Origin of the sequence: Vibrio kanaloae, from assembly GCF_024347535.1 — a bacterium.
GTDB classification, from domain to species: domain Bacteria; phylum Pseudomonadota; class Gammaproteobacteria; order Enterobacterales; family Vibrionaceae; genus Vibrio; species Vibrio kanaloae.
Genome location: NZ_AP025497.1, coordinates 230,687 through 288,357, shown reverse-complemented (window position 1 = coordinate 288,357; position 57,671 = coordinate 230,687). Strand labels below are relative to the sequence as shown.

Annotated in this window: 51 protein-coding genes (2 of these 51 running past the window's edge); 28 read left to right on the top strand and 23 right to left on the bottom strand. The window is 44.6% G+C overall.

Annotated features, from left to right (window positions below; genetic code table 11):
• The 5 genes in view from OCV24_RS01285 to pilM are tightly spaced (at most 59 nt apart) and all read right to left on the bottom strand, a layout consistent with a single transcriptional unit that may run on beyond the window.
• Positions 1 to 1,575, bottom strand: partial view of a type IV pilus secretin PilQ gene (locus OCV24_RS01285; protein ID WP_208806551.1) — the 5' portion only. It extends 117 nt beyond the left edge of the window; 1,575 of the gene's 1,692 nt are visible here — the first part of the coding sequence; the start codon lies at positions 1,573 to 1,575; the stop codon falls past the left edge of the window.
• Positions 1,576 to 1,634: 59 nt separating this feature from the next.
• Positions 1,635 to 2,153 (bottom strand): pilus assembly protein PilP, encoded by a 519-nt coding sequence (locus OCV24_RS01280; protein WP_146450308.1) that lies wholly within the window; start codon positions 2,151 to 2,153, stop codon positions 1,635 to 1,637.
• A complete protein-coding gene (gene pilO, locus OCV24_RS01275) occupies positions 2,140 to 2,751 on the bottom strand; it encodes a type IV pilus inner membrane component PilO (RefSeq protein ID WP_060468742.1) in 612 nt (203 codons plus the stop codon). The genes OCV24_RS01280 and pilO overlap by 14 nt, the downstream gene beginning before the upstream one ends.
• A complete protein-coding gene (locus OCV24_RS01270; RefSeq protein WP_136997910.1) occupies positions 2,744 to 3,343 on the bottom strand; it encodes a PilN domain-containing protein in 600 nt (199 codons plus the stop codon). Before OCV24_RS01270 ends, pilO begins: the two co-directional genes overlap by 8 nt.
• Positions 3,327 to 4,352: a type IV pilus assembly protein PilM gene (gene pilM, locus OCV24_RS01265; protein ID WP_150878778.1), complete on the bottom strand. Its 1,026-nt coding sequence runs from the start codon at positions 4,350 to 4,352 to the stop codon at positions 3,327 to 3,329. The genes OCV24_RS01270 and pilM overlap by 17 nt, the downstream gene beginning before the upstream one ends.
• Positions 4,353 to 4,503: 151 nt before the next feature.
• Between pilM and OCV24_RS01260 the strand changes: the two genes are divergently transcribed.
• Positions 4,504 to 7,065 (top strand): penicillin-binding protein 1A, encoded by a 2,562-nt coding sequence (locus tag OCV24_RS01260; protein WP_167514273.1) that lies wholly within the window; start codon positions 4,504 to 4,506, stop codon positions 7,063 to 7,065.
• 101 nt (positions 7,066 to 7,166) lie between these two features.
• Here OCV24_RS01260 and oxyR read toward each other — a convergent pair whose 3' ends face one another.
• Positions 7,167 to 8,054 (bottom strand): DNA-binding transcriptional regulator OxyR, encoded by an 888-nt coding sequence (gene oxyR, locus OCV24_RS01255; RefSeq protein ID WP_137008133.1) that lies wholly within the window; start codon positions 8,052 to 8,054, stop codon positions 7,167 to 7,169.
• A 219-nt stretch (positions 8,055 to 8,273) separates the two neighbouring features.
• Between oxyR and OCV24_RS01250 the strand changes: the two genes are divergently transcribed.
• Positions 8,274 to 9,002 carry a glutathione peroxidase gene (locus OCV24_RS01250; RefSeq protein ID WP_017055839.1) on the top strand — a complete coding sequence of 243 codons (729 nt, stop codon included), beginning with the start codon at positions 8,274 to 8,276 and terminating at the stop codon, positions 9,000 to 9,002.
• A 271-nt stretch (positions 9,003 to 9,273) separates the two neighbouring features.
• On the top strand, positions 9,274 to 10,740 hold the full coding sequence (locus OCV24_RS01245) for a dihydrolipoyl dehydrogenase (RefSeq protein WP_136997914.1): 1,467 nt from the start codon (positions 9,274 to 9,276) through the stop codon (positions 10,738 to 10,740).
• A 240-nt stretch (positions 10,741 to 10,980) separates the two neighbouring features.
• On the opposite strand, the gene OCV24_RS01240 is transcribed toward OCV24_RS01245, so the two are convergent.
• Positions 10,981 to 11,328, bottom strand: coding sequence for a RidA family protein (locus tag OCV24_RS01240; RefSeq protein WP_004729674.1), 348 nt, complete (start codon positions 11,326 to 11,328; stop codon positions 10,981 to 10,983).
• A gap of 87 nt (positions 11,329 to 11,415) precedes the next feature.
• Here OCV24_RS01240 and OCV24_RS01235 point away from each other — a divergent pair, with 87 nt between their 5' ends.
• Positions 11,416 to 11,667: a DUF3624 domain-containing protein gene (locus OCV24_RS01235; RefSeq protein WP_077680951.1), complete on the top strand. Its 252-nt coding sequence runs from the start codon at positions 11,416 to 11,418 to the stop codon at positions 11,665 to 11,667.
• 249 nt (positions 11,668 to 11,916) lie between these two features.
• Here OCV24_RS01235 and argH read toward each other — a convergent pair whose 3' ends face one another.
• The 4 genes from argH to argC all read right to left on the bottom strand — a co-directional run bounded on the left by argH (position 11,917) and on the right by argC (position 17,267).
• Complete coding sequence (argH, locus tag OCV24_RS01230) at positions 11,917 to 13,791, bottom strand: argininosuccinate lyase (protein WP_102506806.1); 1,875 nt, start codon at positions 13,789 to 13,791, stop codon at positions 11,917 to 11,919.
• A 345-nt stretch (positions 13,792 to 14,136) separates the two neighbouring features.
• Complete coding sequence (locus tag OCV24_RS01225; protein WP_017055844.1) at positions 14,137 to 15,348, bottom strand: argininosuccinate synthase; 1,212 nt, start codon at positions 15,346 to 15,348, stop codon at positions 14,137 to 14,139.
• Positions 15,349 to 15,461: 113 nt separating this feature from the next.
• Positions 15,462 to 16,250, bottom strand: a complete 789-nt coding sequence (gene argB, locus OCV24_RS01220; protein ID WP_017055845.1) for an acetylglutamate kinase — start codon at positions 16,248 to 16,250, stop codon at positions 15,462 to 15,464.
• A gap of 12 nt (positions 16,251 to 16,262) precedes the next feature.
• Complete coding sequence (gene argC, locus OCV24_RS01215) at positions 16,263 to 17,267, bottom strand: N-acetyl-gamma-glutamyl-phosphate reductase (protein WP_017055846.1); 1,005 nt, start codon at positions 17,265 to 17,267, stop codon at positions 16,263 to 16,265.
• A 153-nt stretch (positions 17,268 to 17,420) separates the two neighbouring features.
• Between argC and argE the strand changes: the two genes are divergently transcribed.
• From argE to OCV24_RS01200, 3 genes are all read left to right on the top strand, one after another.
• A complete protein-coding gene (gene argE, locus OCV24_RS01210; RefSeq protein WP_017055847.1) occupies positions 17,421 to 18,557 on the top strand; it encodes an acetylornithine deacetylase in 1,137 nt (378 codons plus the stop codon).
• A 252-nt stretch (positions 18,558 to 18,809) separates the two neighbouring features.
• Positions 18,810 to 21,446, top strand: coding sequence for a phosphoenolpyruvate carboxylase (gene ppc, locus OCV24_RS01205; RefSeq protein ID WP_170960278.1), 2,637 nt, complete (start codon positions 18,810 to 18,812; stop codon positions 21,444 to 21,446).
• A 350-nt stretch (positions 21,447 to 21,796) separates the two neighbouring features.
• Positions 21,797 to 22,336, top strand: a complete 540-nt coding sequence (locus OCV24_RS01200; RefSeq protein WP_017055849.1) for a PadR family transcriptional regulator — start codon at positions 21,797 to 21,799, stop codon at positions 22,334 to 22,336.
• Positions 22,337 to 22,464: 128 nt separating this feature from the next.
• Here the strand turns inward: OCV24_RS01200 and metF are convergent, their stop codons facing one another.
• From metF to OCV24_RS01185, 3 genes are all read right to left on the bottom strand, one after another.
• Positions 22,465 to 23,364, bottom strand: a complete 900-nt coding sequence (metF, locus tag OCV24_RS01195; RefSeq protein ID WP_102506810.1) for a methylenetetrahydrofolate reductase — start codon at positions 23,362 to 23,364, stop codon at positions 22,465 to 22,467.
• A 276-nt stretch (positions 23,365 to 23,640) separates the two neighbouring features.
• Positions 23,641 to 26,052, bottom strand: coding sequence for a bifunctional aspartate kinase/homoserine dehydrogenase II (locus OCV24_RS01190; RefSeq protein WP_136980843.1), 2,412 nt, complete (start codon positions 26,050 to 26,052; stop codon positions 23,641 to 23,643).
• 2 nt (positions 26,053 to 26,054) lie between these two features.
• Positions 26,055 to 27,236 (bottom strand): O-succinylhomoserine (thiol)-lyase, encoded by a 1,182-nt coding sequence (locus OCV24_RS01185; RefSeq protein WP_046224665.1) that lies wholly within the window; start codon positions 27,234 to 27,236, stop codon positions 26,055 to 26,057.
• A gap of 208 nt (positions 27,237 to 27,444) precedes the next feature.
• Here OCV24_RS01185 and metJ point away from each other — a divergent pair, with 208 nt between their 5' ends.
• On the top strand, positions 27,445 to 27,762 hold the full coding sequence (gene metJ, locus OCV24_RS01180; protein WP_017055853.1) for a met regulon transcriptional regulator MetJ: 318 nt from the start codon (positions 27,445 to 27,447) through the stop codon (positions 27,760 to 27,762).
• 187 nt (positions 27,763 to 27,949) lie between these two features.
• On the opposite strand, the gene OCV24_RS01175 is transcribed toward metJ, so the two are convergent.
• Together OCV24_RS01175 and rpmE are read right to left on the bottom strand one after the other, a co-directional pair.
• Entirely contained in the window at positions 27,950 to 29,239 is a 1,290-nt protein-coding gene (locus OCV24_RS01175; protein WP_017055854.1) for a malic enzyme-like NAD(P)-binding protein, read from the bottom strand.
• Positions 29,240 to 29,589: 350 nt separating this feature from the next.
• A complete protein-coding gene (rpmE, locus tag OCV24_RS01170; RefSeq protein ID WP_017055855.1) occupies positions 29,590 to 29,808 on the bottom strand; it encodes a 50S ribosomal protein L31 in 219 nt (72 codons plus the stop codon).
• 342 nt (positions 29,809 to 30,150) lie between these two features.
• On the opposite strand from rpmE, the gene priA reads away from it, so the two are divergent.
• The 7 genes from priA to rraA all read left to right on the top strand — a co-directional run bounded on the left by priA (position 30,151) and on the right by rraA (position 38,120).
• Positions 30,151 to 32,352: a primosomal protein N' gene (priA, locus tag OCV24_RS01165; protein ID WP_077680958.1), complete on the top strand. Its 2,202-nt coding sequence runs from the start codon at positions 30,151 to 30,153 to the stop codon at positions 32,350 to 32,352.
• 239 nt (positions 32,353 to 32,591) lie between these two features.
• Positions 32,592 to 33,596: a DNA-binding transcriptional regulator CytR gene (gene cytR / locus OCV24_RS01160; RefSeq protein ID WP_017055857.1), complete on the top strand. Its 1,005-nt coding sequence runs from the start codon at positions 32,592 to 32,594 to the stop codon at positions 33,594 to 33,596.
• A 122-nt stretch (positions 33,597 to 33,718) separates the two neighbouring features.
• On the top strand, positions 33,719 to 34,252 hold the full coding sequence (gene ftsN / locus OCV24_RS01155) for a cell division protein FtsN (RefSeq protein ID WP_017055858.1): 534 nt from the start codon (positions 33,719 to 33,721) through the stop codon (positions 34,250 to 34,252).
• 224 nt (positions 34,253 to 34,476) lie between these two features.
• On the top strand, positions 34,477 to 35,025 hold the full coding sequence (gene hslV / locus OCV24_RS01150) for an ATP-dependent protease subunit HslV (protein ID WP_017055859.1): 549 nt from the start codon (positions 34,477 to 34,479) through the stop codon (positions 35,023 to 35,025).
• A 58-nt stretch (positions 35,026 to 35,083) separates the two neighbouring features.
• The gene (gene hslU, locus OCV24_RS01145) at positions 35,084 to 36,424 is read left to right on the top strand and encodes an HslU--HslV peptidase ATPase subunit (RefSeq protein WP_017055860.1); all 1,341 of its coding nucleotides are present in this window, start codon (positions 35,084 to 35,086) and stop codon (positions 36,422 to 36,424) included.
• 189 nt (positions 36,425 to 36,613) lie between these two features.
• The gene (locus OCV24_RS01140; RefSeq protein WP_029626911.1) at positions 36,614 to 37,531 is read left to right on the top strand and encodes a 1,4-dihydroxy-2-naphthoate polyprenyltransferase; all 918 of its coding nucleotides are present in this window, start codon (positions 36,614 to 36,616) and stop codon (positions 37,529 to 37,531) included.
• 73 nt (positions 37,532 to 37,604) lie between these two features.
• Positions 37,605 to 38,120, top strand: a complete 516-nt coding sequence (gene rraA, locus OCV24_RS01135) for a ribonuclease E activity regulator RraA (RefSeq protein WP_017055862.1) — start codon at positions 37,605 to 37,607, stop codon at positions 38,118 to 38,120.
• Positions 38,121 to 38,208: 88 nt separating this feature from the next.
• Here rraA and zapB read toward each other — a convergent pair whose 3' ends face one another.
• Positions 38,209 to 38,451, bottom strand: coding sequence for a cell division protein ZapB (gene zapB / locus OCV24_RS01130; RefSeq protein ID WP_009848877.1), 243 nt, complete (start codon positions 38,449 to 38,451; stop codon positions 38,209 to 38,211).
• A gap of 326 nt (positions 38,452 to 38,777) precedes the next feature.
• Here zapB and glpX point away from each other — a divergent pair, with 326 nt between their 5' ends.
• The 3 genes from glpX to OCV24_RS01115 all read left to right on the top strand — a co-directional run bounded on the left by glpX (position 38,778) and on the right by OCV24_RS01115 (position 41,070).
• Positions 38,778 to 39,785, top strand: coding sequence for a class II fructose-bisphosphatase (gene glpX / locus OCV24_RS01125; protein WP_017055863.1), 1,008 nt, complete (start codon positions 38,778 to 38,780; stop codon positions 39,783 to 39,785).
• 174 nt (positions 39,786 to 39,959) lie between these two features.
• Positions 39,960 to 40,586, top strand: coding sequence for a helix-turn-helix transcriptional regulator (locus OCV24_RS01120; protein WP_046224669.1), 627 nt, complete (start codon positions 39,960 to 39,962; stop codon positions 40,584 to 40,586).
• A 136-nt stretch (positions 40,587 to 40,722) separates the two neighbouring features.
• Positions 40,723 to 41,070 carry a DUF3135 domain-containing protein gene (locus OCV24_RS01115; protein WP_017055865.1) on the top strand — a complete coding sequence of 116 codons (348 nt, stop codon included), beginning with the start codon at positions 40,723 to 40,725 and terminating at the stop codon, positions 41,068 to 41,070.
• 99 nt (positions 41,071 to 41,169) lie between these two features.
• Here the strand turns inward: OCV24_RS01115 and OCV24_RS01110 are convergent, their stop codons facing one another.
• Positions 41,170 to 41,592 carry a DUF805 domain-containing protein gene (locus OCV24_RS01110; protein WP_046224671.1) on the bottom strand — a complete coding sequence of 141 codons (423 nt, stop codon included), beginning with the start codon at positions 41,590 to 41,592 and terminating at the stop codon, positions 41,170 to 41,172.
• A gap of 86 nt (positions 41,593 to 41,678) precedes the next feature.
• Positions 41,679 to 42,026 carry a 5-carboxymethyl-2-hydroxymuconate Delta-isomerase gene (locus OCV24_RS01105; RefSeq protein WP_017055867.1) on the bottom strand — a complete coding sequence of 116 codons (348 nt, stop codon included), beginning with the start codon at positions 42,024 to 42,026 and terminating at the stop codon, positions 41,679 to 41,681.
• Positions 42,027 to 42,275: 249 nt separating this feature from the next.
• Between OCV24_RS01105 and tpiA the strand changes: the two genes are divergently transcribed.
• A complete protein-coding gene (gene tpiA, locus OCV24_RS01100; RefSeq protein WP_077680960.1) occupies positions 42,276 to 43,046 on the top strand; it encodes a triose-phosphate isomerase in 771 nt (256 codons plus the stop codon).
• Positions 43,047 to 43,205: 159 nt separating this feature from the next.
• Here the strand turns inward: tpiA and pfkA are convergent, their stop codons facing one another.
• The 3 genes from pfkA to OCV24_RS01085 all read right to left on the bottom strand — a co-directional run bounded on the left by pfkA (position 43,206) and on the right by OCV24_RS01085 (position 46,066).
• Entirely contained in the window at positions 43,206 to 44,168 is a 963-nt protein-coding gene (gene pfkA / locus OCV24_RS01095; RefSeq protein WP_017055869.1) for a 6-phosphofructokinase, read from the bottom strand.
• Positions 44,169 to 44,483: 315 nt separating this feature from the next.
• On the bottom strand, positions 44,484 to 45,392 hold the full coding sequence (gene fieF, locus OCV24_RS01090) for a CDF family cation-efflux transporter FieF (protein ID WP_017055870.1): 909 nt from the start codon (positions 45,390 to 45,392) through the stop codon (positions 44,484 to 44,486).
• A 164-nt stretch (positions 45,393 to 45,556) separates the two neighbouring features.
• Positions 45,557 to 46,066: a CpxP family protein gene (locus OCV24_RS01085; protein WP_150878774.1), complete on the bottom strand. Its 510-nt coding sequence runs from the start codon at positions 46,064 to 46,066 to the stop codon at positions 45,557 to 45,559.
• A 178-nt stretch (positions 46,067 to 46,244) separates the two neighbouring features.
• Here OCV24_RS01085 and OCV24_RS01080 point away from each other — a divergent pair, with 178 nt between their 5' ends.
• From OCV24_RS01080 to OCV24_RS01050, 7 genes are all read left to right on the top strand, one after another.
• On the top strand, positions 46,245 to 46,934 hold the full coding sequence (locus tag OCV24_RS01080) for a response regulator (protein WP_136997921.1): 690 nt from the start codon (positions 46,245 to 46,247) through the stop codon (positions 46,932 to 46,934).
• Complete coding sequence (gene cpxA / locus OCV24_RS01075; RefSeq protein WP_017055873.1) at positions 46,934 to 48,316, top strand: envelope stress sensor histidine kinase CpxA; 1,383 nt, start codon at positions 46,934 to 46,936, stop codon at positions 48,314 to 48,316. The genes OCV24_RS01080 and cpxA overlap by 1 nt, the downstream gene beginning before the upstream one ends.
• 76 nt (positions 48,317 to 48,392) lie before the next feature.
• Complete coding sequence (locus OCV24_RS01070; protein WP_046224673.1) at positions 48,393 to 49,010, top strand: superoxide dismutase; 618 nt, start codon at positions 48,393 to 48,395, stop codon at positions 49,008 to 49,010.
• A gap of 229 nt (positions 49,011 to 49,239) precedes the next feature.
• Positions 49,240 to 50,445 (top strand): tyrosine-type recombinase/integrase, encoded by a 1,206-nt coding sequence (locus OCV24_RS01065; protein WP_167514272.1) that lies wholly within the window; start codon positions 49,240 to 49,242, stop codon positions 50,443 to 50,445.
• A 2-nt stretch (positions 50,446 to 50,447) separates the two neighbouring features.
• A complete protein-coding gene (locus OCV24_RS01060; protein WP_150878770.1) occupies positions 50,448 to 52,541 on the top strand; it encodes a hypothetical protein in 2,094 nt (697 codons plus the stop codon).
• Positions 52,538 to 55,330 (top strand): hypothetical protein, encoded by a 2,793-nt coding sequence (locus OCV24_RS01055; RefSeq protein WP_150878768.1) that lies wholly within the window; start codon positions 52,538 to 52,540, stop codon positions 55,328 to 55,330. Before OCV24_RS01060 ends, OCV24_RS01055 begins: the two co-directional genes overlap by 4 nt.
• Entirely contained in the window at positions 55,327 to 55,851 is a 525-nt protein-coding gene (locus tag OCV24_RS01050) for a hypothetical protein (protein ID WP_150878766.1), read from the top strand. Before OCV24_RS01055 ends, OCV24_RS01050 begins: the two co-directional genes overlap by 4 nt.
• A 215-nt stretch (positions 55,852 to 56,066) precedes the next feature.
• Here the strand turns inward: OCV24_RS01050 and OCV24_RS01045 are convergent, their stop codons facing one another.
• On the bottom strand, positions 56,067 to 56,378 hold the full coding sequence (locus OCV24_RS01045) for a helix-turn-helix domain-containing protein (RefSeq protein ID WP_137032986.1): 312 nt from the start codon (positions 56,376 to 56,378) through the stop codon (positions 56,067 to 56,069).
• A gap of 103 nt (positions 56,379 to 56,481) precedes the next feature.
• Here OCV24_RS01045 and OCV24_RS01040 point away from each other — a divergent pair, with 103 nt between their 5' ends.
• Together OCV24_RS01040 and OCV24_RS01035 are read left to right on the top strand one after the other, a co-directional pair.
• A complete protein-coding gene (locus OCV24_RS01040) occupies positions 56,482 to 57,012 on the top strand; it encodes a hypothetical protein (RefSeq protein ID WP_150878839.1) in 531 nt (176 codons plus the stop codon).
• Positions 57,006 to 57,671: the beginning of a DEAD/DEAH box helicase gene (locus OCV24_RS01035; protein ID WP_150878764.1), read on the top strand. It continues 714 nt past the right edge of the window; the window shows 666 of its 1,380 coding nt (coding positions 1–666); it begins with the start codon at positions 57,006 to 57,008; its stop codon lies beyond the right edge, outside the window. Before OCV24_RS01040 ends, OCV24_RS01035 begins: the two co-directional genes overlap by 7 nt.

Below are 57,671 nucleotides of genomic sequence, written 5' to 3'. Positions count from 1 at the left end.
ATCGACGGTGCTACTCACACTGTGCTGAAATATCCCACCAAGAACAACTGTTTCACCATTATTAACAAGCACTTGCGTGCCAATACGCTGGGTATCAATTGCAACAGCCTCTCCAGTTCCGGTTTTCACCACCTGTCCGGGCCTATCTTGAGTTACGCTCAAATCCAACACCAAACGATTGTCTGGCGTGATCTGCGGCGTCACCTTAAGGCTCAATACCGCTTTCTTAAATGCGACTGACGTTGCACCACTTGAAGATGACTCTAAATAAGGAATTTCAGTACCTTGCTCAATATAAGCGGGCTTTTTATTGGTAGTAATCAAACGTGGACTCGAAATAATTTCAGCTTTTGACTCTTGTTGTAACGCTGATAACTCAAGGTCGAGCAGAGTATCAGAGCCCAGTTTAGCAACCTGAAATGCGATACTCGAAGCATTTGAAGATGTCGCACCTAAATTAACGTTGAGGTACTCATCAATGACGCTATTCCCTCCATTACTATCGTAAGGTGCAATAGACGGGTAGTTACCTTCGATAGAACCACCAACCGTGAAGCTTCCGTTTGTTGAAGATGCTCCCCAACGCACTCCTAGTTCATCAAGGTTCCCCTCAGTAACAGTCACAATACGCGCCTCTATCTGAACTTGCTTCACAGGGATATCTAAAGATTCAATAATGCTTCGTATCACGGCAATGTTTTCCTCCAGTTCACGAATAAGCAATGAATTGGTGCGCTCATCAATAGTAATCGAACCACGATCGGACAACATGCTCACCGTCCCATCACCACCAATCATGTCGGCAATGTCGGTCGCTTTAGCAAAGTGAATCTTAATGATTTCCGACTTAAGCTCACCCAATTCCTCTTCTAAACGCGACTTCTCTAACGCTTGCTGCTCTCGAAGGTCTAGTTCATCTTTTGGCGCCACCAAGATGACATTGCCATCTACCCGCTTATCTAACCCTTTGACCTGTAAGATGATATCTAGAACTTGCTGCCAAGGCACACCATCTAAACGTAAAGTTAGGTTTCCGGTTACTGAATCAGACACGACTAAGTTAAAGTCGTTATAGTCAGCGATAAGCTGCAGGACATTTCGCACTGGAATATCTTGGAAGTTAATCGATATCAGCTTACCCTCTTTCTCGAGTATACTTTTCTCTGTTATCGCTTCTTCTAGAGCAGGCTTACTGATCACCACCTCAATAAAACGGCCTTTGAGATTGTATTCGTATTGGTAATCCTTGCTGATTGTCGCTAACAACCGAGTGCTTGGGGCCTCTTTATACACTTCCACGCCTTCAACCAAGGTAGCGAAATCTTTCACATCAAGAAGCTGGAGTTTGTTGTCATCAACATGAGTATTGATCAGCTCTATGCTTAGCCCCTCTTGCGCACGTTGAACATCCACCACAACCGTGCTGGTTGCGAGTTCGATAATTAGGACAGCGTCTTTATTTTTGTTCACCCTAAAATCAATATTCTCTAACTTATTAGGTAAGTCCTCAGCGTGACTGAGCACACTAAAGATCAACATCACAGACACAATCAAGCCTTGTAACCCTTTGTTCATTGACTCATTTATTCCTTTAATCATATTTACATCTCATATTCACATCACGTGACATTGTTTTACTTCAGAGCCAGCTTAACGTTGCGCTTGTGCCAACAACCTAAGCCATCTGGAAGAGTTTCATTAATCAGAACGTGCTGGCTCGTTACTTTAGTAACACGACCGTTATTTAAACCGATAAACTGGCCTTTTTTCACGTTAACCACACTCCCTTTGGGTGTTTGCACTAATCCAAACACGCTTGAGCCACTTCCCATCACGCCTCTTAAACGAAGCTTACTCAGCGGGTATTTCTCTAGCTTGCCATTCCGAGAGCGAGCACTAGGTTGCCAACAATTTTTCTTAATTAGAGGCTGATTCTGCACAATGGCTTCCTTAGGAAGTTCAAACGGAGGACGAAAAGCTCGACGTTGATAAGTAGCAGCCGTAAACTCAGCGGCAGGAACAAGCTGTTCCACCTCTTTCTTGGCCTTGGCTTCGACTTGCACCACAAAACCTTCTAACGAATCTTCATTCGCTTTACAGCCCACAAGCAAAAGCAGTAGTAAGGTTGAACAGAACACTCTATTGGGTTTCATCACTCAACTCCGGCTTAAATTGGTAGGTATACGCTCGCACCCTGAAATGGAGCGTGCTACTTTCTTGGCTGACGCGCTGCCAACTCACATCATTAAAACTAATGATTCGTGGGAGTTTGGCGATGGCTGCTGAGAAGTCTCCAATCGCGTGATAGTCCCCGGTTAGCTCTATATTGAGAGGTAAACGATAGAGAAACTCCTTGTTTTGCTTCTGTCCCCAATCAATACGCGTAAACGTCAGCTTATTATCCAACCCAAGCTCATTCACTGAGGCCAACATACTTGCCAACTCTTTTTGTACTGGTAGCTGCTCTAATAGATAATCATAACGACTGGTTAAATCATCCAACTGACTCTGGAGCTTAGGCAAAACCGCCGCCTTATTGGCTTTAATCCGCAAAGTTGTTTTAAGCGTCTGTTCTTGCTGTTTCATCTGCTGAAGTTCATCGTCCAAAGGAGCAATATACAACCAAGTACCCACACCTTGGATAAGTATCATCAAGGCAAAAATGACCAATAGCTGAGGCAATAAAGGCCATTCGGTGATCTCATCGACATCGAGGTCTTGCAAGCTCACCCGATTTTGAAAACTAACCATGATTCGCCCCCTTATCTTTTACATTCTCGGCTGGACTATCTAATGACACAGGGATAAACACAAAAGAGACGTTGAAGGTCTGAAAGTCCTTATTGAAGCGTTTGCGATTATGAATGATAGAGTGCATCTCAACCCCTTTAAGGGAACGGGAGCGTTCTAAGTTATCCAACATCGTTGCCAAACGAGAAGTACTGTCGCTGATCCCCTCCATTTCAATTTCCTGACCATTCATTTTTATCTTATCGACATACACGCCTTCAGGGATGAGCTCCGGCATCAGGTTCATAAAATCAGTGGTCTTATTACGACCGAGCTGTAAGGATTCGACCACGCCAAGTCTAGTAAGAATGGCTTTGTGCTCCTGTTCTGCCACTTTTAACGACTGAATTCTCTGGTCGAGTTGAGCGATATATTGATTGAGATAGTTGAGGCGCGCTTGTTGCTTGTCTTGTTGGTCGTGAAAGTAGTTACCGACCGCCCATTGCCCACCAAGCGCAATGATGACGCCAAGAATGACTAGATGAACAAAACGCTTCTTATACTGATCTCGAATTTCATCGCGCCAAGGCAGCAAGTTAATTTGATGCAACATGCTTTTCTCCCTGCCACTTGAGACCACGCATTGCCATCCCCGCCGCAATACCAAAGTGCTGACAATTCAGTGACGATCGGCGTTTCTGGGCCACCTTATTTTCAAACAAAGACATAGGGTTCAGTGACTCACAACTCATCTGAAAATGACGTTCTAACTCCTCAACGACCATTGGCATGCTCGCTCCTTCACCCATTAACCAAATCCCTGAGATAGGTTGAAGCGCATTGACCGACGAATAGAGCTGCAGTTGACGCTTGAGCTTTTCAATAAGATTAACAATAAACCGATGTGTATCCTGAGTGGTGCCGAACACGCCTTCCATATCACTTGGATTGCCTGCGCCTAACAGCTCTTGAATACCAAAGGCGATGTCTTTATAAAAAGGCGCAGAATTCTGCGGGATAATCCCTAACGAGGTTTGGTCGATTCCAACGTCCACCAGCAGCCAGTTCTTCTTTTCTGGGTACAAATGCGAAGCCAATTGCCAAATATTGAGAAGCCCATGTGCTTGGGTATCAACGACGATAGGTTTAAACCCGGCTTTGCTTAATGCATTGGCTCGACTATCCACAACTTCCTTGCGAGTCGCGTACACCTGATAACTACTTGTCGATCCTTTACCAAACCGTTTGTCTTCGAGCTTTACAAAATCTAAACTCAGCTCTTCGATAGGAAAGGGAGATTGATGAGCAAAGGTTTGATAGATAGAAAACTCTTTCTCTCTATCTTCTAACTCACTCTCTATTTGCAGTACTTTGCTGATCACCGTGTTATCTGGTACTGAAATAGCGACGTTACGACTTCCAAAAGGCAGTCCTTTCTTAAGTTCTTTGAGTTTCTTAACAGTTTTCTGATACTCCAAAGTATGGTTAGCTGTAAAAATGTCGTCCGAAATAGGCAGCTCTTTGTATCCCACGATGGCATACAACTCCCCAACGGGTTTTAGTACCACAGCTTTGATACTGTGATGATTTATATCTATACCTGTAATTAATGATGAACCCATTTGACCTAGCTCCTGAAGTGCTGAGCATTTCGTTGATTATCTAGGGGTTGTGATTATTAGTTAAATAAGCGTTAATAAACGAAAGCTAAGTTTTTAACCTAGAGTACAAGGGTTTGCTGCTTGTCAGCCTTAACTAATCAGGGATTATCCGGTGAAGTTCATAAAGAGATTATTCATATTTACATTGACTTGCATGATTCTTGGAGTCAGTACAATTTTTGGGTTTTATTATTACGTAAAACCTGAGCTACCTGATGTTGCCACTCTGCGCGACGTAGAACTCCAAACACCAATGCAAGTCTTCAGTCAAGATGGTAAGTTGATATCTCAATTTGGTGAAAAACGTCGGAATCCAGTCACTTACGACGAGATCCCTCGCCACTTAGTTGAGGCTCTGATTGCCACCGAAGATAGTCGTTTCTACGATCACCCAGGTATTGACCCTATCGGTATTACCCGTGCCGCCATCGTGGTCGCCATGTCGGGCTCTGCAAAGCAAGGGGCGAGTACCATTACTCAACAGCTTGCGCGTAACTTTTTCTTATCTAATGAGAAGAAGATCATGCGTAAGATCAAAGAGATATTCATTGCGATCCACATTGAGCAACTGCTTAGCAAAGAAGAAATCATGGAGCTTTACGTGAACAAGATATTCCTTGGTCACCGTTCCTATGGTTTTGGTGCAGCCGCTCGTGTTTACTTTGGTAAAGACCTTCCAGATCTCACCTTGAGTGAACTGGCTACACTTGCTGGTATGCCAAAGGCACCATCAACCATGAACCCTATCTACTCCGTTGAACGTGCGACCAACCGTCGTAATGTTGTATTACGCCGCATGTTGGATGAGCAATACATCACTCAAGAAGAGTACGATGAAGCTAGCAACGAAGAGCTTCTCTCTAAATATCATGGTGCAGAAATAGAAGTCAGCGCTCCGTATGTCGCGGAAGTAGCGCGCGCTTGGATGGTCGAACGCTACGGCGAAGAGGCTTATACATCAGGTATGAAAGTTTACACGACGGTTGATTCAAAACTGCAAAGGGCAGCCAACCAAGCCGCGATTAAAAACCTACTCAACTACGATGAGCGTCACGGTTACCGTGGTGCTGAAAAGGTGCTGTGGCAAACCGAGCAATCGGCTTGGGATCATGAACAAATAGTTCAACACCTTAAGTCTCAACCAACCTATGGTGACTTAGTCCCAGCGGTAGTGACGAGCGTTGATGCGAAAAGTGCACAGGTTTGGGTTAAGAACCAAGGGGAAGGATCGATCGAGTGGCAAGGTATGAACTGGGCACGTAAGTTCCTAACAGACAATCGCCAAGGTCCAGCGCCTTCTCAAGCGAAAGAGATACTTGCTGTTGGTGAACAAATTTGGGTTCGACATGAAGCCATAACAGGTGATGAAGTATCTGAAGAACCTAGAGAAGAGTCAGCAGAGGCGAAATCAGAAACGCCTGTAGTATGGCGACTAAGCCAAGTACCGAATGCGAACACTGCTTTTGTTGCAATGAACCCTAACAACGGCGCGGTTTTGTCGATGGTGGGTGGCTTTAACTTCGTGCACAACAAATTTAACCGAGCGACGCAATCTATTCGTCAGGTTGGGTCTGGTATCAAACCATTTATCTATTCAGCAGCGATTAATAAAGGCTTAACGTTGGCATCACTGATCAACGATGCACCTATCAACCAATGGGATAAGAGCCAAGGTACCGCATGGCGACCAAAAAACTCACCGCCTACCTATGTCGGCCCAACCCGTTTACGCATTGGCCTAGCTCAATCTAAAAACGTGATGGCCGTACGTGTGCTGCGTGAAGTAGGCTTGGATGATACGCGTAACTATCTAACACGCTTCGGTTTTGATATTGATAAAGTGCCTCGCTCTGAAACCATCGCTTTGGGTGCAGGCAGCTTAACGCCAATGAAGGTTGCACAAGGTTACTCAGTATTCGCCAATGGCGGCTACTACGTTGAACCTTTTTATATCAGTCACATTGAAACACCATTTGGTGAGATTGAGTTTAAAGCAGCACCGAAGATCGTTTGTAAGGAAGATTGTCAACAACAGATAACTAGCAACACTATGGCCGATGAGTTTGCTGAGCAAGATGTCGACACTGAAGTACAATACGCACCTCAAGTTATCTCTGAGCAGAACGCATTCCTAGTACGTGAAATGATGTACAGCAATATTTGGGGTGGCGGCGACTGGAGTCAAGGCACAGGTTGGAATGGTACTGGTTGGCGTGCTCAACCTTTAAAACGTCGTGACATTGGCGGTAAAACAGGTACAACCAATGATTCGAAAGATGCCTGGTATAGCGGCTACGGACCAGGCATGGTTGCGACCGTATGGGTCGGCTTTGATAACCACAACCGTGCTCTAGGTCGTACCAGAGCGAACTCAAACCTTGAAAAAAACCCGATTACAGGTGCCGAAGCTGGAGCGAAAACCGCAGAGCCAGCATGGGTTAAATTCATGGGAACGGCACTCGCAGGCGTACCAGCACAGCGCAAAGAACTTCCGAAAAACATCATCCGAGTTCGTATTGATCGTGAAACAGGTTTGCTAACTAACAAATTCGATAGCTCATCAATCTTCGAGTACTTCGAAAAAGGCACAGAGCCAACCGAGTACACCACCGAAGGTTTCAATGATGATATCTACTCAACGTCGTCTGGAGAAGCCGTAGAAGCGCTCTTTTAGCAGTAGAGTTGATAAAAAAACACCAAGTAAAAGGGCAGATACGATAATTCGTACCTGCCCTTTTTATGCCTGAAAACCGCCTCTTGAGGCATTAAATCTTACTATTTCTCAAGTTGCGTTCGGATAGTTTCAGCCAGTTGCTCAAAGCGTCCCTTTAACGGAGATCCTGGCCGGTACGCGACGACAATTCTGCGCGAAGGAGTTGGATTAACCGCAGGAACATAGCACACACCATCTTTCTGCTTTTCCTTTGGTACCGATAACTGAGGTAGTAAGGTAATACCCGCCCCTGCCGCGACCATGTTACGCAGCGTTTCTAAGCTAGTCGCTTTGAAACGTTCATCGTCTTTTGCTCCCGCCGCAAAGCAGAAACCCAAAGCTTGATCTCGTAAACAGTGGCCATCGCCCAGCGCAAGTACGGTTCTGCCATTAAGCTGAAGCATATCCACACTGTCTTGCTGAGCCCATTCATGGTCACAAGGCACAGCAAGACTCAGCGGCTCATCATAAACATCAATCTCTTTGAACATCGCCGTTTCATCAACCGCAGCCAATACCAAGCAATCGAGCTTGCCATCTTCCAACTGGCTCACCAATTGATGAGTCTGCGCTTCGTGCAGGTAAAGCTCAAGGTCGGGGAAGCTCTCTTTCAGATGAGGAATAATTTTGGGCAAAATGTACGGGCCCACAGTCGGAATAAAGCCAATATGCATTGGCCCCGTCATTGCTTCACCGTGTCCACTCGCCATATCTTTAAAGGTCTTCACCTCATTGAGAATAGACTTCGCTTGTTCAACAAGTTGTAAGCCTGATTCTGTAAATATCACCTTTCTTGGGCTACGCTCGGTTAACTGAAGGCCAATTTCATCTTCCAGTTTACGTATTTGGCCGCTGAGTGTGGGCTGACTTACAAAGCATGCTTCTGCCGCTTTTCGGAAGTGTTTATGCTCTGCAAGCGCTACCAAGTATTCAAAGTCACGAATGTTCATGAGCAGTCTCTCACCTCAAGTTTTAATAAGAACAAAGGTTTTAATAGAAATATTTAAAATAAATGTTCTTGATAGAATTTACCTATCAAAACCATAACATCAAACGATTAGAGCTATCAAAGAAATTATCTAATAATGGGCTCAACGAAACGAAACAGAGCAAAGAAAAACGTTAAGCTCTGATAGAACAAATTAAAAATACTATTTAAGGAAATCAATATGTTTACATCTAAAGAAGGTCAATCAATCCCTCAAGTAACATTCCCAACTCGTCAAGGTGATGCATGGGTTAACGTAACGACTGAAGAGCTATTCAAAGACAAGACGGTTATCGTATTCAGCCTACCAGGTGCGTTTACGCCAACGTGCTCTTCAAGCCACCTTCCTCGTTACAACGAGCTACACTCTGTATTCAAAGAAAACGGTGTTGATGACATTCTATGTGTTTCAGTAAACGACACATTCGTAATGAATGCTTGGAAAGCAGACCAAGAAGCGGAAAACATCACATTCATCCCAGATGGTAACGGTGATTTCACAGACGGCATGGGCATGCTAGTTGAGAAAAACGACATCGGCTTCGGCAAACGTTCATGGCGCTACAGCATGCTGGTTAAAAACGGCGTGGTAGAAAAAATGTTCATCGAAGAAGACGTACCAGGCGACCCGTTCAAGGTTTCTGATGCAGATACTATGCTTAACTACATTGCTCCTGAGCACAAAGAGCAAGAGTCAATCACAGTATTCACTAAACCAGGCTGCCCTTTCTGTATGAAAGCAAAGCAGAACCTTATCGACAAAGGTCTAAACTACGAAGAAGTCGTGCTAGGTAAAGACGCAACAACCGTAAGCCTACGTGCAATCTCTGGTCGCACTACGGTTCCACAAGTATTCATCGGTGGCAAACACATCGGTGGCAGCGAAGAGCTGGAAGCTTTCCTAGCTTAATTTTTCTAGCGAGAACTTAGCAATATTGGAGACACTGGCTAACCTACCCTTTGTAGGTTAGCTACTTACAAGCTCCACTTCTAAAGTTTCAAAAAAGCATTTAGAAAGTTAGGCTGGACAAAGCATATAGCTTCGACTCATTGACTTAAGAGTCACGCTAAACCTAAGAAACAAAATCACAAAACTAACCCACTACGCTGACTCACTTTAAAAATCACTTGAGTTGGAGGGGTTCGTTCAAACTAAATTTAGCCATTGCGAGAAGATTATTATGAAACAAGTCAATGTAGATGTAGCAGTTATCGGGGGCGGTACGGCAGGTCTAGGTTCTTACCGCGCTGCAAAAGCACACACTGACAGTGTTGTGATGATTGAAGGCGGCCCTTACGGCACAACCTGTGCCCGTGTTGGTTGTATGCCATCCAAACTGCTTATTGCAGCAGCGGAAAGCGTACACCACATCGAGAAAGCGCCGGCTTTTGGCGTTCACCCACAAGGTGGTATCGTAGTTAACGGTCGTGAAGTCATGGAGCGAGTGAAGTTTGAGCGTGACCGTTTTGTTGGTTTTGTTTTAGAAGGTGTTGATGAAATCCCAGAGCAAGACAAGATCTCTGGCTACGCAAAATTCTTAGATGACAACACGCTACAAATTGATGACCACACCGTTGTGACGGCTAAGCGTTTTGTCATCGCGACCGGTTCTCGCCCTGCATACCCTGCAACTTGGAACGACCTGGGCGACCGTCTAATCATTAATGATGACGTGTTCAACTGGGATGATTTACCAAAATCAGTAGCCGTATTTGGTCCTGGTGTTATTGGTCTTGAGCTTGGTCAGTCACTGCACCGCTTGGGTGTAAAAACAAAACTGTTCGGTTTAGGTGGTCAAGTTGGCCCAGTAACCGACCCAGAGATCATGGCTTATGCAGACAAAGCCTTCAATGAAGAGTTCTACCTGGATGCCGACGTAAAAATCGAAAGCATGAAGCGTATTACGACTGAATCCGGTGAAGATCGCGTTGAAATCCAGTTCATCAATAAACAAGGTGAACTAGAAACTAACGTCGTCGAGTATGTACTGGCAGCAACAGGCCGTCGTCCTAATACAGACAAGCTTGGCCTAGAGAACACCTCTCTTGAGCTTGATGAACGTGGTGTGCCAATCGCAGACCATTACACGCTACAAACATCACTACCATCGGTATTTATCGCTGGTGATGCAAGTAACCAACTGCCTCTCCTGCATGAAGCAGCCGACCAAGCACGTATTGCCGGTGACAACGCAGGTCGCTTCCCTGAGATTCGTGCAGGTCTACGTCGTTCTAAAATCTCAGCGGTATTCTCTGACCCACAAATTGCAATGGTTGGTGAAACATACAAAGAGATCACAACACGCTTAGGCACTTGTGGTTGTTTCGCAACAGGAGAAGTGTCTTTCGAGAACCAAGGTCGTTCACGAGTGATGCTACGCAACAAAGGTATTCTGCACGTCTACGGCGAGCAAGGTACAGGCCGTTTCCTTGGTGCTGAGATGATGGGGCCAAACGCAGAACACTTGGCGCATCTATTAGCTTGGGCGCATCAAAACAAGATGACGGTTTCGGAAATGCTAGACATGCCTTTCTACCACCCCGTTATCGAAGAGGGTGTACGAACCGCTCTACGTGACCTCAATGCGAAACTACACCTAGGTCCACAGATGGTGAAGCACTGTCTAGATTGTGGGCCTGGTTGTTAATCTCGGTGGATTGAGACAGAACACATAGATTAGATACTAAAAAGGAAAGCCATTGGCTTTCCTTTTTGTCTTTTGGCAACGAGCAAATAACAGATTCCCGATTACGCTCCTTCGTCGCTACCGGGAATGACGTTGATTTATTTATGTAACTAAACCAAAACTAAACTCGTCATTCCAGAACCGAGGGACGAGGTATCTGGAATCTCTTGAAGCCATTGCCTGTCGCTAAATACTTAGCTATTACTTCTCAGCAGCAATCACAGAGATTTCAACAAGTAGCGCTTCGCGAGCCATATCGCCAGTCACACATGCGCGAGCTGGAGCGTGACCTTCTGGAACCCATGCATCCCAAACTGCGTTCATTTCTTGGAAGTCTTTCATGTCTTTCAAGTAAATCGTTGCTGACAGCATGTGCTCTTTGTCGCTGCCTGCTTGCTCAAGTAGGGCTTCCACTTTATCCAACATCGTTTGTGTTTGTTCTGTGATGTCTTTGGTTGCATCAGCGCAAACTTGGCCACATAGGTAGATAGTACCATTGTGTTTAACAATACGGCTCATGCGTTGCTTGGTTTCTTGGCGCTCAATCATCGATCTTCTCTCTCTATGTCACCGTGATCCAATATCTTGTGACGTGGTATTATCAAGGCAACAAGCATAACGCGAATTAAGCCTAAGATGACATGTGTTCATTGCAATAAAAATGAAAAAATCTTCAACAAACTCGGTCGCTGCCAACGTTGTATGAATCAACTGATGGTGCTGTCGATAATCAGCTGGGGAGCATGGTGGGTATTTTTCAGAGAAGACCCGAAAACCATCAATGCCATCGCCTTGATGATGGCTGCTTGCGCATTCAGCGGTTTGTTGTCGCTGCATTGGTTCATGAAGTTTGTGGTGCTGCCTTTAAGGAAAAAAAGCGTTAACTAATGTCTTTGGAGGGATAAGTGATAACGGTCAAATATCGATTCAATGACCCGGTAGAGCTTCTATTTAGCGCCCTATCATCATTTCCCAAACAGCAGATAGAAAAAAGCCCCAGAATCAATCGACTCTAGGGCTTTCTTAGAAAATTCTAAGAAAAAGCAGTGGTACTTAAATAGACCGGGCTTTTCTTAGTTTGTTCCCCAAAGAAGACCAGATTTTTGATCTTTTTTTAGGACCTATAAAATCAATAACTTATGCAACATTTACCTTGGCAATAATCTGTTCTACCAAGTTCACTTCCAACGCCACTTCATCGCACGCATGTTGGCGAGGACACTGATCGCAATCTTTTAGCACCTTCTCAGGTAGCAAAGATTTCGATGTTGGTAAGAAAGCGTGCTTCATAAAGAACTCAGGCGTACGAGTCAGTACAAACACCTTCTTAATGGCCATTTGTCGTGCTTTATCAACCAAATGTTGCACAATTGCCGTACCCTGCCCTTGACCTTGCCAACCCGCTTCAACACCGAGTGAGCGAATTTCAGCTAAGCCTGAATCATAGACATAGAGTGATGCACAGCCCGTCACTTCACCATGATGCTCTGCGACTGCAAACGAGCCAATATCACGCACCAGTTCATTACGAGAACGAGGCAAGTTTTCACCCATATTGGCCCAATAGGCCACCATGCCTTCTAGCGCCTCGATATCGGTCAAACGGGCAGAACGAACTTTAACGATAGATGTGTCACGTTGCGATAAGCGCTTTTCTGCTTGGTCGACTGCGTAAGCCACTTGTTGTGGTGATACACCGCCCAGCGCACTACGTTTTTCAAGACACGATTCAATGGTCAGGATGTCATACACATCCTCTTCAATCACCTCTGAGAACTCTTTCATCTCTGCGATGGTTAAGTCTTCTAATGCGCAGCCTTTAGCAATCGCCGCCACGACCGTCACACCGACAATATGGTGAGCTTCACGGAAAGGAATGCCTTTCGCTACTAGGTAATCAGCCAGTTCAGTGGAGTTAGCGTAGCCTTGTTTCGCCGCTTCAAGTGTACGTTCGCCGTTCACTTTGATGCCATCAAAACAAAGAGCAGCCATTTCCATACAATCATTCCAAGTGTCTAAAGCGTCGAACAGACCTTCTTTATCTTCTTGCATGTCTTTGTTGTACGCCAAAGGCAGTGCTTTCACTGTCATCATCATTGCTGCTAATGAACCGTAAACACGGCCCGTTTTGCCACGGATAAGCTCTAGCGCATCAGGGTTTTTCTTTTGCGGCATCAGAGATGAACCTGACGTCACGGTATCCGCTAACTCGATGAAGTTTGATTCACCAGAGTTGTAGAAAATCATATCTTCTGCAAGACGCGAAAGGTGAAGCATAGAGATAGAAGCAATCGACATCAGCTCCATCACATGGTCACGGTCAGAGACTGAATCTAGAGAGTTACGCGTTGCACGACGGAAACCTAAGTTGTGAGCTAACTCTTCACGGTCCATCGGGTAAGCTGTTCCTGCAAGGGCACCAGAACCCAGCGGACATGTATCTAGACGCTTAATCGCATCATTCAAACGAGAATAATCACGCTCAAGCATTTCAACATAAGCCAAGCACCAGTGAGCAAAAGTTACCGGCTGAGCACGTTGCAAGTGAGTGTAGCCAGGAAGCACGGTTTCTTGATGCTGAGAAGCAACGTTGACCATTTGGCTTTGCAGGCGATCCAGTGCCAGTAGCAACTGGTTACCTTGCTGACGACACCATAGTTTCAGGTCTGTCGCCACTTGGTCATTACGAGAACGGCCAGTGTGAAGCTTTTTACCCAAATCACCGACCTTGCTGATAAGTTGTTGCTCAACCCAGCTGTGAATATCTTCTGCATCAGAGCGTAGAATCTGTTCAGGATCTTCCATCACCTCAAGTTTTAGCTCATTCAGCGCTAACTCAAGCTTCTGTTGCTCTTCTTCGGTTAATACGTTGACCGACAGTAGAGCTTTAGACCAGGCAATTGAGCCCACAATGTCTTGCTCAGCCAATCGGTAATCAAAACGAAGAGAATCGTTAAAACCTTTGAACCGGGTGTCTGCTGCTTGGGTAAATCTACCGCCCCATAATGCCATTGTGTATCTCCTAATTGCACAGTGCTCACTGTTTTTGCAAATGATAATTCTGATTAAGATTCAGTATTTTTCTGATGGTTTAAACTTACGGCAATTCAAAATGAAAATAAAGTATTAATTCATTATTTAAACATATTTATTCACAAAAATTCAAACCATTGATTATTTTCGCGTGGAGAGAGAATTATATGCCATTCAATAGTAAAAACCGAAGCTGAATTATTAGGCGAATTGAAAGCAAAAAGCCCATTCACTAATCAATAGTGAATGGGCTTTGCATAATAATGCCTGTTTACTGACCTTTAATCTTTCATCAAAGGTTAGCTCGCTAACTCAGTATTAGAGTTATTTTTGGCTATTCAGCGCACGGATACGGCTTGATAGCGAGTAAAGGCGGATGAAGCCTTCAGCGTGGCTTTGGTCGTACACTTCATCTTCACCAAAGGTTGCAAACTCTTCTGAGTATAAGCTGTTCTCAGAACGCTTCTGAGTCACTGTTGCATGGCCTTTGTAAAGTTTGATCACCACTTCACCATTCACGTCTTGTGCTAGTTCTTCTGTCGCCGCAAGAATTGACTTACATAACGGCGTGAACCAACGACCATCATATACAAGATGAGAAGCTTTAACGCCCAGTTCTTCACGGAATTCGAATGCTGCTTTATCAAGAACCAGTTGCTCTACTGCACGCAGTGCTTCCATCATGATCGTGCCACCTGGGGTTTCGTAACAACCACGAGACTTCATACCAACAAGACGGTTTTCTACGATATCGATACGACCAACACCGTGCTTCGCCCCCTTCTTGTTTAGGTAAACCAGCGCGTTGTATGGTGTCATTGCTTCGCCATCTACCGCTACCACTTCACCTTTTTCAACTTTAAGCGTGACGGTTTCAGATTCGTTTGGCGCCTGCTCTGGATCTACCGTCCAAGCCCAGCAATCTTCATCTGGTGCGTTCCATGTATCTTCAAGAACGCCACCTTCTGTAGAGATGTGCCATGCGTTTGCATCACGCGAGTAAATCTTAGTGAGAGAAGCCGTACAAGGGATGTTACGCTCAGCTAGGTAATCTAGACATTCTTCACGGCTAACTAGATCCCACTCACGCCATGGTGCAATGACGTGTAGGTCTGGTGCTAGTGCTGCGAATGCGCCTTCAAAACGAACTTGGTCATTTCCTTTACCTGTACAGCCGTGACACAGTGCGTCTGCACCTACTTTACGTGCTACTTCAACCTGTGCTTTCGCAATGATTGGACGAGCCATAGAAGTACCTAGTAGGTATTTGCCTTCGTAGTAAGCGCCTGTTTTTAGCGTTGGGTAGATGTAATCTGCCACCATCTCTTCTTTAAGGTCTGCGATATAACACTCAGAAGCACCAGAAGCTTTCGCTTTCTCTTCGATACCAATCAACTCTTCGTCGCCTTGACCAACATCCGCGACAAACGCAACCACTTCACAGTCATAGTTCTCTTTCAACCATGGGATGATTACTGATGTGTCTAGACCGCCAGAGTAGGCTACTACAACTTTCTTTACGTTAACTTTGCTCATTTTCTTTCTCCTAGTTTCCATACTGCACATGGCGGTCAGCGTTGGAAATAACTTCATAATTATATGTTTATTTAATTTGTCTAAATTCTTTAAGTAGTCACTCGTCGTGAGCCCTACTGAGGTAAAAACTGTGTTCCTATGCTTTTACCTGAAAACAGTTGTGTTAGCTTTTCTGGATATCGCCAAGTCGCAACTTCGATTGGTCGTCCGAGCTCGTTAGCGGCTTCTAGTGCGGCTTGAACCTTAACGATCATGCCGTCAGTAATCACTTTTCCTGCAATAAGGTCATCGGCTTGTTGTTGATTAAGGCTTGGAATGAGATGGCCTTTGCCATCCAACACACCACTTACATCAGAAAGCAGCACCAGTTCAGCATCAAGTGCGCCAGCAACGGCAACGGCAGCTTGGTCTGCATTGACGTTCATTAGTTGACCTTGGTCGGTCAGACCAATCGAGCTAATGATTGGCAGTGCGCCAACATTAAGAATAGCTTGCAGGACGGTTGAGTCGCCCGGTTCTGCTTTTCCTACTGCACCTAGTTCAGGGTTCAGTTCGCTCACTTTGCATAAACCACCATCTGCTAGGCTCAAACCAACGGCATTGATACCGTCTTTAATCGCCTGTCCTTGAAGTAATTTATTCGCCGTACCCGCTAGTGCACCAGCAATCACAGGGATCTGATCATAAGGAGTAACACGTAGCCCCTCTTTCTTAACCGTTTCGAGATTCAGATTATTCATCAAGTCATCAACCAGGTAACCACCGCCGTGAACAATCACGATTGGTCGCTGTGCCTGTTGTTGGTAGTGAGAGATAGCACCAAATAACTTGCTAAGTGTTTCACCACAAGATAGCGCTGCGCCACCTAACTTTATGATTAATGGTTGATTATTAAGGCTCATATCTAGATTCCTTTACACTAATGCAGTCAATGGCGCAAAACCATAACGTAAATTTAAACACTGCATCGCTTGGCTAGATGCACCCTTTAATAAGTTATCGATCGCTGAAACAACGATGATATGCTGTCCCTGAACCTTCCAACCTAAATCGCAGAAAGGTGTCTGTTCTACATCTTGAATTCTTGGCAATGTCTCTTCGAGTAACCTCACCGCAGGTTTACCTTGATAAGCTTGCTTGAAGGCATCTTGTATCTGTTGCTCCGTTACACCTTCAGCCAGTTTCATGGTGATGGTCGCTAAAATGCCACGCTTAAAATTGCCGAGGTGCGGTGTAAAAATTACGTCACGTCCGAGATGAGCAACCATTTCAGGTTGGTGGCGGTGACTGAACACGCCATAAGCCTGCAGACTCACTTCACAGAAGCTGTTAACCATGCTTGCTTTGCGACCGGCACCAGTCACACCACTGGTTGCGTTGATCACTGGCCATTGGGTTTCATCTAATAACTTACTTTCAACTAAAGGCTTAATCGCCAATTGAGAAGCGGTTGGGTAACAACCCGCAACTGCGACCAGTTGAGCTTTTTTAATGTCTTGCTCATTCCACTCAGCTAAACCATAAGCGGCTTTATCAAGCCATTGTTCGTGTTGATGTTCAAAACCGTAAAACTCTTGGTAAAAGTTTTCGCCCTTAACTCTAAAGGCACCGGATAGGTCAAACACTTGGCAATCGTTCTCAAGAAAGATTGGTGCTAGGTCGTGACTGACCTCGTGTGCGGTCGCTAAGAAAATCACATCCGACTGTTTAGCTACTTCTTCCGGATTTGTTAATGGCTGTACTGGCATATCAATCAAGCCAGTTAACTTACCGTGTAGTGCCGCAATAGGTTTACCAGCGTCTACACTATTGGCGGAGACATATAAACCTGATAGCGTGAGATCAGGGTGTCTGTTTATCATTAGAGCCAGTTCTGCTCCTGTGTAGCCGCTTGCGCCAATGATCGTGGTTTTCAACATCTCAACACATCCATTCCAGAGGTAAGTTACATTTCAAATTTGACTATTCATACTTAATTTTTAGCTTTATTTGATTTCTTATGCATTAAATATGATTTAATATGTGTTTTACCGACTTATGGTTTTCCTGTCAATAGTAGAAGTGAAGTTATTATGCAATTACCGAGTTTTCTTGAGGTCTACAAAGGCCTAATTTCCACCGACTCCATTAGCTCAACCGATCCAAGCTGGGATCATGGCAACGAGAAAGTAATCGAAAAAATGGCTCAATGGTTTAAAGACTTAGGCTTTAGCGTTGAAGTCATGGAAGTCGAGCCCGGCAAGCATAATATGGTCGCTAAGATGGGATCGGGCGAAGGTGGCTTGCTACTCGCAGGACACAGCGACACAGTGCCATTCGATGAAGGGCGTTGGAACTTCGACCCTCACGCACTAACAGAACACAACAATCGCTTCTATGGATTAGGCACGGCCGATATGAAAGGCTTTTTCGCTTTCGTTTATGAAGCGGCAAAGAAGATGGATTGGAGCAAACAGACCAAGCCGCTATATGTATTGGCAACCTGTGACGAAGAGACCACCATGTTGGGTGCGCGCCACTTCACTGAAAATGCACCGTTTAAACCGGATTACTGCATTATTGGTGAACCGACTAGCCTAGTGCCGATTCGTGGTCATAAAGGTCATGTTGCCAATGCTGTGCGAGTAACGGGTAAATCCGGTCACTCTTCCGATCCTGCCTTAGGCGTCAATGCTATCGAGATCATGCATGAAGTGTTGTTTGCTTTAATGCAGTTGCGTGACAAATTAGTCAAAGAGTATCACCACCCAGGTTTTGCGATTCCAAGTCCCACGCTAAACCTTGGCCATATTCACGGTGGCGACAGTGCTAACCGTATCTGTGGTTGTTGTGAGCTGCACTATGATGTGCGTCCTTTACCGGGAATCAGCTTAGATGGTTTGGATAACATGCTGCGTAGCGCACTTAAAGAAGTGGAAGCAAAATGGCCGGGCAGAATTGAGATCACGCCACTGCATGAGCCAATTCCGGGTTACGAGTGCCAACACGACCATCCATTTATCGGCGGTATGGAATCAGTTTGCGAAACTGAATCGCAAACTGTGAACTACTGTACCGAGGCGCCTTTCCTACAAGAGCTGTGTCCAACCTTGGTATTGGGCCCAGGTTCGATTGACCAAGCTCACCAACCGGATGAGTTCTTGAGCTTCGATTTTATCGATCCAACGATTGATGTTCTGAGTAAATCGATCCGTAAATATTGCTTCTAGCTATTACTACCCATTCGATATTTTCCAATAAAAGCCACCTTAAAACGTGGCTTTTATTCTGTTACCCCTGATTTGGATTCAATCTTGTAATTAAATTTCACTTTATTCCGAAGTATTAGAAAATTTACTTCTCCCGTATTTCGAAAGCTAATAATTGCAAACTTAGAATGCTTTATTTGACTAGATACAGCAGTTTTCGCTAGATTGTGTACTTAACAAGGAACAATGGATGTAATTTTTTTACGAGGCAGGATGACAATGAACGAGAAATACGCCGCTCTCAAGAGTAACGTAAGCATGCTGGGACGCTTGCTAGGTAACACAATCCAAGATGCACATGGTGACGTTATCTTAGAGAAAGTGGAAACTATCCGTAAACTTTCCAAATCCGCCCGCGCAGGCAACAAAGCTGACCGTGACAGCCTAGTTGAAGAGATCAAAAACCTGCCGAACGAACAACTCACTCCTGTTGCTCGTGCATTTAACCAATTTCTCAACCTCACCAACATGGCAGAGCAGTACCACACCATCTCTCGTCACTGTGAGGAGCATGTTTGTGAGCCAGATGTGCTGCAATCTCTATTTTCCAAATTAAGCCAAAATAACATCAGTAAGCTAGACGCGGCTCAAGCCGTTCGCGACCTGAACATTGAACTCGTTCTGACTGCGCACCCAACTGAAATCACTCGTCGCACCATGATCAACAAACTGGTTAAGATCAACGAGTGTCTGTCTAAATTAGAGTTAAGCGACCTATCACACAAAGAGCGCGTGAAAACCGAGCGTCGCCTAGAGCAACTTATCGCTCAAGGTTGGCACTCTGATGTGATTCGTCAGCAACGCCCAACACCACTTGATGAAGCTAAGTGGGGCTTTGCAGTTGTTGAAAACTCGCTATGGGAAGCAGTACCTGACTTCCTACGTGAAATGGACGGTCGACTAAAAGGCTACCTTGGTGAAGGCCTGCCAATTGATGCACGCCCAGTGCATTTCTCATCTTGGATGGGTGGTGACCGCGATGGTAACCCATTCGTCACGCACACCATCACTAAAGAAGTACTACGACTTTCTCGCTGGAAAGCCGCTGACCTTTATCTAGCTGACGTAAACGAGCTGATTACAGAACTGTCGATGACTAAGTGTAATGATCAGGTGCGTGAGCTAGCGGGTGATGAACACGAAGCTTACCGCGCGATCCTAAAAAGCCTACGCACCCTGCTTGGAAACACACTAGAAGTCTTAGATGCTGAAATCAAAGATGTAGAAGTCCCCAAGAAAGAAACACTACAGAACATCGACCAACTATGGACGCCGCTTTATGCGTGTTACCAATCACTGCACGAATGTGGCATGGGCGTAATCGCAGACGGTTCTCTACTCGATACCCTGCGTCGCCTAAAAGCATTCGGTGTGCATTTGGTTCGTCTCGATGTTCGTCAAGAAAGTACTCGTCACTCGGATGTACTATCTGAACTGACTCGCTACCTAGGCATTGGTGATTATGACCAGTGGAGTGAGCAAGACAAAATTGCTTTCTTAACCAATGAATTAAGCTCAAAACGCCCACTACTGCCACGCGATTGGGAGCCATCTGAACAGGTTAAAGAAGTTTTAGACACCTGTAAGGTCATTGCCGCTCAACCTCGTGAAGCCTTCGGCGCTTACGTGATTTCTATGGCTCGTACTGCATCAGATGTACTGGCTGTTCACTTACTACTGCAAGAGTGTGGTTGCCCATACCGCATGGATGTATGTCCGTTGTTCGAAACGCTAGACGACTTGAACAACTCAGAAGCAGTAATGAAGCAGCTAATGAGCATCGATTTGTACCGTGGCTTTATCCAGAACCACCAAATGGTGATGATTGGATATTCTGACTCAGCCAAGGATGCTGGCGTAATGTCTGCAGGGTGGGCTCAGTATGATGCGATGGACAAACTGGTTAAAGTTTGCGACGAAGAAGGCATTGAGCTGACCCTCTTCCACGGTCGTGGCGGTACCGTCGGTCGTGGTGGTGCGCCAGCACATGCTGCGCTTCTTTCTCAGCCACCTAAGAGCTTAAAAGGCGGTTTACGTGTAACTGAGCAAGGCGAGATGATCCGCTTTAAACTGGGCTTGCCAGATGTTGCGGTAAACAGCTTCAACCTTTACGCAAGTGCGATTCTAGAAGCGAACCTTCTACCGCCACCAGAGCCTAAACAAGAATGGCGCGACCTAATGGAAGTGCTGTCTCAAGTGTCTTGTGAGGCTTACCGTAAGGTGGTTCGTGGCGAAGAGAAGTTTGTCCCTTACTTCCGTCAAGCGACGCCTGAACTAGAGCTAGGCAAACTGCCACTTGGCTCTCGCCCTGCGAAACGTAATCCGAACGGCGGCGTAGAAAGCCTACGTGCGATTCCATGGATTTTCTCTTGGAGCCAAAACCGTTTGGTACTTCCTGCATGGTTAGGCGCTGGTGAAGCGATTCAGTACTCAGTAGACCAAGGCCATCAAGCGCTACTTGAAGAGATGTGTCGCGAATGGCCATTCTTCTCAACCCGCTTGGGTATGTTGGAAATGGTGTACTCGAAGTGCAACATGGAAATCGCTAAGTACTACGACCAACGCCTTGTTGACGAAGAGCTATTACCGTTAGGTGAATTACTGCGTGAACAGCTGCAAAAAGACATCAAAGCAGTGCTGAATGTAGAAAACAACGAAAACTTGATGCAGAGCGACCCTTGGGGACTTGAATCTATACGTCTACGTAACATCTACGTTGAGCCATTGAACATGCTTCAAGCTGAACTACTTTACCGTACTCGTAAGAGTGAAACACCACCAGAAGAGCTAGAAGAAGCGCTCATGGTGACGATTGCAGGCATCGCGGCAGGTATGCGGAACACTGGGTAACTAGTCATTAAAACCAAAAAGGGAACAAAAGGTCACCACAAGTGGCCTTTTTATTTTAATAAATCCAATCATTTTAGTTTTTTATAATTTTTTCGGGTTATTTTGTCCATGTATTCTACTTTATGCTTATTATTTAGATATACTACTGCTCCGCTGCAGAAATACTCCAACATAATAATCTGTAGCAGCTTGGCCAATATACTGGTCGACCTAGGTGATAAACGGCTTTATAAGGTGACATAACCAACGACTAAGTTGGTGCTACTTAAACATAACCAATATAACGTGCCACAAGAAGCACACTTGATGTTTAGGTATTTTGTTTACTGTTTACCATTTGGATCTCAGACATGTCATTACCACACGTAATTCTAACCGTTTTAAGTACACGCGATGCTACTGGTTACGATATCACAAAAGAATTCTCAGCAAGCATTGGTTACTTCTGGAAAGCTAGCCACCAACAAGTTTACCGCGAGCTAAATAAAATGGCTCAAAACGACCAGGTCACTTGTGTGCTTGAACCTCAAGAAGGCAAACCCGATCGTAAGGTTTACTCTATCACTGACGCTGGACGTAGCGCCCTAGGTGAATGGTTTGAACAACCCACTGCACACCCAACCGTTCGTGACGAGTTCTCAGCTAAACTAATGGCTTGTGCTGTACAACCTTGTGACGCATACCGTGTACAACTTGCTGAGTTGGTAGAAGAGTCTCGCAAACTGGTTTCTCATTACAAAGAAATCGAAGCGGCTTACTACGCAACACCATCAACGCTAGACAAGCAAGCTCGCCTAGAACGTCTAACTCTTCGTCGTAACCTACTTCTTCGTGAAGCATGGATAGTGTGGGCTGAAGAGGTACTGTTAGAGCTTGGTACTATCGCTTAAGCTAGAAGCTAGAAGCTAGAAGCTAGAAGCTAGAAAAGTAAAAGGCTTGAACTCTTAGAGTCCAAGCCTTTTTTGTATCTATAGGATTTGAGATTCTATCGCCGATGGCATTTTATCAAGAGCTTCAACTACAGCGTAGCCACTTGTGGACGAACACCTAGCGTATGGCAAAGTGCGTAGGTCATTTCTGCACGGTTTAGTGTATAGAAGTGGAAGTCTTTCACACCTTCACGGCTCAGGGTGCGGACCATATCAATTGCTTGGCTAGCACCAACTAACTGACGAGTCGTTGGATCATCGTCCAAGCCTTCAAATTGCTTCGCCATCCAGCCCGGCACTTTAACGTTGTTCATTGCAGCAAAGCGAGACGCTTGCTTGAAGTTAGAAACTGGCAAGATACCCGGTACTATCTCAACATCAACGCCCGCCGCCACACAGCGATCACGAAAGCGTAGGTAGCTTTCTACATCGAAGAAGAACTGAGTGATGGCACGGTTAGCACCTGCATCTACTTTACGTTTTAGATTAATAAGATCAGATTGAGCGCTTTTTGCTTCAGGGTGAACTTCTGGAAATGCCGCGACTGAGATATCAAAATCATGGCGCGATTTAAGCAGTTCAACTAGGTCAGAAGCATACATATCTGGCGCACCGCCGCCTGCTGGAATATCACCACGTAGAGCAACAATGCTCTCGATACCATTCGCCCAGTAATCGTCGGCGATTTGAATAAGTTCTTCGCGGCTAGCATCAATGCACGTTAGGTGTGGCGCTGCTACTAGACCCGTTTGGTTTTTGATCTCTTTAATGATTGAGTGGGTACGATCACGTTCACCCGAGTTTGCACCATAGGTTACCGATACAAATTTTGGTTGAAGTGTTTTAAGACGGTGAACAGAGTTCCACAGGGTCTCTTCCATCTTCTCACTGCTTGGTGGAAAAAATTCAAATGACACATTAATGTTGTCAGAAAGCTCTGCGATATTCTGATTTAAAGCGTCGATATGGCCTGCGTGTGTGTATCCCATCTTACTCTCCCTGTGGCAAAAGCAACCACTAAAAACTCAAATCCTTAAACGACGTTTAGACGTCTATATGTCTGTAGGATGTATTGAATACGATTTAATGTCAACAGATCGATTATGAATTTTTCTCAAGTAGATCGTGAGTAAAACTCAAGTCGTTATATGGGTCGCAAAGCAGAAATAAGGTAGAAAAAAGGCTGAAAAACACATCGTGCTTTCAGCCTTATCTATCTTAGTGGATAGTATGCTATTTAGACACTAAACCAACCGATCTGAGTATCAGAACAGGCTAGACATTCTGTTCAGGTCAGATTGAATTGCGCCCGCTGTTACTTCACGGCCCGCACCTGGGCCACGAATAACCAATGGATTATCTTTGTACCATTTGCTTTCAATCGCAAAGATGTTATCGCAAGGCAGCAAGTTCGCTAGAGCATGTTCTTTAGATAGAGCTTCAACGCCTACGGTTGCCTTACCATTCTTCTCTAAACGCGCTACGTAACGCAGAACCTTTTGTTGAGAATGTGCTTTCTCTAAGCGCTCAGCCAACTCTTCGCTCAGCACAGAGGCCTTATCAAAGAAGTCATCCACCGACAGGTCTTGCAGTTCTGCTGGCACCAGTGATTCCACTTTTACGTTTTCAGGTTCAATGTCTAAACCCGATTCACGCGCCAGAATGACCAACTTACGCATCACATCTGACCCATCTAGATCCGCACGAGGATCCGGTTCTGTGAGGCCTTGTTGCCATGCTAAGTCAACCAACTCGCTAAATGGTACTGTGCCATCGAACTGTTGGAACAACCAAGACAGTGTGCCCGAAAAGATACCTGACAATGCAATAATGTCATCGCCACTTTCACGCAGGTCACGTACCGTGTGGTTAATCGGTAAGCCTGCACCAACCGTCGCGTTGTACAACCAATGACGGCTGATCTTAGCGAAAGCATCTTTGACTTGATGGTAATACTCACTTGATGCAGAACCTGCGACCTTGTTCGCCGAAATCAGGTGGATACCTTGCTGTGCGATTTGCAGATATTTTGCTGCAAGTACCGGGCTCGCAGTAACATCGAGAACAACCGCTTCGTCATAACCTTGAATAGAACCCAAACGCTCTAACCAGTCGTTACCATTATTGGCAATCGCTTCGTCATCAAAGCGCTTACCTACCGAAGTCGCATCAATACCTCGATCGTCGAACCAATAGGTTTGGCTATCAACCACCGCAACCAATTCAAAGTTCATTCCACGGCGCTTTTCAAGTTCCGCTTTTTGCTCAGCAAACAGGCTTAACCAGCTTGAACCAATATTGCCCTTACCACACAAGGCAATCGCAACACGCTTCTGCGCTTGGAACAGTTGAGAGTGAATGCCTTTCACCAGACTTGATGTTTCGCTCTTACGAATCACAGCCACCAAGCTTAAGCCTGAGTTCGCTTCTGAGATGAACTCAACCGGAGAGCTCTTAAGCTGCTGGTAGAAGCCGTAACAATGGTTCGGGTTCTTAGTCACACCCGCACCCACTGCTGCAATCAGAGAGAAACCTTCTTTGAGCTTAATCTCAGCTTCAATCGCGTGGTCTTGTAGATATTCTAAAGCACCACCAGCGATCTCTTCTGTGTAAGCAAGACGCAAACAGTGTTGATCCGGTTCAAGCTCATAAGCCAGCGGCTCAAGTTGAGCACGCTTAAGCCCTTCAAGGACTTCACTCTCTAGACGGTCGAAATCATGGCCGTGACCAAACGTCAGTTGCACGATAAGAACGTCATCCAAAGAGGTAATGATTTTTGCACCACGACCAGATGCCAGTACACGCTCAATCTGTGTGGAGCCTGCTTCTGGCTGATAGCTGCAGCGTAAACTTAAATCCATAGCACTTTGAGCCACCGGCTGTAGCGTTCGGCTGTGAAGCACCGGCGCCGCCAGACGAGCTAACTCACTGGCTTCATCAAGACGAAGCAGAGGCAATAGACACGCATCTGAAACCAGACGAGGGTCAGCGCTGTATACGCCTGCCACATCACTCCAAATCGTCACACGTTCAACTTCAGCCAACGCGCCAATCACGGTAGCTGAGTAATCCGAACCATTCCGACCAAGCAATACGGTTTCGCCGTCGCTGTTCTGAGCCATAAAGCCCGTAATCACCACACGACAATGCGCATGCTGCGCTAGAGCTTCTTTAATCAGAGGATAAGAACGTGCGCGGTCAACTTCAGGTTGAGCGCCCACTTCTGCACGCAAAAAGGCACGCGCATCTTGAGCTACCGCTTGTAAATCATGTTGGCACAACAAAGCGGCTAACAGACGCGAAGACCAAACCTCACCGTGTCCTAACACTTGTGCTTTTTGCGCTTCGCTCAAGGGAGCGGTGAGCTCACCCAAAGCGGTAAACTCTTGTTGAATGGTTGCCGTTAGTTGCGAAGCGGCTTCACCTTCAAGCAGCGCTTCAATCAGCTCAAGCTGGAACTGACGAAGGGTTTGTAGGCATTCATGGGCAATACGGCCATCTTTGTCGAGCGCTTCAACAAACTCAATCAAACGGTTGGTTGTTTTACCCGCTGCCGATACAACGACTAAATCAGTTGCTGATGAGTATTCTCTAAGGATGTTAACCACGCGTTGGTAACATTCAGGATTCGCTAAACTGCTGCCACCAAATTTATGTAGCTGGCGAAAGGTTGCCATTATTACCCCTCCCCTTCAGCAATAAAGCGCTGTGTTTTTTCAAACGCTTGCTTGAGGTCATCGATTAGGTCTTCTGCATCTTCAAGGCCAACAGATAGACGCAGTAGTTGCTGAGAAACACCCGCTTCTGCTAATGCTTCTTCACCCATCGCGCGGTGAGTCATCGACGCAGGGTGACAAATCAAGCTTTCAACACCGCCCAGCGATTCCGCCAAAGAAAACAGCTCTAACTTATCAACAAAGTATTTAAGCGCCTCGAATGAGCCCGCAAACTCAAAGCTGAGCATTGAGCCAAAGCCCGATTGCTGTTTCTTCGCGATCTCATGACCCGGATGTTCAGGAAGGCTTGGGTGGTAAATAGTGCCGACGAGATCTTGTTGCTGCAGAGACGCCAGAATCTCACGTGAGCTTTCTTCGTGAACTCGCATACGCGCACCTAGCGTACGAATACCACGTAAAGTCATGTAGCTATCAAATGGTGTGCCGGTCGCACCAATACAGTTGCCCCACCATGCTAGCTCTTCAGCGTGCTCTTCTGTCTTAGTGACCACAACGCCACCAATAACATCTGAGTGTCCATTGATGTACTTAGTGGTTGAGTGAATAACAAAATCAGCACCCAGCTCTAAAGGCTTTTGGAACACAGGTGTCAAAAACGTGTTGTCGACAGCAACCAGAGCACCAACCTCTTTCGCTTTGCGGCAAGTTTCTGCAATATCAACCACGCGAACCAATGGATTCGATGGTGTTTCGATTAAGATCAACTTTGGCTTAAGCGCGATCGCCGCATCCAGTGCCGATTGATCCGATTGATCAACAAACAGAACTTTGAAGTCACCTTTCAGTGAGCGAGTGTTAAACAGACGGTAAGTACCGCCGTAGCAGTCGTGTGGTGCGATAATAAGATCATCGCCGCCTAAGAAAGCAGAAACCCATAAGTTTAGCGCCGAAGTACCGCAGTTAGTCACAACCGCGCCTTTGCCTGATTCAAGCTCAAACAGTGCCGTTTCTAATAAACCTCGATTGGGGTTACCAGAACGAGTGTAATCGTACTTTGGCACTTCACCAAAAGCGGGAAACCCATAATTAGTCGAAAGGTAAATAGGTGGGACAACGGCATGGTGTTGCGTGTCTGACTCGATACCAGTACGTACTGCAATTGTTGCTGGCTTCCGGCTGCTCATAGGTGCTTCCTTACAAGTTTTGCGTCTGAGAATCACAGCTGCTTGTCGGCATTTTTCGGCTGTGTTAGATATATGTAATTCACTTTACTTTCATAAACGTGAGACGTCAACACTTCTAGACGTCCATATGTCTTTGCTTATGGCAGTAAATCCCGCTAAAATCACCACTATTAATTTATTCTAACAACTAAAGTGATGAAGGTACGCAATGGCCGACTGGAATGGTGAATACATAAGCCCATATGCTGAGCATGGAAAGAAAAGCGAACAAGTAAAGAAAATTACAGTTTCTATCCCTCTAAAAGTGTTAAAGGTTCTCACTGACGAGCGTACTCGCCGCCAGATTAATAACCTGCGCCATGCAACAAACAGTGAGCTACTGTGCGAAGCCTTTCTACATGCGTACACAGGCCAACCACTACCAACGGATGAAGATCTCCGTAAAGACCGTCCAGACGATATCCCTACTGAAGTAAAAAGACTGATGACAGAGATGGGGATCGAATTCGAAGCGTTTGACGAATAATAAAAACAACTCAGTACCGCCTTTAATACTGATTCGCTATAGCGGCCCCTATTCATAACATCACTCACTATACTGCTTGCGAGTGGGCTGTGAGTGATAGATATAAAAAAACCGACTCCTGATGAGTCGGTTTTTATTATTCTTGCCCATAGCGAAACCGCTACAGAGAATCCACCACAGCGGGCTATTACGCCATATAGTTAGCTGGCATATCAATACGCGCAACGCCAGATTCAACGGCCGCTTCCGCTACCGCTTTTGCTACTCGAGGAAGCAGACGCGGGTCCATTGGCTTAGGAATGATATAGCCCTTACCAAACTCCAGCGCCGTCTCACCTGCTGCCGCTAATACTTCTGCTGGCACTTCTTCTTTCGCCAGTTCACGAATAGCATGAACCGCCGCCAGTTTCATCTCATCATTAATTTCGCTCGCACGCACATCTAACGCACCACGGAAAATGAATGGGAAACAAAGTACGTTGTTAACTTGGTTCGGGTAATCACTACGGCCCGTACCCATAATAAGGTCTTTTCGAACTTCATGAGCAAGATCTGGTTTGATTTCTGGATCAGGGTTTGAACATGCAAACACAATCGGCTTATCAGCCATTAGTGTTAATGCTTCAGCTGGTAGCAAGTTAGGGCCAGACACACCCAAGAATAGATCCGCATCTTCGATAACATCTTCAAGAGTACGTTTGTCAGTGTTGTTTGCGAATAGTTCTTTGTACTCATTAAGGTCATCACGACGAGTGTGGATTACCCCTTTACGGTCCAGCATGTAGATCTTCTCACGCTGGGCGCCACACTTAATCAGCAGTTCCATACAAGCAACCGCTGCTGCGCCTGCACCTAAACAAACGATCTTACATTCTTCTAGCTTCTTACCTTGAAGTTCAATTGCGTTCAGCATACCAGCTGCTGTTACAATCGCAGTACCGTGTTGGTCATCGTGGAATACTGGTACATCACAACGTTCAATCAGGCGACGTTCAATCTCAAAACAATCTGGTGCTTTGATGTCTTCTAGGTTAATACCACCGAATGTATCTGCGATATTGGCAACGGTATCTACAAACTCATCGATTGTGCGGTGTTTTACTTCAATATCGATAGAATCTAAACCTGCAAAGCGCTTAAACAGTAACGCTTTACCTTCCATTACCGGTTTAGAAGCAATAGGGCCAAGATTTCCAAGACCAAGAATCGCCGTACCGTTAGAGATAACTGCAACCATGTTGCCTTTACCCGTGTATTTATAAACGTTATCGACGTTTTGTGCGATTTCGCGAACAGGTTCAGCCACGCCAGGGCTGTATGCTAGTGCTAGATCTTCTGCAGAATCTGCAGGCTTTGTCAGTTCTACGGCAATTTTGCCTGGAATTGGGAACTCATGATAATCAAGAGCTTGCTGACGAAATTGTTCTTGAGGCGATAACTCTTGAGAGGATTGGTCTTGTCGGCTGTCTTCAGACATAGGTGTAGGTTCCTAGGTTATTATTATTTGGGGGTCTTGTTCATGTTAATGGATGTACTTCAAAGTTCCTAGGTAGTTAAAGCCTCTGTCTCATTAAAAAACGAGATTTAACTACTAATAAGACCAGTGAGCAGTTGAAATTACTATTGTCTGTTGAACTTTCAAGCGAATTTCTAAATAGAAGTAGCGGAACGACCATTGTGGAGAAATTCGGATCAACTACCTATCATTTATATTAATTGCCTACCTATTAAATAGCTAAAAAGCAGAGCAGTATCCATCATTGACTCAAATTATAGGCAACAAAAAAGGACACCTAAGTGTCCTTTTTCATGTCTAAATAGCGAGAATTACTTCTTGCTAGAAAGAGCACCGAAACGCTTGTTAAAGCGATCTACACGGCCGCCTGTATCTACGATACGTTGCTTACCTGTGTAGAATGGGTGACATTTGTCACATACATCTAGGTGAATGCCATCTTTACCTAGAGTAGAGTTGAATTCGAATGTGTTGCCGCAAGAACAAGTTGCTGTTACTGCTTTGTATTCTGGGTGGATTCCAGCTTTCATGGGATAACCTCAAGTAGGCCGTGTCGCTATACGATTCTAAGCCGCACACCACACGTAGTTTAAAAAAGAAATAAAGACACCGCATCCGTACAAAAAAGTGACGAAGCCATACCTTTAAGGCGCAGTATAGTAATGAATCTATAAGACAGGATCAACCGATTTGATACATTTTTCGCCAATAGTGTCTTTATTTCTTTTGTTAACTGGCATGTTGGTTGAAATTCATGAGCTCTAGTGACCTTCATTCGTTAACTCACCTCTTTCACCTAAACTGCTCCTCGAATTTAACCGCCTTATCATTTAGACTGTTCGCTCTCCTCAACTCAGTAAAGCCGTCACTTTATGCGTCCAATGATTGCCCGTGTGGCCCTGCCTGTTCCACTCGACAAGCAGTTCGATTACAAGATTCCTAACCACCTCTTTCCGATTATTGGTGGGCGAGTTTCTGTGCCTTTTGGACGCCAAACCTTAACCGGTATTGTCACAGCTCTGGTTAACGAATCTGAATTCGAACTAGACAAGCTCAAACCAATTAAAGCCTTATTAGACAATCAGCCTGTTTGGCCGGAATCTGTCTATTCACTCTTGATATGGTGTAGTCAATTCTATCAATACCCGCTTGGCGAAACCTTTGCTAACGCCCTTCCGAGCGCTCTAAGAAAAGGCAAAGCCGCCGACTTCGCAACGCTTATCGAATGGCAGTTAACATCGTCAGGCAAAGATCAACTGATGCAAGGCTTTGGTCGCGCCGTCAAACAAGCCAAAGTGATGCATATGCTTGAAAATGGCGCGGTTCCTCATCAAGAATTCATTGATGAGGAAGTGGGTAGCGCAGTACTTAAGACACTGGAAGAGAAAGGTTGGATTGAATCGGTAGAGAAAAAACCGCAGCGCAAACCATGGCCAGTTGAACTCGAAAACGAACAAGACAAGCCTAAACTCAATGCAGAGCAAGCCATCGCAATCGCAACTGTCAATAGCCAGACCAACTTTGGCTGCTTTCTACTAGAGGGCGTTACCGGTTCAGGTAAGACAGAAGTCTATCTGAATATGATCAAGCCGATTCTTGACCAGGGTAAACAGGCACTAGTTTTGGTGCCTGAAATTGGCCTCACCCCTCAAACCATTAACCGCTTTAAGCGACGCTTTAATGTGCCTGTTGAGGTTATCCACTCTGGCTTAAACGATTCAGAGCGACTGAATGCGTGGCTCTCGGCACGCGACAATATTGCAGGGATCGTGATAGGTACGCGCTCGGCTCTATTCACGCCTTTCGCTGATTTAGGCATTATCATTGTCGATGAAGAACATGACGCCTCCTATAAACAGCAAGACAGCCTGCGCTACCACGCACGTGATGTCGCCATTATGCGCGCTCATAAAGCGCAAGTTCCGGTCGTTCTTGGGTCAGCAACTCCGGCTTTTGAAACACTGCACAACGCTCAGATAGGCAAATACAGCTACCTTACCCTCACCTCACGTGCAGGTGTCGCATTGCCGACCACTAATAAAGTGTTGGATGTGAAAGGCGAATATCTGGAAAGCGGTTTGTCTGCGTCGTTAATTGCTGAGATGCAAAGACACCTGAAAGCGGGCAACCAAGTGATGTTGTTCCTCAACCGACGCGGGTTCTCTCCGGCATTGATGTGTCACGACTGTGGTTGGACTGCCGAGTGTAAGCGCTGTGATGCTTACTACACTTATCACCAATACAGCAATGAAATGCGTTGCCACCACTGTGGTTCACAACACCATATCGTTCACCATTGCCAAGGCTGCGGTTCAGCGAATTTAGTGACAGTGGGTGTCGGTACCGAACAGCTCGAAGCACAACTTGGTCAACTATTTCCAGAATATAAAACCATTCGTATTGACCGCGACAGCACCCGTCGTAAGGGTAGCTTAGAAAGCGCATTAGAGTCGATTCGTAAGGGTGAATACCAAATTCTTATTGGCACCCAGATGCTGGCTAAAGGTCACCACTTCCCTGACGTGACACTTGTGGCGTTATTGGATGTGGATGGCTCTTTATATAGCAGTGACTTCCGAGCGCCTGAACGCCTTGCTCAGCTCTTTATCCAAGTCGCAGGGCGCGCAGGGCGCGCCAGTAAACCCGGCGAAGTGATCTTACAAACGCACCATCCAGAACATGGTCTGTTACAAGCATTGCTGCACAAAGACTATAACCACTTCGCTCAGACGGCCTTAGCCGAACGTAAACAGGCGATGTTGCCGCCTTACACCTTTATGACTCTGTTTAGAGCAGAAGCGAACGACACGCGCTTGGTGGAAGATTTCTTACGTCAAGTTCGTCACACACTGGAGTCACATCCATTGTTTGACCAATATTGCATGGTGTTAGGACCAACGCCTGCACCATTAGCCAAACGTGCAGGCAAATCTCGCTGGCAACTGATCTTGCAAACCCAAACTCGCTCATTGATGCAGAAGCTATTAATGAGTGCGAAGCCGGCAATTAATATGTTACCCGCTGCGAAAAAAGTTCGTTGGTCACTCGATATTGAGCCGCAAGATTTAAGCTAAACCCACCTGGGTTAAAACTAATGATAAGTTTGTTCACAAATATTTCATATTTCTCGTGAGCAACATCACACTAGTCATGTGATTTTTGTTAATCTAGCCGTAACTTTACACGGATGAAACAAATAGAATATTGCAATAAAAAAAGTGTTAGCAACACTTTCATTATGTCTATTTGATTGTATTAATTATTCACGCCTTAGATACTTAGGCAATAAAGGAACTTAAAGAGGGTTTAATTTATGGCGACAATGAAGGATGTTGCCCAGCTAGCAGGCGTCTCAACCGCAACGGTATCACGTGCATTGATGACCCCAGAGAAAGTCTCAGTTTCTACTCGCAAACGAGTAGAGGCAGCAGTACTTGAAGCTGGATACTCACCCAACACATTAGCTCGAAACTTACGTCGCAACGAATCAAAAACCATCATTACTATCGTTCCTGATATCTGTGACCCTTATTTCGCCGAAATCATTCGTGGTATCGAAGATGCAGCTGTAGAAAATGATTACCTAGTTCTGCTTGGCGACAGTGGTCAACAGAAGAAACGTGAATCATCATTCGTAAACTTGGTGTTCACCAAACAGGCTGATGGCATGCTACTGCTTGGCACCGACCACCCATTTGATGTCAGTAAATCTGAACAGAAGAACTTACCACCTATGGTGATGGCATGTGAGTTTGCACCTGAACTTGAGTTGCCAACGGTACACATCGATAACTTGACGTCTGCATTTGAAGCCGTCAACTACCTAGCTCAGTTAGGTCATAAGCGCATCGCACAAATATCCGGCCCAACCTCCGCCACTCTATGTAAATTCCGCCAGCAAGGCTACCAACAGGCATTGCGCCGGGCTGGTGTATCAATGAACCCAGCTTATAGTACTGTTGGTGATTTTACCTTTGAAGCTGGAACAAAAGCCGTTCGTCAATTATTAGCACTACCGGAACAACCAACCGCAATTTTCTGTCATAACGATTCAATGGCAATTGGTGCTATTCAAGAAGCAAAAAAATTAGGTTTGCGTGTTCCTCAAGATCTCTCCATTGTTGGTTTTGATGACATCCAATTCGCTCAATACTGCGATCCACCACTAACGACCATTTCTCAGCCTCGTTACGAAATCGGACGCCAAGCGATGCTGATGATGCTCGACCTACTTAAAGGTAACGATGTTCAAACAGGTTCACGCCTACTTGAAGCTAAACTCGTGGTTCGTGGCAGTACAGCGCCACCTCGAATTTAGGCAAGGTAAATACCCAAACAAACCTGCGGCACATTTTGATGTGCCGCTTCAATTTCTGCACTATTATCCTCACGCAATCTGGATTACCATGAGAGCAGAACTATCAACTATTGAATTGTCTTGTGGCTAATAGAGATTATGTAAAGCGCGGTCGTGGCACAAAAAAAACGACCAACAAACAAGCCCCTCGCCGTAAACCTTGGCGCAGTGGTCTTTTGGCGATCCTCCTTGCTGGTGGTTTTGGTTACGGTCTTTACTTATTAAGTAATGATCCTGAGCCACCAGCGCCAGCTCCTGTGGTGAACAAGTCAAAACCTAAGCCAGCAAAAGTAATTCCGCCTCCTCCAACAGAGAAATGGGACTACGTCGAAACGCTGCCAAGTCGCGAGATTGAAATTAAAGCCAAAGAGCAACAGATCTCGAAGATCCCTTACATCATGCAATGTGGCGCTTACAAAACCTCAGCACAGGCAGAAACACGTAAGTTGGACATTGCCTTCCAAGGTATCTCGAGTGAGATCCGCAAGAAAGATGGCAGTAGCTGGTACCGTGTGGTTCTAGGACCTTACAAATTTAAGCGTGATGCCGAACGAGATCGCCACAAACTACAACGCGCAAAAATAGAACCTTGTGCTATTTGGAAAGACACCGAGTAGTGATAAGCGATAGCGCAGTTGTGTAATAACTAGAGTGACAGCAAAGACAAACATCGAAAGCCTCCCATTGTGGAGGTTTTCTTTTATTTAGTCCCTTGAATCAAATTTCCTTACAACTTCCACTGATAAGTTGCTCGACATCACTCATGGTTCCTTGAATTATCCGAGTGTCATCCTCATATACTTTTTATACCCAAGGATAAGAATATAAAGAGGCCCTACTCGTGACTACCATAGTATCTGTACGTCGTAATAATAAAGTCGTCATCGCGGGTGATGGACAAGTATCTCTAGGCAATACAGTAATGAAGGGCAATGCCCGCAAAGTACGTCGCCTATACAACAACAAAGTACTGGCAGGTTTCGCTGGCGGTACGGCTGACGCTTTCACGCTATTCGAAAAATTTGAAAGCAAACTGCAAATGCACCAAGGTCACCTAACCAAAGCGGCCGTTGAGCTGGCAAAGGATTGGCGTAGCGACCGTGCTCTACGTAAATTAGAAGCACTGCTTGCCGTAGCGGATGAAACCGCTTCACTGATCATCACTGGTAATGGTGACGTCGTTCAACCTGAGAATGACCTGATTGCGATTGGCTCAGGTGGTAACTTCGCTCAAGCAGCGGCAACTGCCCTACTAGAAAATACTGATTTAGATGCACGTGAAATCGCAGAAAAGTCGCTGAGCATTGCTGGCGATATCTGTGTCTTCACCAACCATCAACACACTGTTGAAGAGCTAGATAGCACCGTTGAACTGCCAAAACCAGAATAACGACCTCCTCTATCCATAATGTTGTATTCAACAGTGATTAAAGAATTAAGGAAAAACCATGTCTGAGATGACTCCTCGCGAAATCGTTCATGAACTCAATCGCCACATTATTGGTCAAGATAACGCTAAGCGTTCAGTAGCCATTGCATTACGTAACCGCTGGCGTCGTATGCAGCTTGAAGAAAGCCTGCGTGTTGAAGTTTCGCCAAAAAACATCCTGATGATTGGCCCAACGGGTGTGGGTAAAACTGAAATAGCTCGTCGTCTAGCAAAACTCGCGAACGCGCCTTTCATCAAAGTGGAAGCAACCAAATTCACCGAAGTGGGTTATGTTGGTAAAGAAGTTGAAACCATCATCCGCGATCTAACCGATGTTGCGATCAAGATGACACATCAACAAGCGATGGAAAAAGTGCAATACCGCGCTGAAGAGCAAGCCGAAGAACGTATTCTTGATGCTCTTCTGCCGCCTGCTCGTGATGCTTGGGGCCAGAACGAGCAATCAACTGAAGACACAACGTCTTCGAATACTCGCCAGATTTTCCGCAAAAAACTGCGCGAAGGTAAGATGGATGACAAAGAGATTGAAATTGATGTCGCAGCACCACAGATGGGTGTTGAAATCATGGCTCCTCCTGGCATGGAAGAGATGACAAACCAGTTACAAGGTATGTTCCAAAACCTAGCTGGCGACACCAAGAAAAAGCGCAAGATTAAAATCAAGGATGCATTCAAAGCACTAACTGAAGAAGAAGCCGCTAAGCTTGTGAACCAAGAAGAGCTAAAAGAGAATGCGATCTTCAACGCTGAAAACAACGGTATCGTATTCATCGATGAGATCGACAAAATTTGTAAGCGTGGCGACAGTTCAGGCCCAGATGTATCTCGTGAAGGTGTTCAACGTGATCTACTGCCTCTTATCGAAGGCAGCACAGTTTCAACCAAGCACGGTATGGTTAAAACTGATCACATCCTGTTTATCACGTCTGGTGCATTTCAAGTATCGAAGCCATCAGATTTAATTCCTGAACTGCAAGGTCGTTTGCCAATCCGCGTAGAGCTGGAAGCACTATCAGCGAACGACTTTAAACGTATCCTGACTGAGCCAAAAGCGTCTCTAACAGAGCAATACATTGCTCTAATGAAAACAGAAGACGTCAGCATTGAATTCACTGAAGATGGCATCAACCAAATTGCAGACGCAGCATGGCGTGTGAACGAAACCACTGAAAACATCGGAGCACGTCGTCTACACACAGTAATGGAGCGCTTAATGGATGAGATTTCATTCGACGCAACGGACAGAGCCGGCAGCAAGCTAGTGATTGACGAAGCTTACGTAACATCAAAGTTAGGTGAGTTCGTGGAAGACGAAGATCTAAGCCGCTTCATTCTGTAGCACATTAAACTCCAACTTATTGCTCTATCTCAAAGAAATAGCAGCTAATAGACGAATTCAAGGCCCACTATAAAGTGGGCTTTTTATTACCTAAAAAATGGGCGTATACTCGAATTACAGTATGACACGATATACCTACCACTAGCGTACTAACGACAAAAGTGCACTTACAATGAAAATAGACTTACGATGAAACAATCTTTACTGATCTGGCTTGATGCCGCGCGACCAAAAACTCTGCCTCTCGCACTCGTCTCCATTCTTACAGGAAGTAGTTTGGCGTTCGCTAGCAATCATTTTTCTTTATCGATAGCGCTGCTGGCTTTTTTAACCGCCACTCTATTACAGATTCTATCGAACCTAGCCAACGACTATGGCGATGCCGTCAAAGGCACCGACAACGAGAAGCGTTTAGGCCCAATACGCGCGATGCAGTCTGGTACAGTCAACGCGAAGACCATGAAGCAAGCTATCATCCTCAACATCGTATTTACGGTAATAGCTGGGTTGGTTCTTATTTTTTATGCACTAAGCTCGATTGAGAGTATCTTGTCGTTCATCGCTCTTGGTGTTCTGGCGATTGCGGCTGCTATTGCATACACAGTTGGTAACAAGCCCTATGGTTATATCGGCCTTGGCGACTTATCAGTGTTTATCTTTTTTGGATTGCTAGGCGTGTCTGGAACGTACTTCTTGCATACTGGCCACGTTGAGCCTAGCCTATTTCTTCCCGCTTTAGGTTGTGGGTTAATGGCAGTGGCAGTTCTCAATATCAACAACATGCGTGATATCGAAAACGATAGCGAATGTGGTAAGCGCACTATGGCCGTTCGCTTAGGGCAGCGCAAAGCCAAGCACTACCATTTCTTGTTACTTGGTTTCGCCCTTGCATCTTTCGCGCTATACCTACTGATTCAGGAGAAACCCGTTTGGATTAGCCTGCCATTCTTGTTCAGTATCATTGTTGTTTACAAGCATGGTAAAGCCGTATGGAAAACCGATAAACCAGCTCAGATTGCACCAATGATGCCCGTTATTGTGAAATGCTCCCTGGTCACTAACTTATTGTTTGCAGGGGTTGTCGTAGCTCAAACTCTATTGAGTTAATTGAGACTAATCATTGCAAAGGGATCAGGCACCGATATACTCAAAGTAAGTTCATTGTTCAAAAGGTAAACGAATGGAATACAACACTTCAGCACTGTGCGACATCTACATAGATCAAGTTGATGTCGTGGAGCCAATGTTCAGCAACTTCGGTGGACGAGCATCCTTCGCAGGACAGGTCACAACATTAAAGTGTTTTGAAGACAACGCTTTGATTCGCTCTGTATTGGAGCAAGATGGGTTAGGTCGAGTGCTGCTAATCGATGGTGGTGGCTCATTACGAAAAGCGCTGATCGATGCTGAAATAGCCCTGCTTGCCGAAGACAATGAGTGGGAAGGGATTGTGGTTTATGGCTGTGTACGTGAAGTCGATGAACTAGAAGATATGAATCTCGGCATTCAGGCCTTAGCGTCCATTCCTGTCGGAGCTAGCCAAGAGAGCATTGGTGAGGTTGATGTTCCAGTCAATTTTGGCAGCGTGACTTTTTTACCTGAAGATTACCTTTACGCGGATAACACAGGCATCATTCTCTCTGCTGAGCCGTTAGATGTTGAACTCGACCTTGATGTCGAAGAAGAATCAGATTAAGTACTCGAACAAAGCTCCAGCCAATTAGAACAACGAACGAAAACGCCCGCTACTCAGTAGCGGGCGTTTTTTTAATCTGAAGAGTCAATTACTCAACGTCATCCATTTTACCTAGAAGGTTACGGATGCGATCTTGCCATGCTGAATGCTCTTCCTGCATTTGCTGAGTTTTTTGCTCTAGCTCGTGACGGCTTGCTTTTAGCTCACCAGCTTCTGTCGCTAGTGCTTGTTTCTCTTCTTTAAGCTCTTCCACTTCCATTTGAAGAAGTGCAATTGTATCTACTGCTGTTTGAATTTTTGCTTCTAGCTGCTCTAGTACTTCAAAAGACATTCTGGCCTACCTTTAGTTATCCATTTAATGGTGAAGGTTCACTCCACTTATTTCCCCATTCTACTCAGCAGAGCAAGGATAAACACTCAATATATTCGATAATTTGCACCATTCGATGAAAAAAACAGCGCTTTTTACCGAATATTGACGCGAATGATTATCTCCACATCCACAGGCTGATTATTTTGATAAAGATTTATTGTTTTCTACTGCAAATTGATCGAGAGCAATCCCCAAAAACAAAAAGGCAAACGTTTCCTTTTGGATATGGTAAAATCCGCCGCAAAATTTATCTTCCCTCCCCCTTTAAAAGTTTTGGAGTTCGCATGAAACGCGATTTAGCAATGTCATTCTCTCGTGTCACTGAAGGTGCAGCACTAGCTGGTTACAAATGGCTTGGCCGTGGCGATAAAAACGCTGCTGATGGCGCTGCTGTAGAAGTAATGCGTAGTCTACTAAACAAAACCGAAATCAGCGGTGAGATTGTTATTGGTGAAGGTGAAATTGATGATGCACCTATGCTCTACATCGGGGAGCAAGTAGGTGTGGGCGGTGATGCTGTCGATATTGCCGTTGACCCAATTGAAGGAACACGCATGACAGCAATGGGCCAATCAAACGCATTGGCTGTATTGGCGGCAGGCGAAAAAGGCAGCTTCCTTAAAGCGCCTGATATGTACATGGAAAAGTTAGTTGTAGGCCCTGGCGCTAAAGGCGTGATTGACCTAGCACGACCACTAAAAGAAAACCTAGAAAACGTAGCGAAAGCGCTGGGTAAAACGCTGGATACATTAGTTGTAACGACACTGGCTAAGCCACGTCACGATCAAGTCATCGCCGACATGCAAGCAATGGGCGTTCGCGTATTCGCAGTGCCAGACGGTGATGTTGCTGCTTCTATCCTCACTTGTATGCCAGACAGCGAAGTAGACGTCATGTACTGCATCGGTGGCGCACCTGAAGGTGTCGTTTCTGCGGCGGTTATTCGCGCACTAGATGGTGACATGCACGGTCGTCTTCTCCCTCGTCACGAGGTGAAAGGCGATACCGCAGAAAACCGTAAGCACGGTGAGCTTGAGCTAGAACGTTGCGCTGAAATGGGCGTAACAGCGGGTATAGTGTTGAAGATGGAAGACATGGCGCGCAGCGACAACGTAGTATTCTCAGCAACCGGCATCACCAAAGGTGATTTGCTAGAAGGCATTACTCGTACAGGTAATATCGCAACCACAGAAACACTACTTATACGTGGTCGCTGCCGTACGATTCGTCGCATCAAATCAATTCACTACTTAGAACGTAAAGACCCTGAAGTAATCGATCACATCCTGTAAACCTAAGTTAAACAGAACAACAAAGGCTGATACCACGTATCAGCCTTTTGTTTTATTGGCCAGTGCCAAACACACCATATGCTAGCAATAGCGTGAACGGCGGCCAATATAGTAAATGGTTTGCTTTATAAACACCTTGCCTCATAATAGTAAGGTTCATAAGGTAGGGATAATATGAAAACAAGCGACAAAATCTTACAAACCATTAAGCGCCAAGGAGCGGTAACCGCGAAGCAACTGTCAGAAGAATTTGACATGACGACAATGGGGGCAAGGCAACATCTGCAAAGCCTGGAAGATGACGGTATTCTTGCGTTTCATGACGTTAAAGTAAAAGTGGGACGTCCTACCCGCCATTGGTCACTGACTCAACAAGGCCATAGCCAATTCTCAGACCGACACGGTGAGCTGACGATTCAAGTGATTGATGCCGTAGAGAACCTATTTGGCCAAGAGGGGCTAGCTAAGGTTGCTGCCGAGCGTGAACAACACACTTTAAAGCAGTATCAAACCGCTCTATCTGGCTGTGATAACCTGATCAGTAAACTTGAAAAGCTCACTCAACTTCGTGAAGAAGAAGGTTACATGGCAGAGCTTCAAGAGCATGACGATCATTACATCTTGATAGAGAACCACTGCCCTATATGTAAGGCTGCGACTCGTTGCCCTAGCTTATGCCAGTCAGAACTCAATGTTTTCACCGAACTGCTCAAAGACGAGTGCCATGTAAGCCGTACTGAACACATTATTGCTGGCGAGCGACGTTGCACTTACACCCTAACACCCACACCTTCATCGTAATGCTCAGTGCTTAAGCTTCGCGCCAAATCACTGGTCTCGTCTCAATATTGAGAAAACCACAATAGAACAAAATTTGTACAGAATTCTTTCTTAAGCTTAAAGCATATGAAACATACTTAATGCTAAGGAAGGAATGATGGCACATCCACAGCCCGACCAAGAACTGCCACCCTTTGATGAACTGGTCCAACTCGCGAAAAGCGATCCTAAAGCATTCAATCAATTCAAACACGAGATGTGTGAGCAAATGATCTGTTCTGCCTCTCAAGTGATGCAAAACAGGCTTCGAGCTCAGCAAAGTCACATCGATTTAGTCGTTAGCCGCTGCAAAAACCCTCACCATACCAATGTTGTACTGATGCAAGAGCTACGCTGTCAGGTCTGTAAATTTCAAGATGCGCTTCAAGGCCGCTGTGGTTTTGAAGAGCCTAAATCTGAAAATGTGGTTCCTTTTAGGCCGAACACAGAGCCAAAAATGTATTAAAAATCGTTACTCCAGCGCCCAAGCATCAGTAACAAAATATTAGAGACCAAAAACAAAAAAAAGGGAGCATAATGCTCCCTTCTTATATTCATTCAATTATTATACTGGATCTTCACCGTAATCATTACGACCTTCAGTTCCCTTAAGCAATCCACATTCAATCAAAATCCATAACCCACACACTAATGCTGCAGCGGTAGCCACCATATGAATTGGCGATACCGACTCTGTCGTGGTTGCTGCCATTGGCGAGGCTAAACGTCCCAGAACGAGAGGCACATTTAACAATAGCCAATAGTTCGACTTATTACGGTCATGCCAACGCTTAGCCGTTACCGCAAGATCTGGAATAACCAGCAGCAGTAAGAAGATTGGCAGCAGGATATAAGTGTATGCGGGGAACAAAACCGAGATACCGGAAGCAAAACCAGTAATCGCCACATAGTAGAAAATATTCCACATCCAATAAGTCTTACGACCAATTCTCCCCTTGAAAGAGAGCAGTAAATCTTTCATCGACATCTTAAAATACTCAAAAATTAATACGCTACCAAAAAGTTAGCAGCAAATAGTTAGTTAATCACTTTTAATTCGTTGATTATTTTTAGCTAGTTAATCACTTTCTGAAAGCAATCTTTATCCATATCTCTTATGTTCACCGTAAGGCTGCGGATATGGCTTGCCTGTTCTTGTAGGGCTTGCATTAGCAAACGTGACAACTCTCTTTTCTGTCCTTCGGTACGTCCTGAAAGTAACTCGAAGCTGATGTGAATAAAATCCACACTGTCCTCTTCGTCACCGACTAGCCAGTTATGACAACGCAGTGAACGTGACTTCACAGAAGGCACATCAAACAAGCCGCAGTTTAATGCAACTTGATGAAGATCTTCTAGTAAACCTTGGATATTCACTCGCTCGTCCACTGAATTTGAGTACTCTAAAACTAGATTCGGCATTATTACTTCCCATTGTTAACGCAATCGTTTGTCTCTTAATAGCAACTAACGGTGAAAAATCCGAGAAGTTAGCTATTATTCTGTCTGCCGGATCACTGATATATGCTCAAAATCTACTCTTACCATTGAGTAAGATCCAAGAAAGTCATGACCACAGTCATGATCTGTTGATATTAATCTGTTATATTATTTCGTAATAAAGTTTACTTTTTTACATTCGATTTATTTAAATACTTTGGAGATATTCCTATGCGTCATCCTGTAGTTATGGGTAACTGGAAACTAAACGGCAGCAAAGAAATGGTTGTTGATCTACTAAACGGTCTTAACGCTGAACTTGAAGGCGTAACAGGCGTAGACGTAGCAGTTGCTCCACCAGCACTTTTCGTTGATCTAGCAGAGCGTACGCTTACTGAAGCGGGCAGCGCGATCATCCTAGGTGCTCAAAACTCTGACCTAAACAACAGCGGTGCATTCACTGGCGACATGTCTCCAGCGATGCTTAAAGAGTTCGGCGCATCTCACATCATCATCGGTCACTCTGAGCGCCGTGAATACCACAACGAATCAGACGAATTTGTAGCTAAGAAATTCGCATTCCTAAAAGAGAACGGCCTAACTCCAGTTCTTTGTATCGGTGAATCTGAAGCACAAAACGAAGCAGGCGAAACGGTTGCTGTATGTGCTCGTCAACTTGACGCTGTTATCAATACTCAAGGTGTTGAAGCTCTTGAAGGCGCTATTATCGCTTACGAACCAATCTGGGCTATCGGTACTGGTAAAGCAGCAACAGCTGAAGATGCACAACGCATCCACGCTCAAATCCGTACACACATCGCAGAGAAATCTGAAGACGTTGCTAAGAAAGTTGTAATCCAATACGGTGGTTCTGTTAAACCAGACAACGCAGCAGCTTACTTTGCACAACCAGACATCGACGGTGCTCTAGTTGGCGGCGCAGCTCTAGACGCGAAAAGCTTCGCAGCTATCGCTAAAGCAGCAGCGGAAGCAAAAGCTTAATTTAAACTTCACCGTTTAAATTAAATGAAAGGTCAACTTAGGTTGGCCTTTTTTATTGTCTGTCGTTTGGGGTTCAAGCTTCAAACTCAAATGACAGGCACAAAAAAACCGCTAATAAATCAGCGGTTTTTAAAATCTTTAAGTTAACGCTAAGCGTACTTAGAACAACTCTTCGGCTACGCGGAACAGCTCAGAACGGTCGGGGTTCTGCATATTCTCGATACAATCGATGATGTCATGGTGAACAAGTTCTTCTTTCTCGATACCAACACAACGGCCACCGTGACCTTCTTGAAGAAGGTGAACAGCGTAGTTGCCCATACGAGAAGCCAGTACACGGTCAAATGCAGTAGGACGACCACCACGCTGTATATGGCCAAGAACCGTTGCACGAGTCTCACGACCTGTTGCCGTTTCGATCTCCTTCGCTAGCTCGTTCGCATCCATCATTAGCTCGGTTAGAGCGATGATTGCGTGCTTCTTACCTTTAGCAATGCCATCTTGAATGTTGCTAATTAATTGATCTTTATTGAGACCAGTCTCAGGCGTAATAATGTACTCACAACCACCCGCGATCGCAGACATAAGCGTAAGGTCACCACAGTGACGGCCCATAATCTCGACAATAGAGATACGTTGGTGGGAAGAAGAAGTGTCTCGCAGACGGTCGATTGAATCGATAACCGTGTTAAGCGCAGTTAGGTAGCCAACAGTGTAATCAGTGCCTGCGATATCATTATCGATAGTACCTGGAAGACCGATACATGGGTAACCCATTTCAGTCAGTTTTTTAGCTCCCATATAAGAGCCATCGCCACCAATAACAACCAGTGCTTCGATACCGTGCTTCTTAAGGTTCTCGATGCCTTTCTCGCGAACTTTAACATCTTTGAATTCAGGGAAACGTGCAGAACCAAGGAAAGTTCCGCCACGGTTGATTACGTCAGATACGCTTGAACGGTCAAGCTTTTCGATACGGTCTTCAACAAGGCCTTGGTAGCCATCGTGAATGCCGTAAACTTCAATGCCAACTGATAGCGCGGTACGAACTACACCGCGAATTGCTGCGTTCATGCCTGGAGCGTCACCACCACTGGTCAAAACACCGATCTTCTTAATCATGCTCACCCTCGATTTTTGGGAATCTATTATTCAATTCTTTTGCTTGCTGATCGTATATCAACAAGATTTTAAATCTATATTTGTGCTTTATGTTACATTTCCTCAATAGGAATAGCACTTAAATCGCGTAAATTTATGTAACATTTCTACTTCTGTAAGAGTATTACAGTTTTAACCAATAACTTTGTTGATTCACATCAGAATCAACATTAATTGTTATGCGGTGGTTTTTGTATCACCAAAGAATTAGCAATTTTTACTCACTTTAGTTCAAAAGCCACACACTTACCATTTGCTCTCTATTTTTCCGGTCTATTACCAAGAATGAAATTTCTGCTGCTTCTCGGGGCCAAATACGACCGAATATGGGTCTTGATGAATTAATACATCAGCATCAGGAAACACGGAGATAAGCTTATCCTCTACTTCGTCAGAAATGCGATGCGCTTCAATAAGTGGGATATTATCTTCAAGCTCTAAATGCAATTGAATGAATCGAATCGGCCCTGAACGGCGCGTTCTTAGCTGGTGCACACCGAGTACGCCTTCCACACTCAACGATGTTTCTTTTATCTGTTCCAGTTCTTCATCGGGCAGCTTCCTATCCAGTAAAGATTGAATGGCTTCCATTGCCATTTGATAAGCACTATAAAGAATGTAGATACCGATACCAATCGCGAACACCGAATCCGCTTGCCCAATACCAAACCAGCTCAATGCCAGCGCCAACATAATGGCCGCATTCATGTAGAGATCAGACTGATAGTGCAGTGAATCGGCTGCAATAGCTTGGCTACCAGTTTTTTTCACCACGTGCTTTTGAAATCTGACTAAACCGTAGGTCATCACTATTGCGAACAAGCTGACATAGATACCGATTTCCGGGGAATTCAATTCGTGTGGCCTAAAAAAGCGTTCAATACCATTAAGAATAAGGAAGCAGGCCGAGCCCGAAATAAACATCGCTTGTGCTAATGCGGCAAGAGATTCTGCTTTACCATGACCAAAGGTATGTTCTTTGTCAGCGGGCTGTAGAGAGTAACGAACCACAATAAGATTGACGACAGAAGCGGCGATATCCAGCATTGAATCCACCACCGAAGCCAACAGACTCACTGAACCTGTCACCCACCACGCTGCGACTTTCACTATCAATAAAACAGTAGCGATGGTGGTGGCTGCCCAAGCGGCGAGCGTAACTAAACGTGCGTATTCTTGTTTCATAATTTGGCTATAAAGTGACTGATAGCACAAAGTATAACCTGCAAACAATCAATTGAATATGACAGCTAGGATGTAAAACATTCATTTTTAGGGATCAAAAAAAGCGACACTTGGCCGCTTCTTTCTCAATACTTTCATTCAATCCGGCTTTTTCAAGCCATAAATTACTTGTTTTTATTCATGCGTTTTTCCATTTTGTCAGCACACTTAGTCATGCGCTCTTGTTGGATTTCTTTCAGTTGCGTTTTTTGCTCAGCCGTTAGCACACTCATCATTTCGTGTTGCTTCTTCAGCATTACCACGCGACGCTCAGTTTGCTTTTCAACCATTTCGCTTGCTAAGTCGTTCGCTGCAGCTTCATCGAAGTTGTCAGCCAATACCAAGGCTTGAACTTTTTCGTGGTGCGCTTTCATTTGCGCCACTCTATCGGCTTTGTTGCCAACGCGTTTTGCTTTCATCTCTGCACGATTTGCTTCTCGCATCTCTTTCAATTCTGTTTTTTGTGCGTCAGTGAGATCGAGTTGGCGCATCACTTTCTTATCGAAGCCGCCGCATTTGCCGTGCATGCCTTTGTGGTCGCCTTTATCGCCGCTACCGTATGCATACGCAGTGGTTGCACCGAACATAAGTGGAAGTACCGCCGCTACTAGTACAAGTTTCTTAGTCATTTTCATAATCTTTGCCTCAATTCGGTATAATAAGTTATGTGTTACGTCTGTTTGTTAGCGCTTAGATATAGATTAGTTCCTCCCTCGTAAAGTGACGTTTAGAAAGCGTAAAGAATCGTAAAGAGTGAAAGCTGGCGAATAATTAGCAGTAGTATTAACCTAACTAACCGATTAAGGCTCCCTGATGGCGAACATTCTTCTGATTGATGACGACACCGAATTAACCTGTTTACTTAAAGATATTCTGAGCTTTGAGGGCTTTACAGTTTCCGAAGCCAATGATGGCTATACGGGGCTTGAGGCTATCAATGAGGAGATTGATCTAGTTCTTTTGGATGTAATGATGCCACGCCTTAATGGTATGGAAACACTAAAGAAACTGAGAGAAAATTGGGAAACACCCGTGCTGATGCTGACCGCAAAAGGCGAAGAAATCGATCGTGTGATTGGCCTTGAACTTGGAGCTGATGATTACTTACCAAAACCATTCAGTGACCGAGAGCTGCTCGCGCGTATTCGAGCCATTCTGCGCCGAACACAAACCAACACCGCGCCTAAGACAGCCAGTGACACCATTCAATACCAAGACATCGAGATCTTCCCAGGCAAACAAGAAGCCTACTGCAATGGTCAAATCATCGACCTTACAACCACAGAGTTCGTCTTACTTAGCCATTTAATCCAGAATCCGGGGCAAGTGATCACCAAAGAAGCCTTGAGCTTAGATGTATTGGGTAAAAGACTCGCCGCTTTTGATCGCGCGATTGATATGCATATCTCTAATCTACGTAAGAAGATTCCAGAGCGCCACGACGGTAAATCTCGTATCAAAACTTTACGCGGCCGTGGCTATTTATTGATAGAGGAAGATTAATGCGCATACCTAAAATCACCAGCTTATATGGGCGTATCTTTGCTATCTTTTGGTTCACCATGTTATTGGTGCTTTTATCGGTCCTATCGCTTCCCCATTTAGACCCTAGAGTTGCGCGTGATGTCCCTGAAGAACACTTCACGAAACTTAGCCGTATTGCAAAAAGTATCGAAAAGCGATTCGCCAAAGAAAATAACTTGGGCAAGATTGTCTTCCAATTGGAAGGCCCACCACGCAGCCGGAAAGACACACGCCCTCGCATCTACTTAACCGATCTTGAAGGCTCGGTGTTAACAACTAAAAAGCATTCAGATTACAAAGTAAAAGCCATTCGTAACTTCGTGACGACAATTGATAACCCTAAAGTGCCAAAACAAAAGCTGTATGGACATTACATGGTAGCAGGCCCAATACCAGTCGCACTTGCCGGTGAGGACCTGATGATGTATATCGGAGTTAAGTGGGATCAGCCACCGCCGTTCTTGTTACGCCTATTTGATAGACCTCTACAACTTTTACTTGCCGTCATGTTAGCGAGTACCCCGCTATTACTTTGGTTAGCTTGGGCATTGAGTCAACCTGCTCGCAGACTAGAACGCGCCGCAAAACGTGTAGCGAGAGGACAATTTGAGGTCGACCCTCAATTAGAAAAAGGCACCTCAGAATTCAGACAAGCTGGTGAAAGCTTTAACCAAATGGTCGAAGCGGTGAACCAGATGATCTCAGGTCAACAGCGTCTGCTCTCTGATATCTCACACGAGCTCCGCTCACCACTGACCCGCCTACGCATGGCAAATGCATTGGCGATTCGTAAACAAGGTGAGAGCCAAGAACTCGAGCGTATCGATACCGAAGCGCAACGTTTAGAACAGATGATCAGTGAACTACTGACGTTATCTCGTATGCAGGTCAACAGCCATATTACTCGTGAGGTTCAGCCCATCTCGAGCTTATGGGAAGAAATTATAAAAGACGCACAGTTTGAAGCCGAACAGATGGGGAAACAGCTGACGTTTTCGGAGATCCCAGAGCGTTCTATCTCAGGTAACCCCAAGCTATTGATGAGTGCGTTAGACAATATTACACGTAACGCAATCTATTACGGTAAGGACCGCGTCGATGTGCAATTCAGTGTTCAACAAGATCTACTCACAATTTGTGTGAACGATAATGGCGATGGCGTGCCTGAAGATGAGTTAGATTCTATTTTCAGGCCTTTCTATCGTGTTTCAACCGCCCGTGATCGTAACTCTGGCGGTACAGGACTTGGGTTAACCATTACTGAAAGTGCAATTCGCCAACACAGCGGAACCATTACCGCCAGCCGCAGCCAGTTAGGTGGATTACAACTCGAAATCACTCTACCTATCTTACCGGTGTAATACCCCCACAAAGATCGCAGTTGATAATGATTGTTATTATCATTATGGTAAATCCTCTAATTACAGAGGATTTACCATGTTGCACACTTTTCCTGCTCTACCCTACGCTTACGATGCTCTAGAACCTTACATTGATGCTAAAACGATGGAAGTGCATTACAGCAAGCACCACAAAACCTATTACGATAAGTTTGTTAATGCTATCGCTGGTAGTGAACTAGAACAGCAATCACTGACCGAGATCTTCGCTAATATCTCGCAGCATAGCCCTGCCGTTCGTAACAATGGTGGCGGCTACTACAACCATATTTTGTATTGGAACTGTATGTCTCAAGACGGCGGTGGTGAACCGGCTGGCGAACTTGGCGGCGCTATCAAGAACACATTCGGAGATTTCGAAACATTCCAAGAACAGTTCGCTCAAGCGGCGATCAATACCTTCGGGTCAGGCTTTGCTTGGTTAGTGGTAGAAGAGGGACAACTAAAGATCATCTCGACCTCAAACCAAGATAACCCTTGGATGGATACCATCGCCAGCAACGGGGAACCAATTCTTGCACTGGATGTTTGGGAACACGCCTACTACATCAGTTACCAAAACCGTCGCCCTGATTACATCAACGCATGGTGGAATGTGGTGAATTGGAATGCGGTTGCTGAAAACTACGCACAAGCACTCGCAAATCAAGCGTAAGCGAATGGTGGTGAACTGTACTCACTCAGCTTGCCACCGTATACTCTGGCTATCTTTGATTATTCTTGTGAGCCAACATGTTTGATATCGCTCTATACGAACCTGAAATTGCACCCAATACGGGTAAAATAGCCCCCCAGCCTTAATGACAATTTTTTTAGGTTTTATTGGCACAATCTCCCCCTCCATACTAGGCTATTAAGATTACATAACTACTGTGTAAATGCTCATGTATAAAAGCCTTTACCATGATGTAGAAATCGATGGTATCAACATACAAAGACTACATGTTTATTATGATGACGATTACGAGCCTGTTATCTTACCTAGCTTGTGGTTGGTACAAATTGCAGTAACTCTGGAAGTTTGGGGGTGGCACACATCAGGCCAACGCAGCAATTGTGGTTCCTCACTCTCACGTAAAAAGGTGCTGAACGTAGAAACTGCTTTTAAGGCCGAGCCAATAACAGAAAATACACTGGAAAATTATGTTGGCCATGTGTTTAAATTACTCAAACATATAAACAAAAACCCAGATCTAAGCATTCACCGCACTGAAAATCTGACTACCCGCTATCTCAATCATTACCTCAATGAGGTACTGCCAGAACAATTAAAGTCACCTGAGTCTCTCAAAGCACATCAATCAGGAATTGCCGCATATTGCAATTTTCTCTGTGCTTTAGGTGTTTGGGAAAAAGATAATAATCGACCAACAACTATTTATCGAAAAACCAAACAGTACATGGCTGAAAAGGATACCCAGCCACTAAAGACTAATTATGTATCTAGTTATGAATACAACGACCTACTACGTGTTTGCCCGTGTAAACGTGACAAGCTATTACTACAGTTAGGGTATGAAGTTGGATTACGAGCAGAAGAGAATACTGGACTTGAGCTTAATGACTACGGAAACCATCAAGGCTTACGTTCCATATTTAAAGAGCTCAAGTCCCGCCCAGAAAAGATGGAGTGGGAATACACTCTTCGAGGAAAATATACCAAGGGAGGAAGAACTGGTAAAATCTACATTGACCGAGAGTTACTTCAAGGTATGCAGGAGTACCATGATTTTGAACGGGCAGCTACCGTATTAGAATCTGGGTACGATGCCCCGACATTATTCGTTCGTTCTGACCCACAAGGGAAGGGCCTTCCTATTGGTAGGAAACAGGCCACTACAACGTTCAGAAAAGCAAGAAACAAATTACCATTTATCAATCAACTACTTAGCTACCACGATCTCCGTCACTCGTTTGCGACCAAACTATATAATGATGAGCTACTAAACCCTGAAGGCCAAGAAACTCGTTCAGAAAGTGCTGCGCTCGAAGTAGTGCGGAAACGTCTTCGCCATAGTGAGGGCTCCAAAACAGTCTACCGTTATATCCGCTTGCGTACCGTAATGGTAACCTGTGAGCAAAGGAGCTGAGCATGAATGAACACCCCAAACAGCTCCCATTCGATGAGTTTGATAAAACGCTCCCTCCCTTAACTACAAGAATAAAACTATCCCCAACTCGTCTGGTGTTAAACGGCAAAGCCATACCTTTAAATAATAAGCATCCAGACGTCAGATTACTTTATCGTTCTATACATAATGCATTGCTCACAGAGTGGTGGCAAAAAACCTTGAGTCCAGTTACTCAACGGACATATATAACCCAGCTATCACTCTTTATAAATTGGTTGAACGAGCATAGAACAAACAACTTAAACCGGTTCAAGTTACTCAACGAATTCCAAGTATACCGAGTTAATGACGGCAAAGTATTACCCCAATCCACGGGAATCAAAGAGGTTATAGTATTACTAAAAGAAGGGGCAGTTAGCGATATTTTCACTGCAAAACAGCAAAGTTACATCCAGCGACTTATTGAAAACACGAATATATTAGAAGAAGCCGAGCCTATACCTGACACGTTAACAAGTTGGTTCACTCAAATGGATTGGTTGAGAACTATCGTCGGTGAGAAGGACTGGCTAGCGATAGAGAGCCCAAAACGATTAATGGCAAGTTTCAGTGTTACCATCGCCAGTACATTAGTGTGGGTACTCCAAATAAAATCTGCTGTATCAGAACTAGTTATAAAAAAACCACACATTAATGAAGTAGGGGTCGGACTGACACCGAGGCAGCGTGAACTGCATTACTGTCGAGAGCTGCAACAACTAGTAGTGCAGCACTCTAAAAAACTTCCCGAAGGATCTCTAGAGTTATTACTAAGTGATTGTGCCAATCCGAAAACATATGAAACATGCATCAATAGGCTACGTAATGGTAAAGATTTAAGAACTAAAACTAAAGTCGGAAATAAATATCAGAACACATTCTTAAAACCACATCTATTCCATCCAAAATACTTAGCAACACCAAGCCCTCTAGAGCAACTTCTGATAGCTTGGCTATGTGCATGGCAAACAGTACAGCCTACAGATATTTGGAAACTAAAGTCCAATAATTTTAATATTCACTACAATAAGAATCACCGACCAATAGGTCTACAATGTGTTTACTATAAAGGTCGGAGTGGTATTCAAGAGCCCCCATTTTTAAACATCACACTGATTGAGGCTAAGGCGTTAATTACTTACCTTCAAATACTACCAAGTAATAGTGAGACGATATGTTCTGATGTTAGGCATGTCAATTACAGCCCACATTCTAACCACACTTTAGCGGGGCTTTTAACTAGAATATGGCAAATATCTCCCCTAATAAAGTGGATAGAGACTCATCTTTATCGGCGCTCAGCCAGCGACCTATTTCGTCGCCTCTACGTGGCAGTGGCCCACAACACCAACAAATCTCGCAATGCTTGGATAAAAGAAGCAGAAACAAAACAACAACCATTTAGCCCCGAGTTTTACTATAAAGAAGTCACACACCCATTACCAAGTTTGTTATTTGGACTCTCTGCGATAAAAACCAGCTCAGTCCAAGCAAGAAGTGACCAATACCGCGATGGTGATTTAATAAACACCAATTCACACACGGTTGGAGTAGAGAAGACGAGCTACATGACAGACAAAAACAAAGAGTGGATAAATCTAAACGGGAGGGTAACTAGAATTGTACTTGATGACATTGAGCACCATGTCTACAAGCCAAACATTGACGCAGCAATAACCTTAGCTCGTGAACGCAGTATACAAACAAAAGTTCAAAAAATAACTGGTAACCAAAGAGTACGCATTAACCCATTGGGGCAAGTAATTATCACATCTGCGGACAAGTCTTTCACTGGTAGCGAACCCGGGGATCTCATCGTCTGGGATACACCTGAAACCGTAGTTTACTTTCTACACTACATCTCCGAAGCTGAACGTCAATCAAGTCGACTAATCAAACATGCGTTACAGTTTTTTGAACGGACTGTTTTGCCTGATGCTGAGTGGATGTCAGCATTATTAAATAACCGTTTTAGTCCTGATGTAATCAAGTTAGGGAAAGAGCAATATCAAAAACTTAGAGGAGTACTTCCACCATTATTTGATGCCCAGATACATGTAAGGGGCCAAATATGAAGCCTCCAATTCCCTTACCAAACAACGCTAACCATCAGTCATACTCTAGAGATGAATTACAGCATCGCCTGCAAAGTATTGGGTGCAAGAGTAGCTTGCATGATAACCAGTGGATTTTCCCAAAAACCACTCTAGATTTTTCAGGCCTACAAGCGTTAGATAAACAAGACCCGGAATGGTGCGATAGTGTTGGTATAACTCCTAGCTGGCTAGCACGATTGTTATTCTTAGATGCAGCTAAAGCAAATCGAAGCATTGAGTCATTGCGAAATGATTTCTTATGTATCTGTAAATGGTTATTTTGGTTAGTTGAATATTATCGACATCAAGCACATTTTGCCAAAAAGCAAACAACGATAAATAAACAGGCATCGCTTCTCATAACTAAAACAGAACTTACCAAAATGTTTCAGTTTCAGTTGATGCACAGTATCTCTCCAAACGGCACCCTAGAGGCTCGCTTAACACCATCTAGCTATGCATCAACAACACGTATAGACATACGCGAGTGGCAATTAACCTTGCGTCAACTCGGGCTTAAAGACATTGGATTTACAAATGCCTTTTCCGCTAATGTATTAAAAAAAACCTGGAAAGAGACATTCGATACAATGTTTGATGGAGAATTAACATACGCAGACTGGAAGAAAGGAGGAACTCTAAACCACTTAACACTTGACTATGGTCGCTACTACATTGAGCATTGTTATACATTTTTCTCCCAACATATTTCCCTAGCGACAGCACTCAAACTCACCTTAGAGGATATGGAGAGCATTGCCAGTTTAGCTAATGTATGTTTGGAGACGGCCACACTAACTGTTCACCATTTCCTACAGAACAGAAGCATATATGAAATCCCGCGCGGAATAACCCATAAAAGCGAATCTAGACGTCACTTTAGCGATGAAACTCTTACACGAATTCAAACAGCCACAAAAGATGTTTTTGCCAAACACTTTAGACCTTTAAAAGCTAAAGAAACATTATTAAGCGCCTCTGAAATACAAGCGTTAGCAAAACACTTTAAGATCGATGTTACAGATGAAAACGAGTTTGACTGGTTGCGACAAATTATAACCATATATCTGCCCTATCTAGACAACAAACACAACTCATGCCCAGATAAGCTTAAACTATTGCATAAAAAATGGTTATCTGAAGTAGTAGCTCCCCGACTAGGATCTAAGGACAACCTAGACCATCTTCAAGCATGGATAAAAGCCAGATGGAGAAAACACAACGAAGAAGTCGACGTAGAACTTCCATCTATTGAGTGGTTTAGTGACCTGGGTTTGGTAATAAAAGAAGCCCACAAGTCGACTTTTTTAAACAAGTTCATTCAGCAAGTCGGAGACGCTGGCTTAACCTATGTCGTAGCTTTGACAGGTTGGCGCGAATCTGAATTTGGTTGGTCACTTCAAGATATCCAAACAACCCGCAACCTTGATGGGCTCGATCAGCATACTTGCCCCTGGCGACATACGGTTAAGTGGAGAGTACCTAAAGTCTCTGGTGAAGCTAAAATCAATCGAGAGATCAGCCAAGGCACCTATGATGCAGTACAACAATTAGCACTACTGGTAGGAGCTAATAATCATAAACCATGCCTTTATTCCACTCGGTTTAAGCTAATAAAATCCCCAAAACTCTCAGGGGAGTTTATAAAGAATCGAGTGAAATCGATGTGGTGCCACTTCGTCGATCACTATAATCCTTTTGTACAATTAGATAAATCAGAAGCCTTCGACAAGCTCTATGCTAGGACAAAACAACAGATATTAACGGTAGAAGAGCAACTGCAGTTTCAACGATTAGGAGAAGAAAGAGCCCAAGAAAACTGGTACCACTTACAACAAGATAGGTTACTTGTTGAAGCGCGACGCAGAGCACGTAAAGAGCGAGACCGCGTAGTATTTTTCTTAAACTACTCCGATCGCAAAAAGATCTTAGAGCGCTATTGTAATGGGGAACTACCCAAAGAGGTGCACCAATTAATAAATGCTCACCTTTCAGAAACAACTAAAAAGGACATCCATACGAAAGCTCAAACGAGCAATTTTTCAGCGCGGTACAATAAAGAAGTAGTGAATGAAATAATAGATGGTTGCTTATATCCTACCTCACATGCTTTACGTCATATGTGGGCTGAAGCTGTGTATCGCCGCTTCGATGGAGATGCTGGTTGGATGATACGCTCCCAGTTTAAGCATATAAGCCAAAATATGTGGCTTGCTTATATTCGCGATAAGGATAATAGGCGGCAGCATGACACAGTAAAAAGGCGTGTTATAAGTTCTTTACTGCAGAATCATCTAAGGAGATCAGGCAAAGGTTTTGCCGGTAAGCTTGACACAATATTACGCAGAGTATTTGCCAAGACTCATGTGACCTCTCCCAACCACCTCGACAGATCAATAGTTCAATTTGCTCAAGAAGAGATTCAAGACATCAAAGCTAATCCTTGGGGGTTCTGCATTTTACTCAAGCGTAACCAGCACCGCGCCAAATGCGCTGTTGACGGTATCCCTCAAAGGCAGAACGCTTGCCCGGGGTTATGCCTTGGGTGTAGTAATAATCTAATCCAAGAAGGAAATATACAAGGAATCTTACTTGGTATCGCCAATGATGTAAAAGTCCTAGAAACCCCAGGGGTCCCAACGGCATGGCGTGAGCCAGCCATGATGACAGTTAGAAATGCACTCAAGCAACTTCAACGTCTAAAGGTGGCTCCAACGATCATGGACACGCTACAAAGTGCCCTAAATACAAAAGAGGACGCATTATGAGTCTCAGCCTACTTCTACAGCAAGCTCAACACGAATGTGAACAACAACCTGAAGAGCTACCTAATTGGGTATCTCCAAAAAATAAATCTATCGAGGCTTGGCGCACCCTACTAGCGCTTGAAGCTCAACGAAAAAACCACATCATAAAACACAGAAAACCCTCCGACTTTACCAAATCAAGCCTTTGGCAAATCAGGGTCAGCGATGTGGCCAATTCCATTGAGGTAAAACCCGCAACCCTCGACCCAACGAAAGGATCAAAGTGGGCCGTAGGTTTCCGTGATGCGCTAGACAATAGCAACAAGAAACTTTTGAAAGCAAAAGAACAACAGGTAAATACCTATCTTAATAATAAAGCTAAAGGTAACTCGGGGAAAACCCATGATGAGCTACTAAAGAAATGCCAACAGTTAGAAAAAGAGCTAGAAAACGAAAGACGACGAAACACCGAGTCAATATGGCTCAACAGAATCTCTGAACTATCATTACCAGTGAAACAAATACTCGGCCTAAAGGGGTAACGGAATTATTGCGTAGAAAGTTGCGAGAAATTAGATGTACCTAATACTGTCAAACTTTAACAATTGTATCAGTCAAAACTGGACCTATAACGATACAGGGTAGCTGATAACAACCTGCATCGTTATAGAAGATGTCGTCGATATTTTTAAACACTTATTCACCTCAAAACCCACAACAAATTGAATCATGAAGTTAAGGTCATCCCCTCTTTTCTTTAGCCTTTATTTTCGCAAAGTAATGTAATGAGTTTCCTTCTTTCACTCTCCGTCATTTGAGACACAATACATGCTAACTCAGCAGAACTTTCATCTTCACAGAAGAAATAATTGAGCGGCACACCAAGCTCATCAGCGATAAGCTTTAAGGTTTGAACATCTGGGGCATGCTTGCCTTTCTCGTATTGATTCATTCGAGGGCTTGCTGAACTGGCATCCATACCTATGCTTTCTCCCAAGGCTTTTTGAGAGAGTTTTGCTTTTTTTCGAGCTTGTTTGAGTCGCTCTGGGATTGGGTTTTTAAATGACACTTAGATTTCATTTCTCTGAGCTCAAGTTAACTAAGATTTTCTTAGTTTTATGGATTTCTGTATACTAAGCAATCCTTAGTTTTTGGTTGGTGTAATTTTGGAAATGAAACGGGCTCGAAGAATTAGTGCGGTCATGCACAAGTTATTGATAGAGAATGGGTTAGATGGGTTCACCGTGCTAGAAGCGAGAGATTTGTGGCTATCACTTGATAATGTGGACTCCGACTCTGCCGAAGCTCGCAAAAAGGTGTACCGAGCAATTTTTAATTTTGAAAAGAAAAGTTGGCTGCGAAGTGAGGGCTATGGCCGGGAAAAACGTTACTTTCAAGCGGATCAATTCAAAGCGTTGTATGACAATGTAACCACGAATAATCAAGCGGATATAAAACCTCAAATACCTATTCAAAACTATTCCATTTTGAACTGTGAACGCAATGAATATAAGGGTGAACTTGAGATCGTACTTGGGGAGATTGACGAGTATCAGTCGATTACATCCCGATTTCCTGAGCTAAAAAATAAACTGGCCCCTTTGCATCAGGAAGCTAAAGATCGCGCCGCTTTATTGCTCGGTAAAGTGAATGTTTTAACAAGGGTTCTTAATACTCTCTATGAAGAAGATGAACCGTGTTAAGGGAATGGCAAGGTGAATGCTCTGACAGAGCGTTGAAAAAATATCAATCCAACGGCTCCCATTTCTTTTGCCAAGCTACACCAGGGGCTGGTAAGACAGTGCTTGCCGCTACTATTGCGTCAAGACTGCTACAAAGTGACATGGTAGATCTTGTATTGTGCTTCTCGCCATCATTGACAGTTTCTGATGGTATAAAAAGAACCTTTTCATCGATACTTAATTGCACATTTAATGGTGGTATGGGAGCTATAGGGCAATCTTTAACATACCAATCTATCCAGTTCCTCAATGATGAGTTTTGGCAAACATTGCGGAATCACAGGGTCTTTGTTGTTTTTGATGAAATACACCATTGCTCTGGCTCTGAGGTTGAAAATGCGAACATTTGGGGGCAGCAAGTTCTCACAAAGATTCAAGGGCTTGCTACTTTTACCCTCGCACTTTCAGGTACACCGTGGCGTTCAGACTCTTTACCCATTGTCATGGGTGAGTACAGCGACCCAGACGGACTGCTTCTTGTCGATTACCAATACACTCTTGAACAAGCTATTGCTGATGGAGTTTGTAGAACGCCTAAAATCGTCTTGGTTGATAATGAACACTTGTCTGTTAGTAGTTGCGAAAAAGTCGAATCCTTTTCATCAATATTAGAGATGCTT

What these genes read in the sequence shown, in the direction of transcription:
- OCV24_RS01280 (WP_146450308.1), bottom strand. Translation starts at nt 2,153, where the DNA reads ATGAAACCCAATAGAGTGTTCTGTTCAACCTTACTACTGCTTTTGCTT.
- pilO (WP_060468742.1), bottom strand. Translation starts at nt 2,751, where the DNA reads ATGGTTAGTTTTCAAAATCGGGTGAGCTTGCAAGACCTCGATGTCGAT.
- OCV24_RS01270 (WP_136997910.1), bottom strand. Translation starts at nt 3,343, where the DNA reads ATGTTGCATCAAATTAACTTGCTGCCTTGGCGCGATGAAATTCGAGAT.
- pilM (WP_150878778.1), bottom strand. Translation starts at nt 4,352, where the DNA reads ATGGGTTCATCATTAATTACAGGTATAGATATAAATCATCACAGTATC.
- oxyR (WP_137008133.1), bottom strand. Translation starts at nt 8,054, where the DNA reads ATGAACATTCGTGACTTTGAATACTTGGTAGCGCTTGCAGAGCATAAA.
- OCV24_RS01250 (WP_017055839.1), top strand. Translation starts at nt 8,274, where the DNA reads ATGTTTACATCTAAAGAAGGTCAATCAATCCCTCAAGTAACATTCCCA.
- OCV24_RS01245 (WP_136997914.1), top strand. Translation starts at nt 9,274, where the DNA reads ATGAAACAAGTCAATGTAGATGTAGCAGTTATCGGGGGCGGTACGGCA.
- OCV24_RS01240 (WP_004729674.1), bottom strand. Translation starts at nt 11,328, where the DNA reads ATGATTGAGCGCCAAGAAACCAAGCAACGCATGAGCCGTATTGTTAAA.
- OCV24_RS01235 (WP_077680951.1), top strand. Translation starts at nt 11,416, where the DNA reads ATGACATGTGTTCATTGCAATAAAAATGAAAAAATCTTCAACAAACTC.
- argH (WP_102506806.1), bottom strand. Translation starts at nt 13,791, where the DNA reads ATGGCATTATGGGGCGGTAGATTTACCCAAGCAGCAGACACCCGGTTC.
- OCV24_RS01225 (WP_017055844.1), bottom strand. Translation starts at nt 15,348, where the DNA reads ATGAGCAAAGTTAACGTAAAGAAAGTTGTAGTAGCCTACTCTGGCGGT.
- argB (WP_017055845.1), bottom strand. Translation starts at nt 16,250, where the DNA reads ATGAGCCTTAATAATCAACCATTAATCATAAAGTTAGGTGGCGCAGCG.
- argC (WP_017055846.1), bottom strand. Translation starts at nt 17,267, where the DNA reads ATGTTGAAAACCACGATCATTGGCGCAAGCGGCTACACAGGAGCAGAA.
- argE (WP_017055847.1), top strand. Translation starts at nt 17,421, where the DNA reads ATGCAATTACCGAGTTTTCTTGAGGTCTACAAAGGCCTAATTTCCACC.
- ppc (WP_170960278.1), top strand. Translation starts at nt 18,810, where the DNA reads ATGACAATGAACGAGAAATACGCCGCTCTCAAGAGTAACGTAAGCATG.
- OCV24_RS01200 (WP_017055849.1), top strand. Translation starts at nt 21,797, where the DNA reads ATGTCATTACCACACGTAATTCTAACCGTTTTAAGTACACGCGATGCT.
- metF (WP_102506810.1), bottom strand. Translation starts at nt 23,364, where the DNA reads ATGGGATACACACACGCAGGCCATATCGACGCTTTAAATCAGAATATC.
- OCV24_RS01190 (WP_136980843.1), bottom strand. Translation starts at nt 26,052, where the DNA reads ATGGCAACCTTTCGCCAGCTACATAAATTTGGTGGCAGCAGTTTAGCG.
- OCV24_RS01185 (WP_046224665.1), bottom strand. Translation starts at nt 27,236, where the DNA reads ATGAGCAGCCGGAAGCCAGCAACAATTGCAGTACGTACTGGTATCGAG.
- metJ (WP_017055853.1), top strand. Translation starts at nt 27,445, where the DNA reads ATGGCCGACTGGAATGGTGAATACATAAGCCCATATGCTGAGCATGGA.
- OCV24_RS01175 (WP_017055854.1), bottom strand. Translation starts at nt 29,239, where the DNA reads ATGTCTGAAGACAGCCGACAAGACCAATCCTCTCAAGAGTTATCGCCT.
- rpmE (WP_017055855.1), bottom strand. Translation starts at nt 29,808, where the DNA reads ATGAAAGCTGGAATCCACCCAGAATACAAAGCAGTAACAGCAACTTGT.
- priA (WP_077680958.1), top strand. Translation starts at nt 30,151, where the DNA reads ATGCGTCCAATGATTGCCCGTGTGGCCCTGCCTGTTCCACTCGACAAG.
- cytR (WP_017055857.1), top strand. Translation starts at nt 32,592, where the DNA reads ATGGCGACAATGAAGGATGTTGCCCAGCTAGCAGGCGTCTCAACCGCA.
- hslU (WP_017055860.1), top strand. Translation starts at nt 35,084, where the DNA reads ATGTCTGAGATGACTCCTCGCGAAATCGTTCATGAACTCAATCGCCAC.
- OCV24_RS01140 (WP_029626911.1), top strand. Translation starts at nt 36,614, where the DNA reads ATGAAACAATCTTTACTGATCTGGCTTGATGCCGCGCGACCAAAAACT.
- rraA (WP_017055862.1), top strand. Translation starts at nt 37,605, where the DNA reads ATGGAATACAACACTTCAGCACTGTGCGACATCTACATAGATCAAGTT.
- zapB (WP_009848877.1), bottom strand. Translation starts at nt 38,451, where the DNA reads ATGTCTTTTGAAGTACTAGAGCAGCTAGAAGCAAAAATTCAAACAGCA.
- glpX (WP_017055863.1), top strand. Translation starts at nt 38,778, where the DNA reads ATGAAACGCGATTTAGCAATGTCATTCTCTCGTGTCACTGAAGGTGCA.
- OCV24_RS01120 (WP_046224669.1), top strand. Translation starts at nt 39,960, where the DNA reads ATGAAAACAAGCGACAAAATCTTACAAACCATTAAGCGCCAAGGAGCG.
- OCV24_RS01115 (WP_017055865.1), top strand. Translation starts at nt 40,723, where the DNA reads ATGGCACATCCACAGCCCGACCAAGAACTGCCACCCTTTGATGAACTG.
- OCV24_RS01110 (WP_046224671.1), bottom strand. Translation starts at nt 41,592, where the DNA reads ATGTCGATGAAAGATTTACTGCTCTCTTTCAAGGGGAGAATTGGTCGT.
- OCV24_RS01105 (WP_017055867.1), bottom strand. Translation starts at nt 42,026, where the DNA reads ATGCCGAATCTAGTTTTAGAGTACTCAAATTCAGTGGACGAGCGAGTG.
- tpiA (WP_077680960.1), top strand. Translation starts at nt 42,276, where the DNA reads ATGCGTCATCCTGTAGTTATGGGTAACTGGAAACTAAACGGCAGCAAA.
- pfkA (WP_017055869.1), bottom strand. Translation starts at nt 44,168, where the DNA reads ATGATTAAGAAGATCGGTGTTTTGACCAGTGGTGGTGACGCTCCAGGC.
- fieF (WP_017055870.1), bottom strand. Translation starts at nt 45,392, where the DNA reads ATGAAACAAGAATACGCACGTTTAGTTACGCTCGCCGCTTGGGCAGCC.
- OCV24_RS01085 (WP_150878774.1), bottom strand. Translation starts at nt 46,066, where the DNA reads ATGAAAATGACTAAGAAACTTGTACTAGTAGCGGCGGTACTTCCACTT.
- OCV24_RS01080 (WP_136997921.1), top strand. Translation starts at nt 46,245, where the DNA reads ATGGCGAACATTCTTCTGATTGATGACGACACCGAATTAACCTGTTTA.
- cpxA (WP_017055873.1), top strand. Translation starts at nt 46,934, where the DNA reads ATGCGCATACCTAAAATCACCAGCTTATATGGGCGTATCTTTGCTATC.
- OCV24_RS01070 (WP_046224673.1), top strand. Translation starts at nt 48,393, where the DNA reads ATGTTGCACACTTTTCCTGCTCTACCCTACGCTTACGATGCTCTAGAA.
- OCV24_RS01065 (WP_167514272.1), top strand. Translation starts at nt 49,240, where the DNA reads ATGTATAAAAGCCTTTACCATGATGTAGAAATCGATGGTATCAACATA.
- OCV24_RS01060 (WP_150878770.1), top strand. Translation starts at nt 50,448, where the DNA reads ATGAATGAACACCCCAAACAGCTCCCATTCGATGAGTTTGATAAAACG.
- OCV24_RS01055 (WP_150878768.1), top strand. Translation starts at nt 52,538, where the DNA reads ATGAAGCCTCCAATTCCCTTACCAAACAACGCTAACCATCAGTCATAC.
- OCV24_RS01050 (WP_150878766.1), top strand. Translation starts at nt 55,327, where the DNA reads ATGAGTCTCAGCCTACTTCTACAGCAAGCTCAACACGAATGTGAACAA.
- OCV24_RS01040 (WP_150878839.1), top strand. Translation starts at nt 56,482, where the DNA reads ATGAAACGGGCTCGAAGAATTAGTGCGGTCATGCACAAGTTATTGATA.